The 55,737-nt window shown below is 71.4% G+C and carries 52 protein-coding genes (1 of these 52 only partly in view); 25 read left to right on the top strand and 27 right to left on the bottom strand.

The genetic code is table 11. The features are described 5' to 3' along the window. The 4 genes from hemH to ACFFIC_RS21080 all read left to right on the top strand — a co-directional run. Positions 1–744 carry the 3' portion of a ferrochelatase gene (gene hemH / locus ACFFIC_RS21095; RefSeq protein WP_377054027.1) on the top strand. The gene continues 423 nt to the left of window position 1, outside the view, so 744 of the gene's 1,167 nt are visible here — the last part of the coding sequence; its start codon lies beyond the left edge, outside the window; the stop codon is at positions 742–744. Continuing rightward, complete coding sequence (locus ACFFIC_RS21090; protein ID WP_377054025.1) at positions 741–1,424, top strand: HAD family hydrolase; 684 nt, start codon at positions 741–743, stop codon at positions 1,422–1,424. The genes hemH and ACFFIC_RS21090 overlap by 4 nt, the downstream gene beginning before the upstream one ends. Further along, positions 1,421–1,873, top strand: a complete 453-nt coding sequence (hemJ, locus tag ACFFIC_RS21085) for a protoporphyrinogen oxidase HemJ (protein ID WP_377054023.1) — start codon at positions 1,421–1,423, stop codon at positions 1,871–1,873. The genes ACFFIC_RS21090 and hemJ overlap by 4 nt, the downstream gene beginning before the upstream one ends. 327 nt (positions 1,874–2,200) lie before the next feature. Beyond that, the gene (locus ACFFIC_RS21080; RefSeq protein ID WP_377054021.1) at positions 2,201–2,449 is read left to right on the top strand and encodes a hypothetical protein; all 249 of its coding nucleotides are present in this window, start codon (positions 2,201–2,203) and stop codon (positions 2,447–2,449) included. A 67-nt stretch (positions 2,450–2,516) separates the two neighbouring features. On the opposite strand, the gene ACFFIC_RS21075 is transcribed toward ACFFIC_RS21080, so the two are convergent. Further along, positions 2,517–3,299: a lytic transglycosylase domain-containing protein gene (locus ACFFIC_RS21075; protein ID WP_377054019.1), complete on the bottom strand. Its 783-nt coding sequence runs from the start codon at positions 3,297–3,299 to the stop codon at positions 2,517–2,519. Between the two features lie 214 nt (positions 3,300–3,513). Between ACFFIC_RS21075 and ACFFIC_RS21070 the strand changes: the two genes are divergently transcribed. After that, entirely contained in the window at positions 3,514–4,101 is a 588-nt protein-coding gene (locus ACFFIC_RS21070; RefSeq protein WP_377054017.1) for an NUDIX domain-containing protein, read from the top strand. Between the two features lie 214 nt (positions 4,102–4,315). After that, positions 4,316–5,590, top strand: a complete 1,275-nt coding sequence (gene rho, locus ACFFIC_RS21065; protein WP_377054015.1) for a transcription termination factor Rho — start codon at positions 4,316–4,318, stop codon at positions 5,588–5,590. Between the two features lie 95 nt (positions 5,591–5,685). Here the strand turns inward: rho and ACFFIC_RS21060 are convergent, their stop codons facing one another. Continuing rightward, positions 5,686–5,976: a hypothetical protein gene (locus ACFFIC_RS21060; protein ID WP_377054013.1), complete on the bottom strand. Its 291-nt coding sequence runs from the start codon at positions 5,974–5,976 to the stop codon at positions 5,686–5,688. A gap of 125 nt (positions 5,977–6,101) precedes the next feature. Here ACFFIC_RS21060 and ACFFIC_RS21055 point away from each other — a divergent pair, with 125 nt between their 5' ends. Further along, on the top strand, positions 6,102–6,836 hold the full coding sequence (locus tag ACFFIC_RS21055) for a GNAT family N-acetyltransferase (RefSeq protein ID WP_377054011.1): 735 nt from the start codon (positions 6,102–6,104) through the stop codon (positions 6,834–6,836). A 46-nt stretch (positions 6,837–6,882) separates the two neighbouring features. Here ACFFIC_RS21055 and ACFFIC_RS21050 read toward each other — a convergent pair whose 3' ends face one another. Both ACFFIC_RS21050 and ACFFIC_RS21045 read right to left on the bottom strand, forming a co-directional pair. Next, positions 6,883–7,857: a quinone oxidoreductase family protein gene (locus tag ACFFIC_RS21050; RefSeq protein WP_377054009.1), complete on the bottom strand. Its 975-nt coding sequence runs from the start codon at positions 7,855–7,857 to the stop codon at positions 6,883–6,885. Beyond that, on the bottom strand, positions 7,854–8,396 hold the full coding sequence (locus ACFFIC_RS21045; protein ID WP_377054007.1) for a methylated-DNA--[protein]-cysteine S-methyltransferase: 543 nt from the start codon (positions 8,394–8,396) through the stop codon (positions 7,854–7,856). Before ACFFIC_RS21045 ends, ACFFIC_RS21050 begins: the two co-directional genes overlap by 4 nt. Positions 8,397–8,544: 148 nt before the next feature. Between ACFFIC_RS21045 and ACFFIC_RS21040 the strand changes: the two genes are divergently transcribed. From ACFFIC_RS21040 to ACFFIC_RS21015, 6 genes are read left to right on the top strand one after another with little or no spacing between them, the layout of a single operon-like run. Further along, entirely contained in the window at positions 8,545–8,931 is a 387-nt protein-coding gene (locus ACFFIC_RS21040) for a (2Fe-2S) ferredoxin domain-containing protein (protein WP_456306961.1), read from the top strand. Between the two features lie 4 nt (positions 8,932–8,935). Then, positions 8,936–10,234 carry a tRNA uridine-5-carboxymethylaminomethyl(34) synthesis GTPase MnmE gene (mnmE, locus tag ACFFIC_RS21035; RefSeq protein ID WP_377054005.1) on the top strand — a complete coding sequence of 433 codons (1,299 nt, stop codon included), beginning with the start codon at positions 8,936–8,938 and terminating at the stop codon, positions 10,232–10,234. A 45-nt stretch (positions 10,235–10,279) separates the two neighbouring features. Further along, positions 10,280–12,148, top strand: a complete 1,869-nt coding sequence (gene mnmG / locus ACFFIC_RS21030) for a tRNA uridine-5-carboxymethylaminomethyl(34) synthesis enzyme MnmG (protein WP_377054003.1) — start codon at positions 10,280–10,282, stop codon at positions 12,146–12,148. After that, entirely contained in the window at positions 12,145–12,750 is a 606-nt protein-coding gene (gene rsmG / locus ACFFIC_RS21025) for a 16S rRNA (guanine(527)-N(7))-methyltransferase RsmG (RefSeq protein WP_377054001.1), read from the top strand. Before mnmG ends, rsmG begins: the two co-directional genes overlap by 4 nt. Next, a complete protein-coding gene (locus ACFFIC_RS21020) occupies positions 12,737–13,585 on the top strand; it encodes a ParA family protein (RefSeq protein ID WP_377053999.1) in 849 nt (282 codons plus the stop codon). The genes rsmG and ACFFIC_RS21020 overlap by 14 nt, the downstream gene beginning before the upstream one ends. Next, positions 13,582–14,433, top strand: a complete 852-nt coding sequence (locus tag ACFFIC_RS21015; RefSeq protein ID WP_377053997.1) for a ParB/RepB/Spo0J family partition protein — start codon at positions 13,582–13,584, stop codon at positions 14,431–14,433. Before ACFFIC_RS21020 ends, ACFFIC_RS21015 begins: the two co-directional genes overlap by 4 nt. Positions 14,434–14,470: 37 nt before the next feature. Here ACFFIC_RS21015 and ACFFIC_RS21010 read toward each other — a convergent pair whose 3' ends face one another. The 4 genes from ACFFIC_RS21010 to ACFFIC_RS20995 form a co-directional block, all read right to left on the bottom strand. Next, positions 14,471–18,112: a hydantoinase B/oxoprolinase family protein gene (locus tag ACFFIC_RS21010; protein WP_377053995.1), complete on the bottom strand. Its 3,642-nt coding sequence runs from the start codon at positions 18,110–18,112 to the stop codon at positions 14,471–14,473. A gap of 115 nt (positions 18,113–18,227) precedes the next feature. Next, positions 18,228–19,601: a dihydropyrimidinase gene (gene hydA / locus ACFFIC_RS21005; RefSeq protein ID WP_377053993.1), complete on the bottom strand. Its 1,374-nt coding sequence runs from the start codon at positions 19,599–19,601 to the stop codon at positions 18,228–18,230. A gap of 53 nt (positions 19,602–19,654) precedes the next feature. Further along, positions 19,655–19,801, bottom strand: a complete 147-nt coding sequence (locus ACFFIC_RS21000; RefSeq protein ID WP_377053991.1) for a hypothetical protein — start codon at positions 19,799–19,801, stop codon at positions 19,655–19,657. 168 nt (positions 19,802–19,969) lie between these two features. Further along, positions 19,970–20,143 (bottom strand): hypothetical protein, encoded by a 174-nt coding sequence (locus tag ACFFIC_RS20995; RefSeq protein WP_377053989.1) that lies wholly within the window; start codon positions 20,141–20,143, stop codon positions 19,970–19,972. Positions 20,144–20,282: 139 nt separating this feature from the next. On the opposite strand from ACFFIC_RS20995, the gene ACFFIC_RS20990 reads away from it, so the two are divergent. Together ACFFIC_RS20990 and ACFFIC_RS20985 are read left to right on the top strand one after the other, a co-directional pair. Next, complete coding sequence (locus tag ACFFIC_RS20990; protein WP_377053987.1) at positions 20,283–20,798, top strand: metallophosphoesterase family protein; 516 nt, start codon at positions 20,283–20,285, stop codon at positions 20,796–20,798. Next, complete coding sequence (locus tag ACFFIC_RS20985) at positions 20,795–22,552, top strand: ABC transporter transmembrane domain-containing protein (RefSeq protein WP_377053985.1); 1,758 nt, start codon at positions 20,795–20,797, stop codon at positions 22,550–22,552. Before ACFFIC_RS20990 ends, ACFFIC_RS20985 begins: the two co-directional genes overlap by 4 nt. 17 nt (positions 22,553–22,569) lie before the next feature. Here the strand turns inward: ACFFIC_RS20985 and ACFFIC_RS20980 are convergent, their stop codons facing one another. After that, entirely contained in the window at positions 22,570–22,884 is a 315-nt protein-coding gene (locus ACFFIC_RS20980) for an alkylphosphonate utilization protein (RefSeq protein WP_377053983.1), read from the bottom strand. A 49-nt stretch (positions 22,885–22,933) separates the two neighbouring features. Next, entirely contained in the window at positions 22,934–24,040 is a 1,107-nt protein-coding gene (locus ACFFIC_RS20975) for a DUF2125 domain-containing protein (protein WP_377053981.1), read from the bottom strand. A gap of 96 nt (positions 24,041–24,136) precedes the next feature. Here ACFFIC_RS20975 and ACFFIC_RS20970 point away from each other — a divergent pair, with 96 nt between their 5' ends. Then, on the top strand, positions 24,137–24,763 hold the full coding sequence (locus tag ACFFIC_RS20970) for a gamma-glutamylcyclotransferase (protein ID WP_377053979.1): 627 nt from the start codon (positions 24,137–24,139) through the stop codon (positions 24,761–24,763). 304 nt (positions 24,764–25,067) lie between these two features. Here the strand turns inward: ACFFIC_RS20970 and ACFFIC_RS20965 are convergent, their stop codons facing one another. The 4 genes from ACFFIC_RS20965 to ACFFIC_RS20950 are packed head-to-tail and all read right to left on the bottom strand — an operon-like array spanning position 25,068 to position 28,300. Continuing rightward, complete coding sequence (locus ACFFIC_RS20965; protein WP_377053977.1) at positions 25,068–25,796, bottom strand: lysophospholipid acyltransferase family protein; 729 nt, start codon at positions 25,794–25,796, stop codon at positions 25,068–25,070. Next, positions 25,793–26,434, bottom strand: a complete 642-nt coding sequence (locus ACFFIC_RS20960) for a YdcF family protein (RefSeq protein WP_377053975.1) — start codon at positions 26,432–26,434, stop codon at positions 25,793–25,795. Before ACFFIC_RS20960 ends, ACFFIC_RS20965 begins: the two co-directional genes overlap by 4 nt. After that, a complete protein-coding gene (locus ACFFIC_RS20955; RefSeq protein ID WP_377053973.1) occupies positions 26,431–27,324 on the bottom strand; it encodes a cell division protein FtsX in 894 nt (297 codons plus the stop codon). The genes ACFFIC_RS20960 and ACFFIC_RS20955 overlap by 4 nt, the downstream gene beginning before the upstream one ends. Further along, positions 27,317–28,300, bottom strand: coding sequence for a cell division ATP-binding protein FtsE (locus tag ACFFIC_RS20950; protein ID WP_377053971.1), 984 nt, complete (start codon positions 28,298–28,300; stop codon positions 27,317–27,319). Before ACFFIC_RS20950 ends, ACFFIC_RS20955 begins: the two co-directional genes overlap by 8 nt. Positions 28,301–28,400: 100 nt before the next feature. On the opposite strand from ACFFIC_RS20950, the gene ACFFIC_RS20945 reads away from it, so the two are divergent. Both ACFFIC_RS20945 and queC read left to right on the top strand, forming a co-directional pair. Beyond that, a complete protein-coding gene (locus ACFFIC_RS20945; RefSeq protein WP_377053969.1) occupies positions 28,401–28,853 on the top strand; it encodes a zinc-ribbon domain-containing protein in 453 nt (150 codons plus the stop codon). 55 nt (positions 28,854–28,908) lie between these two features. Next, entirely contained in the window at positions 28,909–29,664 is a 756-nt protein-coding gene (gene queC, locus ACFFIC_RS20940) for a 7-cyano-7-deazaguanine synthase QueC (protein ID WP_377053967.1), read from the top strand. Positions 29,665–29,789: 125 nt separating this feature from the next. Here queC and ACFFIC_RS20935 read toward each other — a convergent pair whose 3' ends face one another. Both ACFFIC_RS20935 and lysA read right to left on the bottom strand, forming a co-directional pair. Further along, entirely contained in the window at positions 29,790–32,588 is a 2,799-nt protein-coding gene (locus tag ACFFIC_RS20935; RefSeq protein ID WP_377053965.1) for a DUF4175 domain-containing protein, read from the bottom strand. After that, positions 32,588–33,937 carry a diaminopimelate decarboxylase gene (lysA, locus tag ACFFIC_RS20930; RefSeq protein ID WP_377053963.1) on the bottom strand — a complete coding sequence of 450 codons (1,350 nt, stop codon included), beginning with the start codon at positions 33,935–33,937 and terminating at the stop codon, positions 32,588–32,590. Before lysA ends, ACFFIC_RS20935 begins: the two co-directional genes overlap by 1 nt. A 214-nt stretch (positions 33,938–34,151) precedes the next feature. On the opposite strand from lysA, the gene radC reads away from it, so the two are divergent. After that, the gene (gene radC / locus ACFFIC_RS20925; RefSeq protein WP_377053961.1) at positions 34,152–35,105 is read left to right on the top strand and encodes a RadC family protein; all 954 of its coding nucleotides are present in this window, start codon (positions 34,152–34,154) and stop codon (positions 35,103–35,105) included. A gap of 7 nt (positions 35,106–35,112) precedes the next feature. Here the strand turns inward: radC and ACFFIC_RS20920 are convergent, their stop codons facing one another. From ACFFIC_RS20920 to ACFFIC_RS20870, 11 genes are all read right to left on the bottom strand, one after another. After that, positions 35,113–35,778 carry a glutathione S-transferase family protein gene (locus ACFFIC_RS20920; protein ID WP_377053959.1) on the bottom strand — a complete coding sequence of 222 codons (666 nt, stop codon included), beginning with the start codon at positions 35,776–35,778 and terminating at the stop codon, positions 35,113–35,115. 76 nt (positions 35,779–35,854) lie between these two features. Next, positions 35,855–36,880: a serine hydrolase domain-containing protein gene (locus tag ACFFIC_RS20915; RefSeq protein ID WP_377053957.1), complete on the bottom strand. Its 1,026-nt coding sequence runs from the start codon at positions 36,878–36,880 to the stop codon at positions 35,855–35,857. A 189-nt stretch (positions 36,881–37,069) separates the two neighbouring features. After that, entirely contained in the window at positions 37,070–37,306 is a 237-nt protein-coding gene (locus ACFFIC_RS20910) for a CsbD family protein (RefSeq protein WP_377053955.1), read from the bottom strand. Positions 37,307–37,445: 139 nt separating this feature from the next. Continuing rightward, complete coding sequence (locus ACFFIC_RS20905) at positions 37,446–38,843, bottom strand: amidase family protein (RefSeq protein WP_377053953.1); 1,398 nt, start codon at positions 38,841–38,843, stop codon at positions 37,446–37,448. A 55-nt stretch (positions 38,844–38,898) separates the two neighbouring features. Then, on the bottom strand, positions 38,899–39,702 hold the full coding sequence (locus ACFFIC_RS20900) for an enoyl-CoA hydratase/isomerase family protein (RefSeq protein ID WP_377053951.1): 804 nt from the start codon (positions 39,700–39,702) through the stop codon (positions 38,899–38,901). Beyond that, positions 39,699–40,352 carry a 3-oxoacid CoA-transferase subunit B gene (locus ACFFIC_RS20895; protein WP_377053949.1) on the bottom strand — a complete coding sequence of 218 codons (654 nt, stop codon included), beginning with the start codon at positions 40,350–40,352 and terminating at the stop codon, positions 39,699–39,701. The genes ACFFIC_RS20900 and ACFFIC_RS20895 overlap by 4 nt, the downstream gene beginning before the upstream one ends. A gap of 14 nt (positions 40,353–40,366) precedes the next feature. Continuing rightward, entirely contained in the window at positions 40,367–41,047 is a 681-nt protein-coding gene (locus ACFFIC_RS20890) for a 3-oxoacid CoA-transferase subunit A (RefSeq protein WP_377053947.1), read from the bottom strand. After that, on the bottom strand, positions 41,044–41,877 hold the full coding sequence (locus ACFFIC_RS20885) for an isocitrate lyase/PEP mutase family protein (RefSeq protein WP_377053945.1): 834 nt from the start codon (positions 41,875–41,877) through the stop codon (positions 41,044–41,046). Before ACFFIC_RS20885 ends, ACFFIC_RS20890 begins: the two co-directional genes overlap by 4 nt. Then, the gene (locus ACFFIC_RS20880; RefSeq protein ID WP_377053943.1) at positions 41,874–42,464 is read right to left on the bottom strand and encodes a 3'-5' exonuclease; all 591 of its coding nucleotides are present in this window, start codon (positions 42,462–42,464) and stop codon (positions 41,874–41,876) included. The genes ACFFIC_RS20885 and ACFFIC_RS20880 overlap by 4 nt, the downstream gene beginning before the upstream one ends. 68 nt (positions 42,465–42,532) lie before the next feature. Then, the gene (locus ACFFIC_RS20875; RefSeq protein WP_377053941.1) at positions 42,533–44,656 is read right to left on the bottom strand and encodes an acetate--CoA ligase family protein; all 2,124 of its coding nucleotides are present in this window, start codon (positions 44,654–44,656) and stop codon (positions 42,533–42,535) included. An 86-nt stretch (positions 44,657–44,742) separates the two neighbouring features. Further along, positions 44,743–44,952 carry a hypothetical protein gene (locus ACFFIC_RS20870; RefSeq protein WP_377053939.1) on the bottom strand — a complete coding sequence of 70 codons (210 nt, stop codon included), beginning with the start codon at positions 44,950–44,952 and terminating at the stop codon, positions 44,743–44,745. A 305-nt stretch (positions 44,953–45,257) separates the two neighbouring features. Here ACFFIC_RS20870 and ACFFIC_RS20865 point away from each other — a divergent pair, with 305 nt between their 5' ends. The 6 genes from ACFFIC_RS20865 (at position 45,258) to ACFFIC_RS20840 (ending at position 55,673) form a co-directional block, all read left to right on the top strand. Then, positions 45,258–46,013 (top strand): MotA/TolQ/ExbB proton channel family protein, encoded by a 756-nt coding sequence (locus ACFFIC_RS20865; RefSeq protein WP_377053937.1) that lies wholly within the window; start codon positions 45,258–45,260, stop codon positions 46,011–46,013. Positions 46,014–46,019: 6 nt separating this feature from the next. Continuing rightward, on the top strand, positions 46,020–46,466 hold the full coding sequence (locus ACFFIC_RS20860; protein WP_377053935.1) for an ExbD/TolR family protein: 447 nt from the start codon (positions 46,020–46,022) through the stop codon (positions 46,464–46,466). Between the two features lie 10 nt (positions 46,467–46,476). Next, complete coding sequence (locus ACFFIC_RS20855; RefSeq protein WP_377053933.1) at positions 46,477–47,622, top strand: energy transducer TonB family protein; 1,146 nt, start codon at positions 46,477–46,479, stop codon at positions 47,620–47,622. Between the two features lie 1,110 nt (positions 47,623–48,732). Continuing rightward, positions 48,733–52,416, top strand: a complete 3,684-nt coding sequence (locus ACFFIC_RS20850; RefSeq protein WP_377053931.1) for a glycoside hydrolase family 99-like domain-containing protein — start codon at positions 48,733–48,735, stop codon at positions 52,414–52,416. A 1-nt stretch (position 52,417) separates the two neighbouring features. Then, a complete protein-coding gene (locus ACFFIC_RS20845; RefSeq protein ID WP_377053929.1) occupies positions 52,418–53,560 on the top strand; it encodes a glycosyltransferase in 1,143 nt (380 codons plus the stop codon). 811 nt (positions 53,561–54,371) lie between these two features. After that, positions 54,372–55,673: a deoxyribodipyrimidine photo-lyase gene (locus tag ACFFIC_RS20840; RefSeq protein WP_377053927.1), complete on the top strand. Its 1,302-nt coding sequence runs from the start codon at positions 54,372–54,374 to the stop codon at positions 55,671–55,673. Positions 55,674–55,737: the final 64 nt, after the last annotated feature.

Below are 55,737 nucleotides of genomic sequence, written 5' to 3'. Positions count from 1 at the left end.
CCGCTCTACCCGCAGTTCAGCACGACCACGACGGGCAGCAGCCTGGGCGTCTGGCACGCGGCGGCAAAGAAGGCGGGGCTGTCCGTGCCCACCACCACCCTCTGCTGCTGGCACTCCGACGGGGGCTTCGCGGAAGCCACCGCCGCCATCATCCGCCGCTCCTGGGCCGAGGCCCGCGCGGCGGTGCCGGAGGGCACGCGGCTGCGCCTGCTGTTCAGCGCCCACGGCCTGCCCGAGACCATCGTGAAGCAGGGCGATCCCTACCAGTGGCAGGTGGAGCAGTCGGTGGCGGCCGTGATGGCCGCGCTGGGAATGCCGGAGATCGAGCACGGCCTCTGCTACCAGTCGCGCGTCACGCCGCAGAAGTGGCTGGGCCCCAGCGCGGAGGAGGCCATCGCGGAGGCGGGCCGCGAGGGCGTGGCCCTGCTGATCTGCCCCATCGCCTTCGTGTCCGAGCACTCGGAAACCCTGGTGGAGCTGGACGTGGAGTACCGCGAGCTGGCCCACGAGAAGGGCGTTCCCGGCTATTTCCGCGTGCCCGCCCAGAACAGCGATGCCGGCTTCATCGACGCCCTGGCCGCCCTGGTGCGCCGCGCGCGGGACGAGACGCGCGGCTCGCGCGACCGCGCGGGCGGCAAGCTCTGCTCCTTCGCGGGCGGGCGGCAATGCCCCAAGGCCCACAAGGACTGCCCGCACGGCGCCGCCCAGCCCTTGCGGGTGCCCCCCCTGGGAGCGGCGGCATGAGCGCCCGCGCCCTCCGCCCCGCGGCGGTGCTCTTCGACTGCGACGGCGTGCTGGCCGACAGCGAGGCCGTGGCCAACGGCGCCATCGCCGACGACCTGACCGAGCGGGGCTGGCCCATGACCATGGAGGAGGCCAAGCACGCCTTCATGGGAACCGCCCTTCCCGACATCCGGGAGGTGGTGGAGCGCCGCCTCGGCGCGCCCCTGCCGGTGGACTGGTCGGAGCAGGTGGTGGAGCGCATCGTCGCCCGCTACGCCGCCGGCGTGCTTGAGCCCATCCGCGGCGCCCGGGCGGCGGTGGAGGCGGTGGCGGCCGCCGGCATCTCCATGGCCGTCGCCTCCAATTCCGGCCGGGCGGAGCTGCGCGCCAAGGCCGCCATCCTGCCCTTCTTCCATCACTTCGAGGGCCGCCTGCTCTGCTTCGAGGACGTGCCCCGCGCCAAGCCCTGGCCCGACCTCTACCTTGCCGCCGCGAAGCTCTGCGGCGCCGACCCGCGGGACTGCGTGGTGATCGAGGACAGCACCGCCGGCGCCCGGGCCGGGCTCGCCGCCGGCTGCCGCGTCCTGGGCTTCGCCCAGGACACCCCGGCGGCCGACCTGCGCGCCGCCGGGGTCAAGGAGATCTTCCACGACCACGCGGAGCTTCCGGCCCTGCTGGGCATCGGGAGGATGGCGGCGTGACCATTCCCTTCCTGGCAGGGCTCTATCCCTGGACCAAGGCGCTGCACCTCATCGCCGTGTTCGCCTGGATGGCCGGGCTGTTCTATCTGCCCCGCCTCTACGTCTACCACTCCGCCGTGCCGGCCGGCGGCGAGACCTCGGGCATGTTCAAGGTGATGGAGCGCCGCCTGCTGCGCGCCATCATGAACCCCGCGATGATCGCGGCCTGGCTGCTTGGCATCACCCTGGTGCTGACGCCGGGCATCGTCGACTGGCGCGCGGGCTGGTGGCACGGGAAGATGGCGGGCTTCCTGGGCATGACGATTTTCCACATGCACCTGGCCGCGGCGCGCAAGGGCTTCGAGCGCGACGAGCGGCCGAGGACGGAACGCTACTGGCGCATCGCCAACGAGGCGCCGACGCTGCTGCTGATCCTGATCGTCGTCATGGTGATCGTGAAGCCGTTCTAGGCGAGCCCCGCGGTCGGTTGGTCACGCGCCTGAGGTCGTGGGCCTCCGGCGGCCGACAGGTCGGCCCGCGCCCTTGAGAGGGCTTCATGGCGCTTCGGTCCCGCCGGCGCGGCGGCGAAGGGTCTGGGAGCGGCGCCAGGCGATCTGCGGCAGGCCCTCACCGCCCCGGCCGGCAGGCCCTTCCCGGAGAAGCGGGGCTGCGCTGGTGAGGCCTGCCGCACCGTGACGGAAAGGGGGCGAAGACCGTCATAGGGTTGCCGGAAACGAGGTCATCATGGGGGATGAAAGGCCGGGGTTGTTCCTGGCTTGGGGTTCCCGATGAAGCGCATGATCCTCGGTCTGATGGTTGCCCTCGGCAGCGTCTCCCTCGTTCCGGAGGCCAGGGCGCAGGGGTACGGCTACGGCCATGGCGGCTACGCCCAGCCCGACTGGGAGCGCGAGCGCTGGAAGCGCCACGAGGAGTGGCGCCACCGCCGGGACTTCTGGCGGCAGCGGCGCGAAATCGGCGAGCGCCGGGCCTATGAGGCCGGCCAGCGCGACGCCTGGGCACGCCAGCAGCCCCGGGGCTATCGCTAAGCCGGCCCGGGAGCCGGGCCCGACGGGCGTTTCGAAGCCAGGGGAGGCACTAAACCGTCCCCTGGCGTCACCGGAACACGCCTGTCGGGGCGCCCGGCAGCACCAGCCCGCCGCCGTCGAAGGCGCGCCGGGAAGGGTCGTCCTCCGCACCGGCCGCGTAGGCGGCGGGCGCTTCGGCCACCGTCGTGAAGGACCCGCTCATCGCCACCTCCGGCCCAAGACGCGGCGCGACGCTGGCGACGTAGTTGATGGTCTCGTCGGGCAGGATCTTGGCGCCGGCCAGATAGGCCTCCACCCGGTCCGGCCCCGCATTGTAGGCGGCCGCGAAACCCGGCGCGCCGAAGCGGTCGTACATCTCCCGGATATAGGCCGCGCCGGCCAGGATGTTGTCGCGCGGCTCGTATGGGTCGGGGCCGAGGGCGTGGCGGGCGCGCAGGGTGTCGTAGGTGCGCGGCATCACCTGCATCAGCCCCATGGCCCCCACGGGCGAGGTGATGGGCATCCCGCTGGCGTCGTAGGGCCGGCCGCCGCTCTCCTGGCGCATGATGGCGCGCAGCCATCGCTCGGGCACGCCGAAGCGGGCCGAGGCCTCGCGCAGGTGCGGGCCCCAGGGATCCTCCGGCGGACCGGGCACGGCATAGCGGCTCGCGGCCTGGCCCCGGTAGAAGCCGGCTTCCGCGCGGGAGGCCCCGATGTTCGAATCCGCGATGCCGTAGCCGTAATCGCCGTTGCCGTCATAGCCGCGCCGGCCGTCCCAGACGGCGGCCTGGGGCGGGGCGCAGGCGGCGAGGAGGGCCGCGAGAAGAAGAGCCGCGAGGCGGCTCCGGGACGAATGGCTGGACGTCGGCATGCGTTCGGGACCTGAGGAGCGCGGTGCGGCGGCACGGCGATCAACAGGGTGGCGCATTGGTGACGCCTTGGAAGGGGCAATCCGCCGCATGGCACCGGAACGAGGCGGGGCGTGACCCAACGCCAACATCGGCCCCGCGTTCCCCTGGCGCGTGCCGCCGCCCCGGGCTGGGGGTATGCGCATCGGGCGTGCGAACCGGGCAAGGAGATCGGGGTTGGGTGAGGATCAGGGCGGCCGCATTCGCATCCTCGGGCGCGAGACGCTCTCGGATGGCTGGTTCCGGCTGGAAAAGGTCACCTTCGCCCAGGACGGCGGGGCACCGCAGGAGCGCGAGGTCTACCACAACGGGGTGGGCGCCGCCGTGCTGCCGCTGGACCCCGCGCGCGGGACGGTCCTCCTGGTGCGTCAGCTTCGCGTCCCGGCCATGGTGAACGGGGACGGGCCGATGCTTGTGGAGGCCTGCGCGGGCATCGTGGAGGGCGACGACGATCCGGCCGAGACGGTGCGCCGCGAGGCCGGGGAGGAGATGGGCTACCGTCTGCGCGCGGTGCGGAAGCTGTTCACGCTCTACCCGAGCCCCGGCTCCTCCGCGGAGCGGCTGCATCTCTTTCTCGCGGAATACGGACCGGAGGACCGCGTGGCGGAGGGTGGCGGGCTGGCCGGGGAAGGCGAGCGGATCGAGGTGCTGGACGTTCCGCTCGCCGAGGCCTGGGCGATGGTAGAGACGGGCGCGATCATGGACGCGAAGACGGTTCTCCTGCTGCAACAGGTCCGCCTGGATCGCCCCTTGATTTCACGTTAAATTTTGCCTATTTACGGCTTGACGCGCGGTCTGGCCGCCATCTAGGGTCCTGGCCGGTGCAAGCGCCAAGGCTTCTCACGGAAGCTCATTGGCCGCCACCGCCCCGTGCATCGCCATCGGAATCCCGCCGCCCGGCGGAGGTGCTGGTCTCAGCCAGCCCTATCCAGGTTCCGCGCACCCTCTCCCCTTCGGCCCCGCCGATCGAGACCACTGAATGCACCTTTCCGAACTGAAGGCCAAAAGCCCTGGCGACCTGCTCGCCTTCGCGGAGGAGGTCGGCGTCGAGAACGCCTCCTCGCTCCGCAAGCAGGACATGATGTTCGCCATCCTCAAGACGCTGGCGGAGAACGACCAGGCGATCCACGGGGATGGCACGCTCGAGATCCTGTCGGACGGCTTCGGCTACCTGCGCAACCCGCAGTCGAACTTCCTTCCCGGTCCGGACGACATCTACGTCTCCCCCGCCCAGGTCCGCCGGTTCGCGCTGCGCACCGGCGACACGGTGGAGGGCCAGATCCGGGCGCCCAAGGACGGCGAGCGCTACTTCGCGCTGCTGAAGGTCAACACGGTGAACTTCGAGCCGCCCGAGGCGGTGCGCCACCGGGTGAACTTCGACAACCTGACGCCGCTCTATCCCACCCGGCGCCTGCGGATGGAAAATCCGGAGATCGAGAGCGTCGGCAAGGGTCCGACCAAGGACAACACCCACCGGGTTATCGACCTGATCTCGCCGATCGGCATGGGCCAGCGCGCTCTGATCGTGGCGCCGCCGCGCACCGGCAAGACGGTGATGCTGCAGAACATCGCCAAGTCGATCTCGGCGAACCACCCCGATGTCTTCCTCATCGTGCTGCTGATCGACGAGCGGCCGGAAGAGGTGACGGACATGGCGCGCACGGTGCGCGGCGAGGTCGTCGCCTCCACCTTCGACGAGCCCGCGACGCGCCACGTGCAGGTGACGGAGATGGTGCTGGAGAAGGCCAAGCGCCTGGTGGAGCACAAGCGCGACGTGGTCGTGCTGCTGGACTCCATCACCCGCCTCGGCCGCGCCTACAACTCCGTCGTGCCCTCCTCGGGCAAGGTGCTGACGGGCGGCGTGGACGCCAACGCGCTGCAGCGCCCCAAGCGCTTCTTCGGCGCGGCCCGCAACATCGAGGAAGGCGGCTCGCTGACGATCATCGCGACCGCGCTGATCGACACGGGCAGCCGCATGGACGAGGTGATTTTCGAGGAGTTCAAGGGCACCGGTAACTCGGAGATCATCCTGGACCGCAAGCTCTCGGACAAGCGCGTCTTCCCGGCGATCGACATCACCAAGTCCGGCACCCGCAAGGAGGAGGTCCTGGTGGACCGCTCGGAGCTGTCGAAGATGTGGGTGCTGCGCCGTATCCTGAACCCGATGGGCACGCAGGACTCCATGGAGTTCCTGCTGGACAAGCTGAAGTACAGCAAGACCAACCAGGATTTTTTCGACGCCATGAACACCTGAGCCGCCACGGGCGGCCCCAACGGAAAAGGGCCTGTCCCGGCATTGCCGGGACAGGCCCTTTCCTTATCTGCCCGCGGCGAGCGCGGGCAGGCGGATCAGCCGCCGTTTCCGCCGGCGCCACCGCCGCCGCTGCCGCCCTGCTGCGAGGGAGCCTGGATACCGGGGGTACCGGTCAGCGGGCTCGGCGGGCCACCGGCCGGGCCGGGCGCGCTGGGCGAAGCGGCGGCGCCGGGAACGCCCGCGCCCTGGTCCACGGTCACGCCACCGGGCGCGCGCGCCGTCGGTGCGGTGGAGACGGAGGGCTGAGGGGCCGGAGCCTGGGCGAAGGCCACCGGGGCGCCGATCAGGCCAGCGGCCACGGCCAGGATGAGGCTCGTCTTCTTCATTGTGTTTCTCCGGATCGGTTGCGGTTTGCGAGGGACCAACGCAGCCTTCCGGCGCCGGTTTCGCAGCCTGCCGCATCCGGGAAGGAATGATCCTGCCGGGCGGCCCCGAACCGGGGAGGTGTTGGATGAACCTTGATGTGCCCTTGCTGGAGCGCGCCGCGCTGAACGCCGTCCCGGCACCGCGCGTGGCCTGGGATGGCGGCTTCGTCGTCCGTGGCTTCATGGGTGGCACCGGCCGCGCGAATGCCGCCTGCTCGCTGGACCCCGGAGAAGACCCGGAGCTGGAGGTGCGCATCGGCCGGATCGAGGCGCACTACGCCGCTCTCGGCCTGCCCTGCCGCTTCCGCTCCACCCCGCTGGACCCTCCGGGGCTCCTCCCCTTGCTGGAGGCTCGCGGCTACAGGGAGGCGGAAGGTGCCGTGATCATGCAGGGCGGGATCCAGCCTGCCACCGAGGCCGACGCGGAGTGGCTTGCCTCTCCCGGCCCAGGCTGGCTCTCCGTGCTGGCCACGGCCGAGTACCAAGGCAGCGCGCGGCGCGCCGAAAAGGAAGGGACGCCACCGCTTCTCGCCCGCCCCGCCACATGGCTGGTGCTGCACCAGGACGGGGTGCCCGCCGCCTGTGGCCATGCCGTGGCCGACGGATCCCTTTGCGGCCTCTTCGACCTTGCGGTGCGACCGGAGTTCCGGCGGCGCGGTCTGGGGCGCCGCTTGCTGGGTGCGCTGTCCGGGTGGGGCGCGGCACGCGGCGCGGGCCATTGCTGGCTGCAGGTGGCACCCGGCAATACGTCTGCCCGCAGTGTCTATGCCACGGCCGGGCTGGCCGAGGCCTACCGCTACCGCTACTTCCTCCGCAACTGACCGGAATGATTCCTGTCAGTTCGGGCTGCTTCGTTTGCCGGAAATTTTACGGCCGAAGGATGGTGCTGCCCATGGTCTTGCGTGCTTCAAGTGCGATATGCGCCTGCCCGGCATCGCGGAGCGCAAAGGTCTGGTTGACCTCGATCTTGACCTTGCCGCTTCGAACGACATCGAACAGGTCCTCCGCCATGGCCAGCAGGTCGGCCCGCTTGGCGGTGTGGGTGGCCAGTGTCGGTCGCGTGAGGAACAGGCTGCCCTTGGCCGCCAGGATACCCACATCCACCCCCGTGACGGGGCCGGAGGCGTTGCCATAGGATACCATGAGCCCGAAGGGCGCGAGGCAGTCCAGCGAGGCCGCAAAGGTATCCCGCCCGACGCTGTCGTAGACCACTGGCAGCCGTGCCCCCCGCGTGATCTCGCTCACCCGCGCCGGCAGGTCCTCGCCTTGGAGAATCACGTGATCGCAACCACGGGCGCGCGCCAACTCTGCCTTGGCCTCGTTGCCGACGGTGCCGATGACGGTGGCACCGAGCGCCTTGGCCCACTGCACCAGGATCAGCCCCACGCCGCCCGCCGCGGCATGCACCAAGATCGTCTCGCCCGCCTGCAGCTTGTAGGTCCGGCGCAGCAGATACTGCGCCGTCAGCCCCTGCAGCATCATCGCCGCGGCCGTGTCGAAGAGGATGTCGTCCGGCAACTTCACCAGCACGTCGGCGCGGATGGTGCGGGCTTCCGAATAGGCGCCGATCGGTCCCATGGCATAGGCCACCCGGTCGCCGGGTGCGAAGCCTTCCACGCCCTCGCCCAGCGCCTCGACCGTGCCAGCCGCCTCCATGCCGATCACGGCGGGCATGGACGGCACCTTGTAGAGGCCGGTGCGGAAGTAAACGTCGATGAAGTTCAATCCGACGGCGGCATGCCGGATCAGCACCTCGCCGGGCTTGGGCGCGGGAAGGGGCACCTCTTCCCAGACGAGCTTCTCCGGGCCACCGGTCTCATGAAGGCGGATCGCGTGGTTCATCGACGGGGTTCCTGGGGGCCTTGGGCTCGGCGCCCTTCTTGGAGGAAGGAGGGGTCCTCGTCCAGCAGGTCGGGGCTGGCCGGATCGGGGCGGCGCGTGCGGCGCTCAAGGGCGAGCAGCCAGCGCTTCGTGGCCAGCCCTCCTTCCCCGGAATAGCCACCGATGCTGCCGCCGGCCCCGATCACCCGGTGGCAGGGAATCAGGATGGGCAGAGGATTGGCCGCGTTCGCTCCTCCGACCGCGCGGGACGCCGTGCCCAGGCCGCGCGCCAGCTCGGCATAGGAACGCGTCTCGCCATGGGGGATCTCGCACAGCGCCTGCCAGACCTTGCGACGGAAGGAACTGCCCGTCGGGTTCAGCGGCAGGTCGAAGCTGGTTCGAAGCCCGTCCATGTAGTCCTGCAGCTGGTCGGCCGCGCGGCGGAGCAGGGGCGTCTCCTCGCGGTCGCGTCCTTGTCCCCAGTCGAGGGCAATAAGGGCGTTGTCCTCCTCCGAGAGGGTGAGGGTGCCGAGGGGGGTGTGGAGGAAGATCTGGGGCATGGGTCTGGCCTGGCTGCATTCGTCGGACGTGCCGGCCCCGGCGTCAAGCCATGCGGGCCGCAGGGCGGAAAGGGTACACGCAGGCCTCGCGCCGGGCGGGCTCTGCCTTTACATGCCGGTGACGCCGCACGACCAAGGAAGACGCGCCTTGCCCGATGATCTGCCCGCCGCTGTTTCACGTGAAACGCTGGCTGACCCGCTGCCCTGGTTCCGCGTTCATCTGTTCGCCTGCACCAATCGCCGTCCCGAAGGCCATCGCAGAGGCTCTTGCGCCGCCCGCGGCAGCGAGATGCTGCGTGACTATATGAAGGCCCGCGCCAAGGAAATGGGACTGCCCGGCATTCGCGTGAACAGCGCGGGCTGCCTGGACCGCTGCGAGTTCGGCCCGGTGATCGTCATCTATCCGGAGGCCATCTGGTACCAGGCCCGGACCAAGGAGGATGTGGACGAGATCCTCGCCACCCATGTTCGCGATGGCGGCCGGGTTCCTCGCCTGATGCTGACCGAGCAGGACGTGCCGCCCGCCAAGGCCTAAGCGAGTGGACACCATCTTTGCCCTGGCCACGGTCCCGGGCCGGTCCGCCATCGCGGTCATGCGCCTTTCCGGACCCGCCACCGGCACTGTTCTCGCCCACTTGGCTGGTGCCCTTCCGCCGCCACGCCGCGCGTCCCGGCGTACTCTGCGCGACACCTCCGCCGAACCGCTCGACGATGCCCTGGTGCTTTGGCTTCCCGGTCCAGCCTCCTACACCGGAGAGGATTCCGCCGAGTTGCATCTGCATGGGGGCACTGCCGTGGTCGAGGGTGTTGGTGCCGCTCTTGTTGCGCTCGGTGCCCGCCCTGCCGAAGCCGGAGAATTTACCCGCCGTGCGGTGCTGAATGGCCGCATGGACCTGACCGCGGCTGAGGGGGTGATCGACCTGATCGAGGCGGAGACGGCCGCCCAGGCACGCCAGGCACTCCGCTTGGCCGGCGGTGGCCTCGCCAGCCTGGTGCAGGGCTGGGCCGAGCGCCTCACGGCCTTGCTCGCCCGCCAGGAAGCTCTGATCGAGTTCGAGGAGGAGGATCTGCCTGGTAGCCTCGATGCCGCAATCGAGTCCGGCGTGACCGAACTGGCCGAGCAGATCGCCATCCGCCTTGTCACGGATAATGGCGCCGAGCGTATTCGCGACGGCCTCGACATTGCCATTCTCGGCGCGCCGAACGCGGGGAAGTCCTCGCTCCTCAACGCCCTTGTCGGGCGGGAGGCCGCTATTGTTTCCGCCCGTGCCGGCACGACCCGCGATATCGTGGAGAGCCGCTTGATCCTGGCGGGCCTTCCCGCCGTGCTGGCCGACACCGCCGGGCTGCGGGAAGCTGGTGACGAGATCGAGGCAGAGGGTGTTCGCCGCGCCCTTCATCGTGGCGAGGCTGCGGACATCGTCCTCGCGGTGCTGGTTTGTGAGGCTTCGCCAGATCCGGCCACCCTGGCCCTCATGGCTCGCCGTCCTTGCGTGGTTGTTGCCAACAAGGCTGACCTGGGCGGGCCTGTTCCCGATGGCGCCATTCCTGTGTCCGCCGTAACCGGCCAAGGTCTTGGCCTTCTCCGGGCGCGGCTCCAGGCCGAGGCGGCTCTGCTGGCACCCAGCACTGGGGCCGCTCTCCTCTCCCGCCCGCGCCACCGGGCTGCCTTGCGCGACACCTTGGCCCAGCTGGGCGAGGCGCAGGCGGCCCTCCTCCCCGAGCTTCGCGCGGATGCTCTGCGCGAAGCTCTGCGCGCTTTGGGCCGCCTAACGGGTCGGGTGGGCGCGGAAGACATCCTGGACCGCATCTTTGCGGAGTTCTGCATCGGGAAGTGAGCGTGGCGGCTACCCCGGTGCGATCGCCGGCGGTATAGCCCGCGCATGACGTTCGGCTTCGACGTGGTGGTGGTGGGTGGCGGGCATGCCGGGGCCGAGGCGGCCGCAGCAGCCGCGCGTTGTAGCGCCCGGACCCTGCTCCTGACCCACCGCCTCGACACGCTCGGCGAGATGTCCTGCAACCCCGCCATCGGCGGCGTCGGCAAGGGGCACCTCGTGCGGGAGGTGGACGCGCTTGACGGAATCATGGCGCGCGCTGCCGATGCCGCAGGCATACACTTCAAAGTGCTGAACCGCAGCAAGGGGCCAGCCGTCCGTGGTCCCCGGGCACAGGCGGACCGGCGCCTTTATCGCGAGGCCGTTCGCGGGCTGCTGCAAGCCACCCCCCACCTTTCCATTCGTGAAGCCACGGTGGAGGGGCTGGAGCGTGGCCGGGACGGCGGGATCGACGCCGTCCTGACCGCCGATGGCGCCCGCATTTCCTGCGGTGCCGTGGTGGTGACGGCCGGCACCTTCCTCCGCGGGGAAATCCATCTGGGCCCTGAGCGCCACCCGGCCGGCCGCCACGGCGATCCGGCGTCGGTGGGTCTTGCCTTGTCGCTGGCGGGGCTCGGCCTTCCCGTGCGCCGCCTCAAGACCGGAACCCCGCCGCGCCTGGACGGCCGCACCATCGACTGGGCCGCCGTCGAGGCCCAACCCGGCGACGATCCGGCCGAGCCGCTTTCCTGGCTCACCGACCGCATCACCACGCCCCAGCTGTCCTGCGGCATCACCGCCACCACGCCCCGCACCCACGCGATCATCCGCGCGAACCTCGACCGCGCGCCGATCCACAGCGGGCAGATCCAGGGGCCCGGTCCGCGCTATTGCCCATCCATCGAGGACAAGGTTGTCCGCTTCGCTGAGCGGCAGCGCCACCAGATCTTCCTTGAGCCGGAGGGGCTCGACGATCCCACCGTTTACCCGAACGGCATCTCGACCAGCCTGCCGCGCGACGTGCAGGACGCCGTCATCGCCAGCATCCCCGGCCTTGAGCACGCCCGGATTCTGCGCCACGGCTATGCCATCGAGTACGACCATCTCGATCCCCGTGCCCTGCGTGCCAGCCTGGAGGTCCGCGACGTGCCCCGGCTCTTCCTGGCCGGTCAGGTGAACGGAACCACCGGCTATGAGGAAGCCGCGGCCCAGGGCTTGCTCGCCGGGGTCAACGCCGCCCATCGCGCCTCGGGCAGCACTGAACCTCGCCTTCTCCTACGCACGCAGGCTTACGCCGGCGTGCTGGTGGATGACCTGACCACCCAGGGGGTGAGCGAGCCCTACCGCATGCTCACGGCCCGCGCCGAGCACCGCCTGCGCCTACGGGCCGACAACGCTCATCTTCGTCTCACCGATATCGGCATTGCCTGGGGCTGCGTCGGCCAGGAGCGCGCGGCCCGGCACGGCGCCTTTGCCGGTGCGGTCGCGACAGCCCTCGCCCGCGCCCGTGCGGAGGTCGCGACACCGGCCGCACTGGCGGCCGCCGGCCTCCCGATCAACCAGGATGGGATCCCCCGCAGCCTGCTCGAGATTATCGCGCTTCCCGCCGCTGCCACTCCGGCGCTGGAGACGGCCTTTCCCTGGCTCCGCGACCTGCCGCCGGGTGTCCGTGCCCAGTTGGAAGCCGAAGCGCTCTACGCGCCTTACCTCTCGCGGCAGGCTTCGGAGTTCGCCGCGTTGGAGCGCGAGGAACGCCTCCCCATTCCGGACCAGATCGACTTCGCCGCCATCGCCGGCCTGTCCACCGAGATGCGCCAGCGGCTTGAGGCAGCCCGCCCGGCAACACTGGGCTCGGCCGGGCGCGTTCCGGGCGTCACCCCGGCGGCGCTGGTTGCGCTTGCGGGGCATCTCCGTCGTGCGGGGGCACCCGCCCGATGAAGCCGCCACCTTCGGCCGTTTCACGTGAAACAGAGCAGCGCCTCGAGAGCTTTCTCGGCCTTCTTCTGCGCTGGAACGCCCGCATCAATCTTGTCGCCGAGCGCGATGCGGAAACCCTTCGGCGACGGCATGTCGCGGACTCTCTTCAGCTCCTCTCGCTGCTCCCGCCCGGCCAGGGCCCCGCCGCCGACCTTGGCACCGGTGGTGGCTTCCCGGGCCTGGTGCTCGCCACCGCCGACACGGCCCGCCCTTGGCACCTCGTTGAGTCCGACAAGCGAAAGGCTGCTTTCCTCACCACCGCCGCCGCCGAACTCGGCCTGTCGCACGTTACCGTCCATGCCTGCCGGATCGAGGCCGCCACTCTCCCGCTGCTGGCGCTTCTCACCGCCCGCGCCCTGGCGCCCCTCCCGGTCCTGCTCGGACATGCGGCTCGCTTGCTCGCCCCAGACGGCAGCGCTCTCTTTCCCAAGGGCCGCACCGCCGAGTCCGAATTGACCGCCGCCTCCGCGGACTGGACAATGCAGGTGGAGCGCTTCGAGAGCCGCACCGAGCCGGACGCCACCATCCTTCGCATCACAGGAATACGCCGTGCCGGGCCCTGACCGCCCCTCCTCGCCGCGCGCACCGGATCTCAGGTCCGGCCCACGCCGGATCGCCCTCGCCAACCAGAAGGGTGGCGTCGGCAAGACGACGACCGCCATCAACATGGCGACCGCGCTCTCCACCACCAAACGCGTGCTGCTGCTGGACCTCGACCCGCAAGGCAACGCTTCCACCGGCCTCGGCGTGCCGCGGACGGAGCGCGGCGAAGGGTCGTATGCCCTTCTCGTCGGAGACCGGCCGGTGAGCGACCTGATCCGCCCAAGCAAGATCCCTGGCCTCGACCTTCTGCCTGCCGACAATGACCTGGCCGGTGCCGAGATCGAGATGGTGGGCATGGAAGATCGCGAGCGCCGTCTCGCCAATGCCCTGACGCGAGATGCGGCTGCGCTGTCCCGCTACGACTATCTGCTGATGGATTGCCCGCCTTCGCTTGGTCTGCTCACGCTCAACGCTCTGGTCGCCGCGCAATCCGTTCTCGTGCCGCTCCAAACCGAGTTCTTTGCGCTGGAAGGCATCTCCCAGATGACCCGCACGGTGGAACGGGTGAAGCGCCTCAATCCCGAGTTGATGCTGGACGGAATCGTGCTAACCATGTTCGATCGCCGCAACAACCTTTCCGAGCTGGTCGCGCGTGACGTGCGAAGCTTCTTCAAGGACCGGGTGTACGACACGGTGATTCCCCGCAACATCCGCGTCTCCGAGGCGCCCTCCCACGGCCTGCCCGTGCTGCTCTACGATGTCCGCTCCGCCGGCGCGCAGGCCTACATTCAGCTGGCGGCCGAACTCCTCCGCCGGGATCGCGCCCGGGCGCGCGCCAAGGCCACCGCACCATGAGCCGCAAGCCCGCTCGCCTCGGCATGGGGTTGTCCGCCCTGCTCGGTGATGACCAGGGCCCCGGGGTGGTCGGATCGGCGGCCGCCACGCCGCAAAACCTGCCGGTGGAGGCCATGGAGCCCGGCCCCTTTCAGCCGCGCGGCCCCATGGACACCGAGGCGCTCGCCGAACTCACCGCCTCCATTCAGGAGCATGGCGTTCTCCAGCCGATCCTGGTGCGTCCCAAGCCCGGCAGCGCCGGCACCTACCAGATCATCGGCGGCGAACGCCGCTGGCGTGCGGCGCAGGGTGCCCGGCTGCATGAGGTTCCCGTGGTTGTCCGGGACATGGACGACCGCGCCGCCATGGCTGCGGGCTTGGTGGAGAACCTCCAGCGGGAGGACCTGAACGCGCTGGAGGAGGCCGAGGGTTATCGCCGCCTCACGGAGGAATTCGGTCTCAAACCCGAAGCGCTCGGCAACGCCGTCGGCAAGAGCCGCAGCCATGTCGCCAACACCATGCGCCTGCTGGGCCTGCCCCCGGGAGTCCGCAGCATGCTTGGCCGCGGCAGCCTCACGGCCGGGCATGCCCGCGCGCTGCTCACCGCGCCCGATCCCGTGCGCCTGGCCGAGCTGGTGGTCACCCGCGGCCTGAACGTGCGCCAGACGGAAGCCCTTGCCGCCGCCGCCGAGCGCCCGCGCGCCGCCCGCCAGCAGGACGCCGAAACCCGTGCCCTTGAGCGGGAACTCAGCGAGCGCCTGGGCCTGCGCGTCGCCATTGAGCATCGCGGAAGGTCCGGCCGCGTCACCGTCGCCTATCGCGACCTGGACCAGCTCGACGGCATCGTCCGCCTGCTCCAGGGTGGTTGAGGGAAAGCCGGGGGATCGTCTCCCCCGGCCTGGCGCCTTACGGCCGCTCCGACCCCATCCCGTAGCCGCCCCCGGTGGGCGTCACGATCGTCACTGCTTCCCCGGCGCGCAGGGCGGAGCGCGCGCATCCCGGCAGCACCTCCTCCGTCCCGTCCAGCCGCCGCACGAGGTTCCGCCCGAGTTCGCCGGGTTCCCCGCCGAACAGTCCGGGCGGCGGGACCTCACGGTGGCCCGCAAGGATCGCCACCTCCATCGCCTCCAGGAAGCGGATGGTCCGGCGCGTGCCATCCCCCGCGTTCCAGCGCCCGCGACCGCCTGAGCCTGGCCGAATCGAGAACTCCTCCAGCACCACCGGGAACCGCGTTTCCAGGATCTCGGGGTCGGTCAGGCGGGAATTGGTCATGTGGGTCTGCACCCCCGCCACCCCGTCGAACCCCTCGCCCGCCGGCGCACCGGAACAGATCGTCTCGTAGTACTGGTACTCGGCATTCCCGAAGGTCAGGTTGTTCATCGTGCTCTGCGCCGGAGCCAGCGCGCCCACTGCCGCCAGCAATGCGCTGGTCACGGCCTGGGAGACCTCAACATTCCCCGCCACCACCGCCGCCGGCCACTGCGGCGACAGCATGGAGCCTTCCGGCACCACGATCCGGATCGGCCGCAGACATCCGGCGTTCATCGGGATGTCGGAGTCCACCAGCAGCCGGAAGGCATAAAGCACCGCCGCCCGCGTCACCGGGCGCGGCGCGTTGAAGTTGTCGGGCTGCTGGAGGGAGGTTCCGGTGAAGTCCACGGCGGCCTCGCGGGCCACGCGATCCACGCTGATCCTCACTTGCACATGCCGGCCGGAATCCATGGCGTAGTCGAAGGAGGCACTCTCCGGCAGCCGATCCAGCACGCGGCGCACGCTTTCCGCCGCATTGTCCTGCACGTGGTTCATGTAGGCGTGGACCACCTCGGCGCCGAAGTTCTCCACCGCGCGCAGCAGTTCCGCCGCCCCGCGCGCGTTGGCGGCCACCTGCGCCTTCAGGTCGGCGATGTTCTGCGGCGGGTTCCGCGCGGGATAGGTCGCGCCCGTGAGCAATGCCAGCGCGGCCTCCTCCCGGAAGCGCCCGCCCTCCACCAGAAGCAGGTTGTCGATATAGACCCCTTCCTGCTCGATGGTCGTCGCATCCGGTGACATCGATCCCGGCGCCGTGCCCCCGATATCCGCGTGGTGCCCGCGGGACGCCACCCAGAAGATCAGCCGCTCCGCATCGTCGAAGACCGGCGTGCAGACCGTGATGTCCGGCAGGTGCGTTCCGCCGTTATAGGGCGCGTTCAGCGCCCAGACGTCTCCGGGCCGTGGGTTCGGATTGGCCCGGATCACGCTCTCCACGCTGCCGTCCATCGAGCCCAGATGAACGGGAATATGCGGCGCGTTGGAAACCAGCCCGCCCGCCGCGTCGAACACCGCGCAGGAGAAGTCCAGCCGCTCCTTGATGTTCACCGAGCTCGCGGTGTTCTGCAGCGCCACCCCCATCTGCTCGGCAATGGAGCGGAAGAGATTGTTGAAGATCTCCAGCATCACCGGATCGGCCGCGGTGCCCAGGGCGGCGGCCCGGGGCAAGGGCTCCACCCGGTCGAGCACCAGGTGATCCGCCGCCGTCAGCGCGGCCGCCCATCCCGGCTCCACCACCACGGTCTGATTGGCCTCGATGATCAGCGCCGGCCCGCGCACCGCCCGGCCCGGGCGCAACACCTCCCGCCGGTACACCGCCGCCTCGTGCCAGGCCCCGCCCGAAAAAACCCGCGTGCGACGCAGCGCCTCTCCGCCATCGCCGTCCGCCGCCCCGCCTCCCGTGAGCGCGGAAGCCCCGCCGCCAGCGGCTTCCGCCAGCGCTGCCTCGATCACCACGGCGCGCGACGGGTCGGTGAAGCCGAAGCGCGCCAGGTGCGCCGCCTCGAAGGCCTGGCGCAACGCATCCGCCGAAAGCCCGCCGCTTCCGACCTTCCCTTCCCCGGCCACTTCCAACGCCGGCACTTCCAACGGCGTGTCCGTTCCGGCGTAGCGCAGCAGCAGCGCGATGCGGGTGGACAGCGCCCCCGCTCCTACGCCCTGTCCCAGCACCTCCGCCCGTGCCTCGCCCGTCAGCGCGGCAAGTGCCGTCCCGGCGCCCGCCAGCGCCTCGTCGGAGAGCGGCAGGTCCAGCGTCCGCTGCCGGAGCGCACGGATATCGGCCAGCCCCATCCCATAGGCGGAGAGCAGCCCGGAGAAGGGATGGATCAGCACCCGCGTCATGGCCAGCGCATCGGCAACCAGGCAGGCATGCTGCCCCGAGGCGCCTCCGAAGGCGTTCAGCACGTAGCGCGTGATGTCGTAGCCGCGCTGCACGGAGATCGTCTTGATCGCCTCCGCCATCCCCGCCACCGCGATCCGCAGCGCACCATCGGCCACCGCCTCGGGGCTGCGGTCCCCGCCCAGCTTCGCCGCCAAGGCCGCGAAGCCGGCGCGAACCGCCTCCACGTCCAGCGCCTCATCCTGTCCAGGCCCGAAGATCGCCGGGAAAAGGTCCGGCACCAGCTTGCCCGTCATGACGTTGCAGTCGGTCACCGTCAGCGGCCCGCCGCGCCGGTAGCAGGCCGGCCCGGGATCGGCCCCGGCGCTCTCGGGGCCCACGCGCAGCCGCCCGTCACGGAAGCGGACGATGCTGCCGCCGCCCGCCGCCACGGTGTGAACCAGCATCATCGGCGCGCGCATCCGGACGCCCGCCACCTCGGTTTCCTGTGCCCGCTCGAACTGCCCGGCATAGTGCGCCACATCGGTCGAGGTTCCGCCCATGTCGAAGCCGATCACGCGGCCGAAGCCGGCCTCCGCCCCCGTTCGCGCCAGCGCCACCACGCCGCCCGCCGGCCCCGAGAGGATGGCGTCCCGCCCCTGGAACAGCGAGGCCGCCGTGAGCCCCCCCGCCGAGGTCATGAACATCACCCGTGCGCCCGTGCGGGCGACATCCAACTCCTCCTCCACCTGCGCCACGTAGCGCCGCAGCACCGGGGACAGGTAGGCGTCCACCACCGTGGTGTCGCCGCGCCCCACCAGCTTGATCAGCGGCCCCACCTCATGGCTGGCCGATACCTGCTCGAACCCCATCTCTCGCGCCATGAAGGCCGCCGCCGCCTCATGCGCCGGGTGCTTCCAGGCGTGCAGGAACACGATGGCGAGGGCCCGGAAGCCGTCGTCCCGCAGCGATTCCAGCACGGCCCGCAACGCATCCGGATCCAGCGGCGCCTCCACCGTTCCGTCCGCCCGCACGCGCTCCGCGATCTCCTCCACCCGGGCGTAGAGCAGGGATGGCTTCACCACCCGGCGCGCGAAGATGTCGCCGCGCGCCTGGTGCCCGATCGCCAGCGCGTCCCGGAAGCCGCGCGTCGTGACCAGCGCCGTGCGCTCGCCCTTGCGCTCCAGCAGGGCGTTGGTTGCAACCGTGGTGCCCATGCGCACCTCGCCCACCGTCCCGGCCGGAATGGGGGCGCCGGCGGCAAGGCCCAGGTGCTGGCGGATGCCATGCACGGCGGCGTCCCGGTAGGCGCCGGGATTCTCCGAGAGAACCTTGCGTGCGTGCAGCCGCCCGTCCGGGTCGCGCCCGATCACGTCGGTGAAGGTGCCGCCGCGGTCCACCCAGAAATCCCAGGAGCCTTGCATGTGGTGATCCTTGCCTTGCGCGGGAAAAGGCCGGAGGCGTTCATCCCCCCGGCCTCCCGTCGTTTTCATCGAGCGAAGAGGCGAATACCGGGCCAGGAATCCGCCCGGCCAGCCGTCATCGGGGCAGCCATTCCCCTGAACCCGGCTCCGCCGTCACCACGCCGTCCTGCATCACCACCTCGCCCCGCCGGATGGTCATCGCCGGCCATCCCGTGACCTCCATCCCCTCATAGGGCGTGTAGTCGATGGCGTGCTGCATCAGGTCGTTGGTGATGGTCACTCGCCGCCCCGCATCCCAAAGCACGAGGTCCGCATCGCTTCCCACTGCGATGACGCCCTTGCGCGGGTAAAGCCGCGCGATCCGCGCCGGGTTCTCCGCCACCAGCTTCGCGAAGGCGACGAGGTCGATCCGCCCCTTCGAGACTCCTTCCGAGAAAAGCAGGGGCAGCCGCGCCGCCAGTCCGGGAATGCCATTGGGAATGGCGTCGAAGCCCGCGTCCCGCCCGTTCTTTCCCTTGCCCCGCGTCCCCTCGAAGGAGAAGCCGCAGTGGTCGGAGGTCACGACGTCGAGCACGCCACGCCGGATCATCGACCACACGCCCTCGTGGTCGGCGGCGGCGCGCGGCGCCGGGCTGCACATGAACTTGGCGCCCTCAAAGCCGGGCCGGTCCATGTCCTCGGCCGTCAGAACCAGGTACTGCGGGCAGGTCTCGCCCTTTACCGGAACACCGCGCGCCTGGGCACGGGCGATCTCCTCGGCGACCTCCGCGCAGGAGACGTGGAAGACCTGGATCGGCTGCCCCACCAGTTCGGCCAGGGCGATCGCGCGATGCGTCGCCTCGCGCTCCACCACCGGCGGGCGGGACACGGCGTGGTATTTCGGCGCCACATGTCCGGCCGCCAGCAGCGCGCGCGTGGCCAGGTTGATGGCGTCGTAGTTCTCGCAATGCACGTGCACCATCAGCCCATGCCGGCGCGCCGCCTGCAGCACCTGCAGGAAACCGGCATCGTCCAGGTGCAGGGCGTCATAGGTCAGGAAAGCTTTGAGGCTGCCAACACCATCCGCCACCAGCGCCGGGATCTCCGCCATGGCCGCCCCGGAGGGATCGGCGATGATCTGGTGGAAGCCGTGGTCGATCATCCCGCGCGCCGCCCGGGCCCGGGCCGCCCGGTGCTGCTCCATCAGCATCCCGCCCTTGAACTGCGGCGTATGGGCGACGAGCGTGGTCGTCCCTCCGGCAAAGGCGGAGCGGGAGGCGCTTTCCCAGCTTTCCTCCTGGAACCCGCCTTCGGGAAAGGGCTCCTCCACATGGCAGTGGCTGTCCACCCCACCCGGCAGCACCAGCAGTCCATCCGCGTCGACCACCCGCGCCGCCTCGGCGATGCGCTCGGCGATGGTCGCGATCCGCCCGCCGGTGATGCCGATGTCGCAGCGCACCACCACGCCCCCGAGCACGGCGGTGCCACCGCGGATGGCCAGATCATGCATGCCCGAATTCCCCTGAGGTCGCGTCGGCAGGTTAGGGGCGCGGGCCGTTCCCGTCAGCCCACCGGAGCCTCGGCATCCAGCAGCGCCATCACCGCCTGCGGCCTGTCGGGACCGTGCAGCCGCTTCCATCCTCCACCGTGCAGGCCCGCCAGCGCCGCCAGCATCCGCGCCAACGCCCGCACGGCCATGGCATCCCCCACGGCCGCTGCCCTTCGCGGGCGGCCTTGCTTTTCCGCAGCGACCACGTCGGCCCCGCGATGAATACAGGTTCAGGGCCCGAACAACCCGCGCCTCCTTCGCGTCACCCCGTGCTCAGGGACGTCGTGAAGGCTGTGCTCGTCGGCGGCCTCCGCACCCTGGGTGCCCGCTCACCATTCCCGCCAGCTCGGCCGAAGCGCGGCGGGGGCACGCAGCCACAACATCGCGTCCCGCAGCAGGCGATATCCGGGGGCACGCCGCAGGCGCCATTCCACGGCCAGGGCCGTGATGATCATGCCGAGCTTCAGTGCCTCAGGCGGCCTTGCGCCGTTCAAACGTTGCATAATCCCACTCCTACCGGGCAATGCTTAACCAAATCTTAAAAATTGAAACGAATCACGGGTTCCTGTCCCGTTGCCCGGGTCGTCTGGCATCCTTCCGAGGGGGCAGCGGCCGGACGCGGGGGGTGCGATAAGTCCAAGGATGCAGACCTGGTTCACCGCCGACACGCATTTCGGCCACGGCGCCCTCCGTGCCCTCCTCCGCCGGCCCTTCCCGAGCACGGCCGCCATGGATGCCGGCTTGGCCGAAGCCTGGAACGCCGCCGTGGCCGCGGAGGACGAGGTCTGGCACCTCGGCGACTTCGCCGTGGGGCACCCAGACCCCGCCGCGCTGCTGGCCGCCCTGCACGGCACCAAGCACCTCATCGCCGGCAACAACGACCCCGAGGCCGTCCGCGCCCTTCCCGGCTGGGCCAGCCTGCGGGACTACGCGGAGCTGGTGGTCGATGGGCAGGCCCTCATCCTCTGCCACTATCCCCTGCGAAGCTGGAACGGGCAGAACAAGGGCACCTGGAACCTGCACGGCCACAGCCATGGCCGCCTCAAGCCGCTGCCCCGCCAGTTCGACGTGGGCGTGGACGCCCGCGGCTACCGCCCCGTCCGCGTCCAGGAGCTGCGACCGGCACGCGGGGGTGGCGCCAGGGTCGCCGGGGCATGAACCGCCTTCCCGCCCTCCGCATCATGCTGCCCCTCCTGCGCCCCCATGCCGGGCGCGTGGCAGGGGCGGTGCTGGCCATGGGCACCGCCGCCGGCCTGCTGCTGGTGCTCGGCCAGGGCCTGCGCCGCATCGTGGATGACGGCTTCGCCGGGCGGGACGGCGTTTCGAGCCTCGACAGCCACGCGCTGGCGGTCTTCGCCCTGGTGGTCCTGCTCGCCCTCAGCACCGCCGCGCGCTTTTTCCTGGTCTCCTGGCTCGGCGAAAGGGTGGGCGCCGCGCTGCGCCGCAAGGTCTTCGCCCATGCCCTGACCCTGCCGCCCTCCCACTACGAGCAGCGCCGCACCGGCGACGTGCTGACGCTGCTGACCGCCGACACCGAGATCCTGCGCAACCTCGTCGGCTCCGCCGTGTCGCAATGGCTCCGCGCCCTCGTCACCGCCCTCGGCGCCATGGCCATGCTTTTCGTCACCAGCCCCCGGCTCGCCCTGCTGGTGATCGCCGTCACGCCCCTGATCGTCATCCCGCTCGTGGTGTTCGGCCGGCGCGAGCGCCGCCTCAGCCGTGCCGCCCAGGAACGCGTGGCCGATCTCGGCGCCCAGGCCGAGGAAACGCTGAACAGCATGGCCACCGTCCAGGCCCATGTGCACGAGGCCGCCGACCTCGCCCGCTTCACCGCCCGCGCCGAGGAAAGCGTCGCCGCCTCCCTCGCCCGGGTCCGGGTGCGTGCCCTGCTCATCCTCAGCGTCATCCTGCTCGGCTTCGGCGCCATCACCCTCAGCCTTTGGGCTGGGGGGCGCGAGGTGCTGGCCGGGCGCCTCACGGGCGGGGAGCTTTCCGCCTTCGTCTTCTACGCCGTGCTCGTCGCCTCCTCCGTCACCTCCCTGTCCGAACTCTGGAGCGAGGTGCAGCGCGCCGGTGGCGCCGCCGAGCGCCTGGGCGAGTTCCTCGAGACGGTGCCCGCCATCCGCTCGCCCGCGGACCCCCTGCCGCTTCCGGCGGCGCTCCCGGGCCGCCCCATCGGCCGCCTCGCCTTCGAGGCGGTGCGGATGCACTACCCCAGCCGCCCCGACCAGGCCGCGCTGGACGATGTCTCCCTGTCGGTGGAGCCCGGCGAGACCGTGGCCCTGGTCGGACCCTCCGGCGCCGGCAAGAGCACCCTGTTCCAGCTCGCCCTGCGTTTCCGCGACCCCGACGCGGGCCGCGTCACCCTGGACGGCACGGAGCTGAGCCGGGCCGAGCCGGCAGCCATCCGCGCCCGCATCGGCCTGGTTCCCCAGGACCCCGTGATCTTCGGCGCCGACCTGCGCGACAACATCCGCTATGGCCGCCCCGACGCCACCGAGGCCGAGATCCGCGCCGCCGCCGAGGCCGCCGACGCCGCCGGCTTCATCGAGGCCATGCCCCAGGGCTACGCCACCTTCCTGGGCGAAAAGGGCGTCCGCCTGTCCGGCGGCCAGCGCCAGCGGATCGCCATCGCCCGGGCCGTGCTGCGTGACCCGCCCCTGCTGCTGCTGGACGAGGCCACCAGCGCGCTCGATGCCGAGAGCGAGGCCGCCGTCCAGGCCGCCCTCGCCCGCCTCTCGCGCGGCCGCGCCGTGCTGGTCATCGCCCACCGCCTGGCCACCGTGCGCCGCGCCGACCGCATCGTGGTGATGGAGGCCGGGCGCGTGGTGGCCGAGGGCACGCACGACCGCCTGGTAGAGCAGGGCGGCCTCTATGCCCGCCTCGCCCGGCTGCAGTTCGCCACCGCCTGAGGGCACCGGCGCGCGCCTCAGCGCTTGCGCACGAACTCCGCCCGGAGAACCAGGCCCTTGATCCCCTCGAAGCGGCAGTCGATCTCCTGGTCGTTGTCCGTCAGCCGGATGGAACGGATCACCGTGCCCTGCTTCAGGGTCTGGTTGGCGCCCTTCACCTTCAGGTCCTTGACCAGGCTGACGGAATCCCCGTCCCGCAGCACGTTCCCGGCCGCGTCCCGAACCTCGGCGGGGCCGGGCACGGCCGGGGCCGCCGCTTCCACCGCGGTGCCCGCCGGGTGCCACTCCCCGCTCGCGTCGTCGTAGACATACGCATCGTCGTCATCGGCCATCGCGGCACCGCCCCAAAGCGTCAGCCTTCGCCCGGATGGGCCTGGGCCATCAAGGCCCTGGCCCCGTTCCCCCGGCCGGACCCGGCCATACCACCACCGGCAAGCGGGCCACCGGGATCCGCGCCACCGTCAGCCCCCGTCCCTCAAGGGTCAGCGGCACCTCCACCACCGGAGGCTCCCCCTCCGCCGGCGGCCGCGCCAGCAGGGACACCACCCGCCGAGCCAGCGCCGCGTTCCGGGCCGTCACAACGCCGCCCTGTGCCAGCGCGTCCAGCACCGCCTCCGCCCCGGACAGCTTCAGCGTTCCCGCCCCCATGGGCTGCAAGGCCTCGTCCAGCGCCAGGGTAGCGGAGGCCTGCGCCGTGGCCGGGCCGTATTCCAGGTCCAGGCGGCGCAGCTCCAGCGTTCCCCCCGCGTCCCGCCATGTCGCGGCGCGGTTCGTCGGGTTGCGCCCGCCCGGAAGGGGCCCGGTCAGCGCGGCATCGATCCGAAGCGACCGGATGCTCCGCCCCAGCGGCGTCGCCATGGGCAGGGCCAGGTTCTCCACCATGCCTTCCAGGCTGACGGCCGGCTCCCCCTCGATCGCGCTCATGCGGCTGTCGAAGGACAACAGGGCCGAGCCCACCTCCATGCCCCCCACCGCCGTTCCCACCCGCAGGCGCAGCGCCTCGAACTCTCCGCCGCGCGGCACCACATTGGCCTGCAGCGGCAGGCGGGCCGTCAGCCGGTCCGCCGCGAAGGGAATTTCCGCCGAGCCGATCCGCAGCCGCTGCGGCCCGCCCGCCGAAACCCGGAGTTCCCCTGGCCGGTGCATGGCCACCCGCAGCACCACGGTGCGCGCCGTCCAGTCCAGCCCGCCCGGGATCGTCGCCCCGCCGCCGGACATGGAGAAGTCCGGCAGCCGCAGCGTGGCCGAGAGGGGCCACCCGCCGCGCACCGGCGCCGCGTGCTCGATCCGCCAGCCCTGTGCCCGCCGCGCCGCGGCCCAGGCGTCGAAGCCCGCCTGCAGCCGCCCGCCCATCCAGTTCCAGGCTAGGCTGTGCGCCAGGCCCAGCAACACGATCCCGAGCAGCGCGGCCAGCGCCAGCCGCCCTCCGGAAAGCCGGGAACGGGTCAGCCGGCGGCGAGGGGAAGGGGCGTCGGGGGGCTGGCTCACCCGCCGGATAAGAGCGCGGGCCGAACCCCTTGCCCAGCCCACCCGATCAGACCCTGCAAGCCCGCGGCGTTTGGCCTTATGCTGCACCGCCGCACCATGATCCCTGCCCTCGATGCCCCACAGCCCGCCCCGCCCGATCCCACCGCAATGCTGGACGAGGACGGCGACCTTTATGTCTTCGGCTACGGCTCGCTGATCTGGAAGCCCGGCTTCAGCTTCCTGTCGGCCCATCCGGCGCGGCTGCACGGCTTCCACCGCCGCTTCTGCATCCTGTCCCACCGCTACCGCGGGACGCCCGAGGTGCCCGGCCTGGTGCTCGGCCTCGACCGGGGCGGCTCCTGCCGGGGCATCGTGTTCCGCGTGGCCGGGTCCGAGGCCGCGGCGGTCCTGGCCTATCTCGAGGAGCGCGAGATGTCGGGTGGCGTCTACCAGCGCCGCCTCCTGCCGGTGCGCCTGCTGGACGGCCCGGGAAGCCGGTCCGACGGCATCCAGCCGGCCGGCACCCGCCGCGCCGTCACCTTCGTGGCCGATCCCGGCTCCGGCGCCTATTGCGGCGCGCTGGCTCCGGATGCCGCCGCCGCGGCCATCGGGCGGGGCCATGGCGTGATGGGCCCCAACCGGGATTACCTTCTCAACACCGTCGCCCACCTCCGGGCGCTGGGCGTGCGGGACGAAGGGCTGGACCGCATCGCCGCCCTTCTCCCTCCAGCCGATCCCGGGTGATTCCAAGCGCTTGCACGGAGTGGCTGGGACAGGGTCCATGCTCGGTGCGTCCCACGGGTGACAGGCAACCTCGCACAAGGTTTTCCCAGGACTTGTCCACAGGGAAGGGGATTGACCACCCCGAAAGCGCCGGATCGCCCCCTCTTTGTTCCAGATTCATCCGGGAATGCCACTGTTTTCCAAGCAATCCATTGAAAGGAATGACGATTTAATTATCCACACCCCCTGAGAACCTCCTGGAATCCAAGACTCCACAAGGCTTTGCCACGCGGTCTTCCCCCGCTGTCGAAGCGGCGGCGCCACACTACTCCACCACTTTGTCCACAGCCTCCACGAGCCCTGCGGAAGCAGCCGCCACGGCCGCCTCGGCCCGCTTCATCAGTTCGGCCCGGGGCAGGCCGGGCAGGATGGGCGGCAGCACCGCGACCGTCAGCAGACCAGGTCGCTTGGTGAAGGCGCGCTTGCCCCAGAACCGCCCGGAATCGGTGGCCACGGGCACCACGGGCAGGCTGGTCGCCGCCGCCATGGCCGCGAAGCCGGGCTGCCAGGGCTGCACCTCCCCGGGGGCGGAGCGCGTGCCCTCCGGGAAGATCACCACCTGGTACCCGGCATCAGCCGCCGAGCGCGTGGCCCGCACCAACCGCTTGAGCGAAGAGGCCCCGCCCTCGCGGTCCACCGGAATGGAATGGACATGGCGCGCCATGGCCCCCCAGCCGGGGATCCGCAGCAGCTCCTCCTTCATCACATAGGCGGGGCGCGGCAGCAGCGCGTGCCAGACGATGGTGTCGAAGGCGGACTGGTGCTGGGCCGCGATGAGCGCCGCCCCATCCACGGGCAGGTTCTCCGCCCCCGTCACCCGCAGCCGGATGCCGCAGAGCACCCTGAGCAGCCAGAGCGACCCCCAGGCCCAGCCGCGCAGGTAGCGGTGCATCACGTCCGGTGGAAAGGCGAGCAGCGGCAGGCCGAACAGCACGGTCAGCGCGGTGAAGCCGAAGAAGAACAGGTTGAACAGGGCAGATCGGATGGCGGTCACGGCAGGGCACGCCTCGGGCGTTCGGTGAGGGCGGAGAGGCCGAGCCCCGCCCCCACAAGCTTCAGGTATTCGCGCAGCATCGGCAGCGGCCGCGCAAGGGTGGGAAACACCGGATGCGGACGCAGCGCCACCTCCGGCATGGCGCGCCGCAGTTCCAGCAGGGCACGTGGCATGTGGAAGCCCGCCGTCACCACCGTGATCTGCCGGATGCCTCCCGCCCGCGCCCAGGCGGCGACCTCCCGCGCATTGCCGCGGGTGCTGGTGGCCTCATGCCCCAGAGCCGTGCGCGCTGCCAGGGTGGCCGGGTCCAGCCCCGCCAGGCGCGCCAGGTCCGGCAGAGCCGCCTCTGCCCCCACGCCCGAGACGATCAGCCGCTCCTCCGGCCGCGCCAGCAACAGCGCCAAACCGGTTTCCACCCGCTCCGGCCCGCCCGTCAGCACCGCGATCCCGGCACCCCCGTCGGAAGCCGGGGCCGGCGAGATCTCGGCCTCCACCAGGGCCGCCGCGTGCAGCACGAAGAACAGGAAGCCCACCCCCAGCACCAGGGCGCCGAGCGCCGACCCCCCGCACAACAGGATCGCCAGCCGCCGCCAGCGGGGCGCGACGGTCACGGCCGCCGCCGGAACAACCTCCGTCACGGCATGTTCCTGAGCCAGCGGTGGACGGTCGCCTGCGCGGTGCCCCAGCCGATCAGCGCGGCCACCGGCGGCAGGGCCGCCAGCATGGCCCAGGGCACCTCCGCCAGCGCGCCGGAGAGCGCACCCGGGAGCGCGCCGCCCCCAGCCTCCCCACCCGAGAGCGGCAGGGCCAGCCCCGAGAGCGCCGCCAGCGCCGGCACCGCCACCGCCGCCCCTCCCAGCGCCCCCAGCCCCGCCAGCATCGCCACCCGCCGCGCGAAGCGCCCGGCGATGCTGCGGTCGGTGGCGCCCAGGTCGTGCAGCACGCCGATCGCCTCCCGCCGCGCCGCCAGCCCCGCGCGCGTCGCCACCGCCACCACGGCAACCGCCACCCCCGCCACCAGCACCAGCACCGCCAGCGCCACGCCCTGCACCGAGCGTGCCAGGGCCGAGAGCCGCGCCACCCAGAGGCCGTGCGACTCCAGCTCCGCCCCCGGGACCGCCTCCGCCAGGCGCGCCGCCAGGCGCCCGAGCCCTTCCGGCACGCCCGCGAGGTGCAGCTCGATCACTCCCGGCAGGATCAGGGAGGACGCTTCCCCCAGCCAGGGGCGCAACAGCTCCGCCACCCGTTCCGGCCCCACTGCCGTGGCGGAGGCCACCCCCCGCTCCCCCTGCAGCACCGCCATGGCGGCCGCCATGCGCTCGCGCGTCGGGTCCGGCACCTGCGCCGTGACGGCGGCAGCCGCCCCCGCCTGCCAGCGGTCCGCCAGGCGGTCCGCTCCCTGGGCACCGGCCAGGGCCAGGGTCGCCAGCAGCGCCATGGCTCCCACCAGTCCCGGCAGCAGCCGGTCCGACAGCGCGCGGCGCAGCCCCAGCGGATCGCGCGAGATGCGCCGCCGGCGCTCAGCCACGTCCGGTCTCCGTGCCGTCGTCCGAAGGCTCCTCCAGCGGGTCCGGCCGGGGCCAGATGCTCCGCAGCCCCTGCCCCAGCCGGCGCATCCGCCCGGCCTCGATCGCCGGCTCCTCGCCACCCTCCGGCACCAGGCCCGGGCCGTTCCCGGCCGCCTCGTGCCCCTCCGCCCCTGGCGCGCGCTTCGGCCCGCTTTCCGGCGCGCTTTCCAGGGCGGCCTCCGGCGCCGCCGGCAGCGCGGGCTCGACCGTGGGTTCCGTCCCCGGGGCGCCGTACGGCCAGGGCTCCAGCGAGACGATCCGCCCCGCATCGAGCGCCATCACATGCCCCGGCAATTGCGCGATCAGCTCCCTCGAATGGGTCGCCACCACCACCGTGGCCCCCAGCCGGTTCATCTCGGCCAGCAGCAGGAGAAGCCGCCGGGCCTGGACCGGGTCCAGGTTCCCCGTCGGCTCGTCCGCGACCAGCAGCGCCGGCCGCGTCACCACCGCGCGCGCGATCGCCACCCTCTGCTGCTCGCCGCCCGAAAGCTGCGGCGGCAGCGCCTCCTCCCGGCCCGCGAGCCCGACCCAGCGCAGCATCTCCGCCACGTCCGGCCTGAGGCTCGCCTCCGTCCGCCCGGCCAGGCGCAGCGGCAAGGCCACGTTGTCGAAGGCCGTCAGGTAGGGCAGCAACCGGAACTCCTGGAACACCGCCCCGATCCGCCGCCTCAACCGCGGCAGGTCCCCCCGCTGCGCGCGGGACAGCGGCACGCCCAGAACCTCCACCTCGCCCCGCGTCGGCCGCAGCGCCAGCTGCATCAGCCGCAGCAGCGAGGTCTTGCCCGCGCCCGAGGGCCCGGTCAGCCAGGTGAAGGAGCCCTGCGGCAGGGTGAAGGACAGGTCGTGCAGCGTTTCCCGCTCCCCCGCCTCGCCGCGGGAGGACCCGCCGCGAACGGGATCAGGGTAGCTGAGCCCGACCTGGGAGAAGCGCACCATGGGCGCGATGTGCCACGCCGGGCGCCCGGAGGGTAGCCGGTCCCGTCGCTGCCCCCCGATGGGGCGTTGCGTTGAGCGCGATCGGGAAACATCCTGCGCCATGCGCGTGGCCTGCCCCGAATGTTCCGCCGCCTATGACCTGCCCCCCGCCCTGGCCGCGCGCCTGGACGAGGGCCGGCCGCTCCGCTGCGCGCGCTGCGGCCACACCTGGAAGCCCGAGGCGCCCGCCGGGGGCACGGCCACCAACTCCATGCCGCCCGGCGCCGCGCCCCTTCCACCGGCTTCGCTCCCCGGGTCGCCACCCTCCGGGACGGCAGAACCGGAGGCGCCCGCCGCCCCGCCGGCGGAAATTCCGGCGGGCGGACCTCCCCCTGCCCCGGAGCCCGCCATGCCCCGGCCGGTCACCCCCGCCCGCATCCTGGCCGCCGCCTGGGCCGTTTCCTTTCTTCTCCTCGCGGGGCTGGCGACCGCCGCCTGGAACTGGCGCATCGACCTCGTGGAAGCCTGGCCCCCGGCCGCCCGCGCCTTCATGGCCCTGGGCCTGGCCGGCTGAGGCCGAAGGCCGCTCCGCTGGACAGGCACCCGCGCCCCGTGCTCCTGCCCGGCCCATGACCCCCGAGCATCCCGGCGCCGCCCTTGTCCTGTTCTCCGGCGGCCAGGACTCCACCACCTGCCTCGCCTGGGCGCTGGACCGCTTTCCCCGCGTGGAAACGCTGGGCTTCGACTACGGCCAGCGGCACCGGGTGGAACTGGAATGCCGCGCCACGCTCCGCGAAGGCCTCGCCGCCCAGAATCCGGCCTGGGCCGCCCGCCTCGGCGAGGACCACACCCTGGCGCTCGACGCCCTCGGCGCGCTCTCCGACACGGCGCTCACCCGCGAAACCGCCATCGCCATGCAGGCGGACGGCCTGCCCAACACCTTCGTTCCCGGCCGGAACCTGCTTTTCCTCACCTTCGCCGCGGCGCTGGCCTACCGCCGCGGCCTCCGCCACATCGTCGGCGGCATGTGCGAGACGGACTTCTCCGGCTATCCCGACTGCCGCGACGACACCATCAAGGCGCTGCAGGTGGCACTGAACCTCGGGATGGACCGCCGCTTCGTCCTGCACACCCCGCTGATGTGGATCGACAAGGCCGAAACCTGGCGCCTTGCCCGGCGCCTCGGCGGGGATCCCCTGGTGCGGCTGATCGTGGAGGACACGCACACCTGCTACCGCGGGGAGCGGGGCGCGATGCATCCCTGGGGCCATGGCTGCGGCACCTGCCCGGCCTGCGAGCTCCGGGCGGCGGGATGGGAAGGCTTCGCCGAGGGCAAGGGCGCCACCCCGGCCACGGGTGAGGCCGCTGCACCCCGGCTTCCGTGAAAGGGTGAGCCGGCAACCATCGGGGAAGGCCGGGCCTGCCGGTTTGCGGGCATGGCCCGCAAACCCCACCGGCCCAGAGGGGCGGTGATGGCGGGCCCGGGGCGGGCGGAAAGGCCGCATTTTCCTCAGAACAGCCGCAGCAGCCGGTCGATGTAGTCCAGTTCCGCCGTCGGGCGCTCGCGCTCGGCATGGCGGCGGCGCAATTCCTCCTGCAGGCGGCGGGTGCGCAGCATCTCGGCCTCCTCCGGCACGCGGGTGTCGCCGCCCTCCTCCGAGGTGCCCGCGCCCTCCCGCAGGCGCCGGCCCAGCGGGTCGCGCCCCTCGCCGTTCTCGGCCATCTGGTCCTGCCCCTCGCCGCCGCCCTCGGAGCCATCGGCCATGGCGTCGCCCTGGCCCTCCCCTTCTCCCTCGCCCTCGCCGGGCTGGGGGCGGTCGGGCCGGCCGAACTGGCGCTGCATCCGCTGCGCCATCTGCCGCCCGCCCTCGGACAGCTCGCGGATCGCGCGCTCCTGGTGCGGGCGCGGGTCGGCGCCGGTGCCCAACGCCTCCGCGCTGTCGCGCATGGCCTGGTCGGCGCGGCCCAGCGGCGCCGGGATCTCGCCGGTCAGGTCGCCCTGCTGCTGCATCAGCTCGCCCAGCGCCCGACGCAGCGCGCGCTGGGTGCGCGCCTCTCCGGCCGGCTCGGTGGCGCCGGCCTGGGGCGGCTCGGGCGGCAGGTTGCGGTTCCAGGGGAAGGCCTGCCGGCACTCGCGCTCCCGCCGGGCGCCATCGGCCTCGGCGCGGCGATGCGCGCCGTCCAGCAGGCCGGATTCGCGGCGCACCATGTCCTGGATCACGCCCATCTGCTGCTGGCCGCGCTCGCGCCGCTGGCGGCGCTCCTCGCGCTGGTTCTGGGCCATCTGCCCGTTCTCCAGCTCCTCCAGCATCTTCTCCAGCTCGGCCAGCTCCCGCTCGGCCTCCTCGGGGCGGTCCTGGCGGTTCTGCTCGCGCATGCGGTCGGTGCGGCGGTCGGCCTCGCGCCGGTCCTGCGGCCGGGCCTGCGGGGGAGAGGCGTTCTCGGGCTGGGTTTCCCCGTTCTCCCGCTGCAGCCGCTCCGCCAGGGCATCGAGGTGCCGGCGGACGGCCTCGCGCAGCTCCTGGATGCGGCGCTCGGTTTCCGTGCGCGCCGCGTCGCGCCGGGCCTCGCGCCGCTCCGCCTCCGCCTGTTGCTGCTCGGCCTGCTGGCGCTGCTGCTCCTGCCGGGCCGTGTTCTGCTGGTTCTCGCCCGGGGGCTGGTTCCGGTCGGCGTCCTGCGGCGCGCGGTCCTGCTGGGCCTGGTCCTGCTGGCGCTGCTCGGCTTCCCTCTGCTCCGCCTCGCTCTGCCGGGCCTCGGCGCGCTCGCGCTCCTGCTGCTGGCGCTCGCGCAGGGCCTCGCGCAGGCGCTCGCGCGTTTCGGCCAGGGCGCGGGAGGTGCGGTCCGCCCGCCCTTCCTCCAGGGCGAGCGCCGTATCCCACATGGTCTGCTGCGCTTCGGGCACCGCCTCGGGGCGCGTGTCGCCCTCCAGCCGCGCGCGGGCGGAGCGGAGCGCGAGCGCGGTGGCGGTGTCGTTCTCGAAGGCGTCGGGCTCCGCCGCCAGCCGGTCCAGCCCCTCAACGGCGGGTCCCCTCTGCCCGGGGTCGAGCGAGAGGCCCTTGCGCAGCAGGATCAGCCCGCGCGCGACGGGATGGTTGAACACCCGCTCCGGCAAGGTCAGCCCGGCCTCCTCCGAGCGCCCTTCCTGCCCGGCGCCGTCCCGCGCCAGCAGGGTCGCGCGCACCGGCAGCCCCGCCCAGGGATGGGAGGACAGGTCGGGCTGCGCCACGCCGCGCGGCGCCTTCGCCTGGCCCGGCGGAACCGGCAGGTCGATCAGCAGCGGGGCCGCGTCGGGCCGCGCCGCCAGCCGGATCTCGGCCGAGGCGCTCGCCACGCCCCAGTCGTCCTCGGCCCGCCAGGGAATCCGCGTGGCCAGCCCGCGCGCCGCCTGGGAGGGCGGCTCGGAAAAGACGATGCGCGGCGAGGCGTCCGCCTGCACCGCGATGGACCAGGCGGCGGCGTCACGCCCGCCCTGGCGCACCAGCAGCCGCCCGCCGGCCTCCAGCAACAGTTCCGCGCTGTGGCTGCCCGGCCCCAGCGCCTGGAAATCCGCCGCCGGCGCGCCGTCCCGCAGCAGCTCGGGCGCGCCCTGCCCGCCGGACAGCGCCACCCGCAGCCGGCTGCCCGCCGGCACGGTGGCGCTTCCCCCCGCGGGGTCGAGGAAGACCGGCGCGGCGCCGGTGTAGGAGGGTGGCGTCACCCAGGCCTCCAGCCGCGCGGCCAGGCCGGGCGCGGGCGGCGGGGTGGCCGGCCAGAGGGCGCGGCGCAGCCGTTCGGGCGCCTCCGGCCCCGCCGCCACCAGGGCGGCGAGCAGCGCCACCGCCAGTCCGATCCGCAGCGCCCGCGGATCGCGCGCCGGAAGGCCCGGCCGGGGCGGGCCGGCCCGCAGCGCCCGGATGCGCGCCGCCTCGCGCGCCTGGTGCGCGCGCCAGAGGGCCTGGGCCGTGGCGTCGCCCCCGGCCGGGCGGTCGTGCAGGGTGGCGAGAGGGCGGTGCGGCAGGCCCGATGCGCGCTCCAGCCGCCGGTCGGCCGCCGGCTCGTCCGGCACGGCGAAGCCGCGCGCCGCGCGCAGCCCCGCCAGGATCAGCGCGGCCGTCAGCACCGCCAGCAGCACGAGGTGCGGCAGGGGATGCAGCATCAGGAACACGCCCGACAGGGCGAGCACGAGAAAGACCCCGACCACCCCCAGCACCGGCCAGAGCCGCGGCCAGAGGGATTCCCAGAGCAGGGCGGCGCGGGCCCGGGCGCGCAGCCGGCCGAGCCGGCGCAGCGCCGGCCCCGCCTCCGGCACGCCGTCGGGCCCGCCCGCCATCAGGCGGCCGTCCCCAGCCAGTCCGGCACCACCTGGTTCGCGAGCAGGGCCTCGTGCGACTGGCGGGGCCGCGTCACGGCCCAGCGGTGCCCGTCCACCAGCACCTCCGCCGCCAGCGGGCGGGCGTTGTAGGTGGAGGACATGGTGGCGCCATAGGCCCCGGCATCCAGGAAGGCGACCAGCGCCCCCGGCGGCAGGTCGGGCAGGGCGCGGCCGCGCGCGAAGGTGTCCCCGCTCTCGCAGACCGGGCCCACCACGTCGGCCGGGAACAGCGGCGCGTGCAGGGCGTCGGGGGCCAGCGGAAGGATGCCGTGCCAAGCCTCGTACATGGCGGGGCGGACCAGGTCGTTCATGGCGGCGTCCAGTACCACGAAGCGCCGGTTCTGCCCGCGCTTCTGCAGCACCACGGAGGCCAGCAGCACCCCGGCCGGCCCCGCGATCCAGCGCCCGGGCTCCAGCATGACCGGCAGGCCGAGCGGCCCCAGCGTGGCCTTGATCGCACCGGCCAGCGCGGCGGGCGTCGGGGCGATCTCGTCCCGATAGGGAATGCCGAGGCCGCCGCCGCAATCCAGCCGCTCGATCGGCAGGCCGCGCGCCAGCAGCGCCCGGGCGAGCTCCGCCACCCGCGCATAGGCCGCGCGATAGGCCGCCATGCCCTCGGTGATCTGGCTGCCGATATGCACGGCCAGCCCCGTGGGGCGGATGCCCGGCAGGGAGGCCATGCGGGCGTAAAGGGCCGCCGCGTCGCCATAGGCGATGCCGAACTTGTTCTCCGCCAGCCCCGTGGAGATCTTGGCGTGGGTGCGGGCGTCCACGTCGGGGTTGATCCGCAGCGTCACCGGGGCCTCGCGCCCCACCGACGCCGCGACCTCGGAGATGCGTTCCACCTCCTCCGTGCTCTCCGCGTTGATCTGGAGGATGCCCTCCTCCAGGGCGAGCGCGATCTCGCGATGCGTCTTGCCGACGCCGGAGAAGACGATCCGCCCGGCGGGGATGCCGGCGGCGCGGGCGGCGCGAAGCTCGCCCTCGCTCACCACGTCGGCCCCCGCGCCTTCGTCGCCCAGCACCCGCAGCACGGCCAGGCTGTCATTCGCCTTGGCCGCGAAGTGGATGGAGGCCGTGAGCCCGGCCTCCCGCAGGGCGTCGCGCAGCGCCGCGTGGCGGCGGCGCAGGGTGGCGGCGGAATAAACCCAGCAGGGCGTGCCGGCCTCGCGGGCGATGTTGACCAGGGGAACGTCGTCCATCACCAGCCCGTCCAGCACATGGGCGCGAAGGTGCGGCCGCTGGGCGAGCAGGTCGGCGAAGTCCGGGTCGGGTGTTTCGTGCGGAGAGGAGAGCGGGGAGGCCATTCCCCTAGTTTGGGGACGGTGGGGCGGATCGGGAAGCGTTACTTGCCGCCGCCCGCGCGGCCCTGGGGTTCCACGCCGCGGCCCGGCCCGTGCCTTTCGCCGGGAACACCGCGGGAACGGCCGATCTGATGGCTTGAGTGCCGCCTCCAGTGGCGGAATGATGACGTTGCGCCACCAGAACGGAGGCGCGGGCGACGGGAACAGGATGTTCGCGATGTGGCTGGCACAACTCTTCGGCAGGCGGCCCGGGCGGCCGGCCGTGCCCCCGCCTTCCTTTGCCGGGATGAAGGAGCCAGCCCTGCGCAGGGGTTTCGCCGAGGACCTGGCCGGGCGCGACCTCGCGGGCGGACTTCCCCGCGACTTCGGCCAGGATGAGTTCGGCCCGGCCCCCCGCTTTCCCTTCGCGGACACGGCGGGCCTGAGCGAGGGCCGCCTTCCCCGCGGCACGGGCAACCCGGCATGGGACGCCACCCCGGCCAGCGGGGCGCCCTTCCCCAGCACGGGCCCGCAGGGCCATCGCGGCCGGATGCGCCAGAAGCTGCTGGAGCGCGGACCGGACGCGCTGGCCGATTACGAGCTGCTGGAGATGCTGCTGTTCTTCGCCTTCAAGACCGGCGACACCAAGCCGCTCGCGAAATCGCTGATCAACCGCTACGGCAGCTTCGCGGGCGTCCTCGCCGCCCCGCAGGCGGAGCTGCTGGCCACGCGCGGCCTCGGCGAGCACAGCGTGGCCGCGCTCAAGCTGGTGCAGGCGGCCGCGCTGCGGCTCGCGCGGGCGGAGGCGATGGAGCAGCCCCTGCTGAACAACTGGGACCGGCTGATCGCCTATCTCAACGCCGCCATCTCGCGCGAGAAGGTCGAGCAGTTCCGCATCCTGTTCCTCGACAGCAAGAACCGCCTGATCGCGGACGAGGCCCAGGCGAGAGGCACGGTGAACCACACGCCCGTCTACCCGCGCGAGGTCATCCGCCGCGCGCTCGACCTGCACGCCACCGCGCTGATCCTGGTGCACAACCACCCCAGCGGCGACCCCACGCCGAGCCGCGCCGACATCGAGATGACCCGGGAGATCCGCACCGCCGGCGAGGTCTTCTCGGTGGTGGTGCACGACCACCTGATCATCGGCAACGGCCGCCACCTTTCCTTCCGGCGGGAGGGCCTGCTGTGAGCCGCCCTCAGGCGTAGGCATAGGGCCCGCCCCGCTCCAGCGCCCGCCGGTAGGCCGGCCGCGCATGGATCCGTGCCAGGAAGGCGCCCGGGTGTGGCCGCCCCTCCCCGAAGGGGGAACGCGCGGAGGCGGCCTCCAGCGGGAAGCTCATCATGATGTCGGCCGCCGTGATGTCCGGCCCGGCGAACCAGCCGGTGGCGGCCAGGGACTCGTTCCAGTAATCCTTCAGGCGCTCCAGGTTGGGGGCGACGAAGCCCTTCTGCGCGCCTTCCATCATCTGGCGCGCCATCGGCTGGGCAGCGGGCGGCATGCCCTGCGGCAACCGGCCGAGGATCAGCGTCATCACCAGCGGCGGCATGGCCGAGCCCTCGGCGTGGTGCATCCAGTGCCGGAACCGCCACCAGTCCCCGCCCCCGCGCGGCGGCGCCAGGCGCCCGGCGCCGTGGCGTTCCAGGACGTACTCCACGATCGCCCCGGTTTCGGCCACCACCAGCCCGCCCTCGACCAGCACGGGCGCCTTGCCCAGCGGATGCACCGCGCGCAGGGCCTCGGGCGCCAGCATGGTCGCGGCGTCGCGCTCGTAGCGGCGGAGCTCGTAGGGAACCTCCAGTTCCTCCAGCAGCCAGAGCACCCGCTGGGAGCGGGAGTTGTTGAGGTGGTGGATGGTGATCATCGGTCGCCTTGCCCTGCCGCTCCGCCGATCATGCCGCGGAACGCGGCCGGCGCCAGCCTCCCCCGGGCGGGCCGCGCTACCCGGCCTCCGGCACCGCCAGCCCGCCATCCCCCAGGGCGCCGAGCGCGGGCAGGATCGCATCCGCCAGCAAGGCGTGCAGCGCCGCCATATGCGCGGGATCGCGCGGCGCCGCGGGGTCGGACAGCATCACCACCGTCGCCTCCAGTTCCGGCACCACATAGAGCATCTGCCCGCCATAGCCCCAGGCGAAGAACACGGGCACCCCGCGGGCGACGCCGATCCACCAGCCATAACCATAGAGCTGCCCGCTCCAGGCGGAGCGCGCGCGGGGCCTCCAGCTTTCCGCGATCCATTCCGCGGGAAGCACGGGTCGCCCCTGCCATGCCCCGCCCAGACGATAGGCCTCCCCGAGGCGCAGCAGGTCGCGCGGGGCAAGCCGCATGTCGTTGCCGCCGTAATAGCGGCCCTGGGGATCGCGCGGCCAGGCCGGCACGGCGATGCCGAGCGGCTCGCCGAGCCAGCTTCGCGCGAGGTCCAGCAGGGGCCGCCCCGCCGCCCGGGCGAGCGCTGCCCCCAGCAGGTGAGACGATCCCGTGGAGTACTGCATCCCGCCGCCGGGCTCATCGACGAAGGGCCGGGTCAGCGCATAGGCGACGGGATCGCGCGCCGCCGCCCAGCCGCCGTAGTTCTGGCCCGAGGTGCGCTCCAGCCCCGCGCGCATGGTCAGGAGGTGGCCCACCGTGATCGCCTCGGTGCGCGGGTCCAGATCGGGCGGAAGGGGACGGAGCAGCGGCAGCACCGGCTGATCCACGCCGCGGAGCACGCCGCGCGCGATGGCGATCCCCACCAGCGCCGAGAGGACCGTCTTGGAGGCCGACTTGATGTTCTGCGCCGCGCCGAGGGCGGGGCCGCGGAAGCGGCGCTCGGCCAGGATGCGCCCGCCCTGGGCCACGATCACGCTGTGCAGGCGCGGCAAGGTGCCACCCTCGCGAAGCGCCTCGTCCAACGGCGCGGCCATGGCCCGTGGGGCGAGGCCGGACAGGGAGAGGGCGAGAAAGGGGCGGCGCGGAAGGCGTTTCATGCTGCCGCCGCAGATGGGCGCGCCAGCCCGGCCGGATCAGGCCGGATAACAATCGGTTACGGGAACCCCGCATCGCCTGGGCATACCGGCGATCCGGGCATGGTCAACCACCCGGCCCGGTGGCGGGCCGGAGCCGGTTCCCGGGGAAAGGGCACAGGGCCCTTCCCCGGAAACACGTGGCACCCGGGATCAGATGATCCGCAGGCGGCCCAGCAGCCAGCCGAAGCCCACCGCGATCGCGGCGGCGGTCAGGGGCTGGTCGCGGATGTAGTCCTCGAGCTGGCCAATCTGATTCTGCACCTCGCCCTTGGCCTGGTTCATCTGGCCCTGGGCCTGGGTGCGGTTGTCGCCAATCAGGCTGCCGATGCCTTCCTGCACGTCGCCGGCCGCAGTCTTGCCGGCGCCGATGATGCGATCGCTGTCCATGGTTCTCTCTCCTCGTGAATTCGTCCGGGCCGCGGCGCCGTGCGGCCCGCCGGGGTCCAAACGTGGAGAGGGCGCGCGGGTTGAGGGGGCGCTCGAATCCGGCCGCGCCGCCCGGGCCCGCCCGGATCAACGAACCGGATCAACGAACCGGGTCAACCGGCGTGACCATCGGCCCGCCTGCCTCGATCACCGCCCCGGCCTCGAGCAGCACGTCCTCGCGATAGCGGCCGCCGACAAGCTGCACGCCCATGGGCGCCGGGCCCGACAGGTCGGTGGTGACCGTCAGCCCCGGCAGGCTCATCAGCGGCAGCCCGACCTGGGGCAGCATGGCCTCGATCACCCGGTCGAAGGCGGCGGGCGATTCGAGGTCCAGCAGGTCCGGGAAGGGCGGCTCCGCCGCCACGGGCATGAGGGCCACGGGGTAGCGCTCCAGGAACAGGTTCCATTCCCGGCAGAACCCGGCCCGCGCCTGCAGCGCGTCCTGGAAGGTGTTGAAGTCCGGCTCGGGGCAGAGCCGCTCCATCTGCGCGAAGACGAAGTTGGCGTCGGGGTCGTTCTCCTCGGCCAGCGCCTTCTTCATGCCGCGCCGGCTTTCGGCCAGCCAGAGCATGGCCTGCATCCGCGCGGGCTCGCGCAAGGGCGGCACGGGGGTTTCCACCACGGTCCAGCCGGCATCCTGCAGCCGCCGCCCGGCATCGCGCAGCGCCGCCTCCACCGCCGGGGTGGTGGGCATGCCCTCGGGCCGCACGCAAAGGGCCGCGCGCTTCGGAAAGGCCGGGCCCTCCAGCGGCGCGGGCACCCACCAGGGGTCGCGCGCGTCGGGCGCCGCCATGGCGCGCAGGGCCAGGCGGATATCGGCAACCGAGCGCGCGATGGGGCCGGACACCGCCATGAGCTGCGCCCCGATGGCCCGCTCCGCACCACCCGGGTTCCAGGCCGGCACCCGCCCGATGGTGGGCCTGAGCCCGTGCACGCCGCAGGCATGGGCGGGATAGCGCACGGAACCCCCGATATCCGTCCCCTGTGCCAGCGCGCCGATCCCCGCCGCCACCGCCGCCGCCGCCCCGCCCGAGGACCCGCCCGGCGTCAGGGCCGGGTTGCGCGGGTTGCGCGTGTGCCCGTGCAGCGAGTTGCGCGTGAACCAGTGGAGCGAGAAGGCCGGGGTGTTGGTGCGCCCGACGATCACCGCCCCCGCGCGCCGCAGGTTGGCCACCACCGGGTTGTCCGCGGGGGCGACCAGGTCCTTCTGGATGCGCAGCCCGTTGGTGGTGGCGAAGCCGCGCTGGTCCACGTTCACCTTGGTGGTGACGGGAACCCCCGCCAGCGGCCCGGGATCCTCGCCGCGCGCGATGGCGGCATCCACCGCGCGGGCGGCGGCGATCGCCTCCTCCGGCATGAACTGCACGACGGCGTTGATGGCGGGGTTGGCGGCGTCGAGCCGCGCCAGCGCGTCCCGCGCCACCTCCTCCGCCGAAACGTCCCGCGCGCGCACGCGCTCCGCAATCTCGCTCGCCGTCAGGCGCCAGTGCTCTGTCATCCCCGCAGTTCAGACCGCGCGGGCGCGCTTGTCCAATCGCCGCGTCATCGGGCCCTCACCCGCCCCCGAAGCGCGGCGCCCGCTTCTCCAGGAAGGCGGCGCGCCCCTCGCGGTGGTCGGCCGAAAGGAACAGCGTGGTCTGATAGTGCCGCTCCACCTCCAGCGCCGCGTCCAGCCCCGCCGACAGCATCGCCTTGGTCAGCGCCATCGGCGCGGGCGCCTGTTCCGCGAGGAACCGCGCCCGCTCGGTCGCCACCGCGAGCGCCTGGCCGGGCTGCACCACCTCGTCCACCAGCCCGATCCGCTCGGCCTGGGTGGCCGTCACCTGCTCGTGCAGCATCAGGATGCGCCGCGCGCGCCCGGCGCCCACCCGCGCCGGCAGGGTGAAGGGCAGGCCGAGGTCGCCCATCAGCCCGACCTTGCCGAAGCCCGCCATGAAGCGCGCGTCCTCCGCCGCAACGATCAGGTCGCAGGCGCAGGCGAGGGACAGGCCGGCGCCGACGCACCACCCTTCCACCGCCGCCACCACGGGCTTGCTGCCCGCCGCCAGCAGGCGGATCGTCCGATGCGCCCGCCGCAGCCGCTCCCGCCCGGACAGCGCGTCCTGCACGTCCATGCCGGAGATGTCGCCGCCCGAGCAGAAGACGCCGCCAGCCCCCGTCACGACGACCGCGCGGATGGCGGCATCGCCCTCCGCCGCCTCCAGCACCTCGGCCATGCGCTCGCGCAGCGGCACCGCCAGCGCGTTGCGCCGCGCGGCGTAGTCGAGGGTGAGCGTCAGCACCGCGCCGTCGCGCGCCTCGTGCAGCGCCATGCCCTCGGGCATCGCCGTGCCCCCGGGCAGCGGCGCAGCGCTCACGCCACGGCCTCGCGCGCATCCGCCAGCGGCGCCGCCGTCACGGAACGCAGGTGCTCCATCGTCACGCCCGGCGCCAGGTCGCGCACGGTGAAGCCATGCTCCGTCACGTCCAGCACGGCCAGATTCGTGTAGACCCGCGCCACCGCCCGCATCGCCGTGAGCGGGTAGGAGCAGGCCTCCACCAGCTTCGGCCGCCCGTCCTTGGTGGTGTGCTCCATCATCACCCAGACGCGCTTGGCGCCCGCCGCGAGGTCCATCGCGCCGCCGACCGCCGGCGCGCTGTCGTTCTCGCTCGTCGCCCAGTTGGCGATGTCGCCGTTGGAGGCCACCTCGAAGGCGCCGAGCACGCAAAGGTCGATGTGCCCGCCCCGGATCATCGCGAAGCTGTCGGCATGGTGGAAATAGGAGCCACCCGGATGCAGCGTCACGGGCTGCTTGCCCGCGTTGATCAGCCAGGCGTCCTCCTGCCCCTTCTCCGGCGCGGGGCCCATGCCGAGGATGCCGTTCTCGGAATGCAGAACCACCTCGCGCCCTTCCGGGATGTGGTCGGCGATCAGGGTGGGCATGCCGATGCCGAGGTTGCAGTACCAGCCGTCGGGAATGTCGATCGCGGCGCGGGCGGCCATCTGGGTGCGGGACCAGGGTTGCATGTGCGTCTCCTCCTTCAGGCCCAGGGCGCGCCGCGGCGCACGTTGACCACGCGGTTGACGAAGATGCCCGGCGTGACCACGCGCTCGCCCTCGATGGCGCCGAGCTCCACGATGTTCTGCGCCTGCACGATGGTCAGCTTCGCCGCCATCGCCATCACCGGGTTGAAGTTCCGCCCGCTGCGGCGAAAGGTCAGGTTGCCCCAGCGGTCCGCCTCCCAGGCCTCCACCAGCGCGACATCGCCGTGCAGCGCCATCTCCATGACGTGCGGGCGGCCGTCGAACTCGCGCACCTCCTTGCCCTGCGCCAGCTTCGTGCCGGCGGCCGTCGGCGTGAAGAAGGCGGGAACGCCCGCGCCCGCGGCCCGCATCCGCTCGGCCAGCGTGCCCTGCGGCACGATCTCCAGCTCCAGCTTGCCCGCCTTGTACAGCTCCTCGAACACCACCGAGCCCGCGCTGCGCGGAAAGGAGCAGATGATCTTGCGCACCCGCCCCAGCTCCATCAGCCGGGCGAGCCCCGTGCGCCCCGAGCCCGCGTTGTTGGCCACCGCGGTCAGGTCGCGCGCGCCCTGCTCGATCAGCCCCTCGATCAGGTCGTCGGGCTGCCCGGCGGCGCCGAAGCCGCCGATCAGCACAGTGCTGCCGTCCCGCACGCCTTCCATCGCGGCCGCCATGTCGCGGACGATCTTGTTGATCACGTCTGTGTCTCTCCCGAACGCATATGGGGCGCGATCTGCCCGTAAGGCGGCAGCGCCGCAATAACCTCCATCTCGCCGGATGCCAGCGCCCGCCCGGCCTCCAGCGCCGCGCCATAGGCCGCACGCGCGAAGGCCCCGCCGACGCTGACGCGCCGCACGCCCCATTCCGCCAGCCGCGCGAGCGGCACCGCCCCTTCGCGGGGGCCGATCAGCACGTTGACGGGGCGCGGCGCCACGGCCCGCACCACGGCGCGGATCGCCGCCTCGTCCGGCAGGCCCGGGGCGTAGAGGCAGTCCGCCCCGGCCTCCGCGAAGGCCACCAGCCGCCGCAGCGTGTCGTCCAGGTCCGGGCGGCCATGAAGGAAGTTCTCCGCCCGCGCCGTCAGCACGAAGGGGTGCGGCGCCGCACGGGCCGCGCGCACGGCGGCCGCCACGCGCGCCACCGCCGCGTCGAAGCCATGGACCGGCGCCGCCGGGTCCGCCGTCGTGTCCTCGATCGTGCAGCCGCAGAGCCCCGCCCCCACCGCCGCCGTCACCGTCGCCGCCACATCCTCCGGCAGGGGGCCGAACCCGTCCTCCAGGTCCGCCGAAACCGGCAGCTCCACCGCCCCCACGAGCACCCGCGCGTTCTCCAGCGCCTCCGCGCGGGACACCGCCGCCTCCCCGTCGCGGCGCCCCAGCATGAAGGCGAGCCCGGCGGAGGTGGTCGCCACCGCCGGGAAGCCGAGCCCCGCCATGATGCGCGCGCTGCCGGCGTCCCAGGCATTGGGCAGCGCGAAGCAGCCGGCCGCGTGCAGCGCCCGGAACCGCTCCGCTCGCTCTCCGGTCACGCCGCCATCTCCCCCACCCGGTCGTTGGTGAAGCCGTGCAGGCGCATGGGCGCGGGTTCCATCCCGTGCAGCGCGCGCAGCAGGTTGGCGGCCAGCCACGCATCCTCCAGCGCCCCGTGCAGCGCCGTCTCGCGCGAAAGGCCGCAGGAGGCGGAGGCATGCGCCAGCCCCGCCCGCTCCCCCGGCCGGTGCCGGCGCCAGGCGAGCATCGTGCAGAACTCCCCCTCCCAGGGGCGCGGCAGGTCCAGCCGGTCGAACTCGCCGCCCAGCATGCGCCGGTCAAAGGAAAGGTTGTGCGCGCAGCCCACGGCGCCGCCGAAGAATGCCGCCACCTCCGCCGCATGGGCCGGGAAGGGCGCCTGCTTCGCGAGATACGCGTCCGACAGCCCGTGCACCCGGAAGGCCCCGAAATGGCAGCGCATGCCCGGCGCGAAGACCAGGTGCAGCGTCGCCTCCGGCTCCAGCGCGGCGTCCAGCCGCACGGCGCCGAGGGAGACCACGCGGTCCTCCCGGGTGCAGCCGGTGGTTTCGGTGTCGAAGACGATGACGGGGCGGCCGGGGGTCACGCGGCGGGGGGGCTCCTGCATGGGGGGAAGGTGCCCCCGCCGAAGGGCGGCAAGCAAGGCCGGGGAGGGGATTTCCTGGACCCCTCCGGCTATCCCAGCTCGATCACCGCGTCCGCCGCCCAGGCCCCCTGGCCCTCCGGCAGCACCAGCATCGGGTTCACGTCCACCGAGACGAGCCGCTCCCCCGCCGCCGCCGCGAAGGCCGAGAGCGAGGAGAGCGCCCGCGCCAGCGCCGCCACATCCGCGCGCGGCCGCCCCCGCGCGCCGTCCAGCAGCGGGAAGCCGCGCAGCGAGCGGATCATCGCCTCCGCCTCCGCCACGTCCACGGGGCAGCGGCGCAGCGCCACGTCGCGCAGGATCTCGATGAACACGCCGCCCAGCCCCACCATGGCCACGGGGCCGAAGACCGGGTCGCGCGCGATGCCCAGCGCCACCTCCACGGCCCCGCCGACCTGCCGCGCGACCAGGATGCCCGTGATGCGCGCGCCCGGGGCGTTCACCGCGGCGTTGGCCATCAGCCGCTCATACCCGGCCCGCACGGCGGCCTCGTCCGCCACCCCCAGCAGCACGCCGCCCACCTCGGACTTGTGCAGGATGTCCGGCGAGAGAAGCTTCATCACCACCGGAAAGCCGATGCCCCGCGCGGCCTCCACCGCCGCCTCCACGCCCTCGGTCGCCACCTCCGGCACGGCGGGCACCCCGGCCGCCTCCAGCAGCCGCTTCGCCCCCGCCTCGTCCGGCGCGGTGTCCGGCAACGTCACCTCCGGCAGCGGCACCGCCGCCCGCGCGGGCCGGGCGAAGGCCGCGCCGAACCGCCCCTGCGCCGCCAGCGCCACCACGGCGCGGGAGGGATCCTCGAACACCAGGTAGCCGTCCGCCTCGTATTCCCGCACGCGCTCGGGGGGCGCCAGCACGCTCAGCACCCAGAGCCGGTCCGGATGGTCCTCGCGCACCCGGTTCAGCTCCGCCCGCAGCTTGGGCGCGAGCGAGGGGGAGGCCCCCACCTGGGTGAAGAAGGCGATCAGGCTGGTGTAGCCGCCATCCTCCACCATCCCCCGCGCGAAGGCGCCGACAAGGGACATGTCGTTGAACACCTGCGCCGTGCAGTCCACGGGGTTGGCGGGGTTGGAGAAGGGGATCAGCCCCCGCAGCCGCGCCTGCGCCGCCTCGGGCATGGGCGGCATGGCCAGCCCCTGCTCCTCCGCCACGTCCGAGATCATCACCCCCGCGCCGCCGGAGATGGACACCACCCCCAGCGTGTTGGCCACCGGGTAGATCCGCGGCGTCGCGGCATAGGCGACGTCCAGCAGCTCCTCGGTGTTGCGGGCGCGGTGGACGCCGAACTCCTCCAGCACCACGCCCGTCACGGCGTCGTCGCCGGCGATGCTGGCGGTGTGGGACTGCGCGGCATGAGCGCCCAGCGGGGAGCGCCCGACCTTCATCATCACCACGGGCTTGCCGGCCCGCCGCGCCGCCTCCAGCGCCTGGAGGAAGCGCGGGCCCTCGCGCACGCCCTCCGAATAGGCGGCGATCACCTCGATCCCCTCGTCCTCGGCCATCCAGCCGATCACGTCGCCCAGCGTCACCTCGGCCTCGTTGCCCGTGGTCACCAGCACGGGGGTGGCGATGCCACGCGCCCGCGCGGCGCCGAACAGGTGCGTGCCATAGGCGCCGGACTGGCTGGCGATGCCCACCCGCCCGCGCCCGGCCAGCGGCTCCGCCGGCCAGCCGTTCTCGAAGGAGGAGGTGAAGATCGGGAAATAGCCGAGCGGCGCATTGAACAGCCCGAGGCAGTTCGGCCCCAGCAGCCGCATGCCGTGCCCGCGCGCGATGGAGACCAGCCGCTCCTGCGCCGCGCGCCCGGCCTCGTCCACCTCGGCGAAGCCGGCGGTGAAGACGATGGCGGCCGGGCAGCCGCGCCGGCCCAGCGCATCCACCGCCGCTTCCGCGAGCGCCCCGGGGACGGCCACGATGGCGGCGTCCGGCACGCCCGGCAGCGAAGCCACGTCCGGAAAGGCGGGCAGGCCCTGCACGCGGTCGCGCTTCGGGTTCACCGGCCAGACCGGCCCCGCGAAGCCGCGCGCGATCATGTAGGAGAGCGGGCGCCCCCCGATCCGCGTCGGCTCGTCCGAGGCGCCGATCACCGCGACGCTGCGAGGCGCCATCATCGGGTTGAGCGATGAAAACTCCGCACCGGTCCCGCCATCCGCCATCCCGCATCCTCCCCAGACCATTGGGGCTGAAGCTGCGCCCGGCGGCCCGGCGCGGCAACCCTCACGCGGGGACGGGAGGGGCGCGCTCAGGCGTCCTGGGCGGTCTCCGCGTCGTCCTCGCCGTAGTCGATCTCCGCCCCGCCCACCACGGCCAGGCAATCGGCGTAGGTCGAGAGAATCCAGTCGCGGTCGTGGGTGTCCTTATCCTTGGTGGCATCCATGATGATGCGCAGCAGGGCCAGGGCGACCGCCGGCTCGGTGCTTCCCTCGATGTCGATCTTCGGCAGGTCAGCCATGGCGCACCCCTTCGCTTCGTGTCGCGGTCACGGGGAATCTACGCCGGATGGGCCGCGGAGATGCGCCATGCGCAAAGGCTCACGGGGAGTTGGGGCGAAACACGAAATGCAAGTCGTTCTCAACCGCGTTGCGCCCCCGCCCGGCTTGCGGTAAGGCTGCTGCCCCGGCCTTGCTGCAATGCGGCAACAAGGCCGGGACCATCCCGCCGAAGGCCCGCCGCCCGGGCCCCATCGCCTGCCCCTGCCAGACAACAGTCACCCCGCGCATGCGGGGACATGGGGCGCGGCCCTGGAGATGTGAGACGATGAACCCTTCCGCCCCCGGCCACGACCTTTCGCCCCTCGCCCTCTTCCTGCAGGCCGACACGGTGGTGAAGGCGGTCATGCTGCTGCTGGCGCTGGCCTCCATCGCCTGCTGGGGCATCATCATCGAGAAGATGGCCGCGACCCGCCGCCTGCGGGGGGAGACGCGCCGCCTGGCGGCCGCCGCGGGCGGGGCCGCCCCGCCCGAGGAGGGCCTGGCCGCCGAGGTGCTGCGCGCGGGCGCCGGCGAATGGCACGAGGGTCGCGACCCCGCCGAAAGCCGCGGCGAGTACCGCCACCGGATCGAGCACGCCATGCGCGCCCGTCTGGCCACGGCCTTCCGCGCGGCCGAACCCGGGCTGCCGCTGCTGGCCACCATCGGCTCCGTCGGGCCCTTCGTCGGCCTGTTCGGCACGGTCTGGGGCATCATGAATTCCTTTTCCGGCATCGCCAGCAGCGGCGACACCAGCCTGGCCGTGGTGGCGCCCGGCATCGCGGAGGCCCTGTTCGCCACCGCCATCGGCCTGGTCGCGGCCATTCCGGCCGTCATGGCCTACAACCGCTTCGTGGTGGGCTTCGCCCGCCTGCGCCAGGGTGCCAACGCCGCCATCGCGGAACTGGCCGCGGGCCTGGCCCGCCGCCCCGCTTCCGGCACGCCGGAGCAGGTGCCCGCTCCGCTCGCCGCCCGGCCCGGCCCGCGCCCCGTGGCGGCTGCCGTGCCCTTCGCTTCGGTGCCCCTCACTTCGGCAGCGGAGTAGCGCGGCATGGCGATGTCCCTGGGCGGCGGCTTCGGCGAGGACGACGAGGACGGCGGCGCCCCGATGTCGGAGATGAACGTCACGCCCCTGGTGGACGTGATGCTCGTGCTGCTGATCGTGTTCATGGTGGCCGCGCCGCTGATGACGGTGGGCGTGCCCGTGAACCTGCCGCGCACGGCCGCCGCCCGCGCCGCATCCCCCACCCCGCCCGTGGTTCTGACGGTGGCGCCGGGCGGCCGCGTCTTCCTGCGCGAGGACGAGATCGCGGAGGACCAGCTCGCCCAACGGCTCCAGGCCCTGCACGAGGCCGATCCCGAGGCGCCCGTGCATGTCCGCGGCGACCGCGCCGTGCCCTATGGCGACGTGCTGCGCGTCATGGGGCGCGTCACCCAGGCCGGCATCACCCGCGTCTCGCTGATCGCCGAGGCCGAGCCCGTCGCCCCGGTACGCTGAGGCCCGCCGCATGGATTCCCTCCTGGCCGAGCGGCCGCGCCCGGCGCCTCTCGCCGAACTGCCCTTCCCGCTGCCGCGCCGGGAGGCCGGGCCGGCCCCGGCGATCCTCGCCGCCCCCGCCGCGCCCGGCCCGGGCGTGCTCCGGGCCGCCCTTGATGCCGCCAGCGCGCCCGGCGCCGGGACGATCCCACCTGCATTCCCCCTGGACCTCGGAGAAACCGGTAAGCCCGCCGCGCGGCCCGCGCCGGCATGGCGCCGCCTGCTGGGCCCGGCGGCCTGGACCCTGTCCGCCCTGCTGCACGCCGGCGCGCTGGCGATCCTGCTGATGCAGCCCCCGCCGCCCAGCGACACCCTGATGACGGTGGAGCTGGAAACGGTGTCACCGCCCGATCCAACGCCCGAGCCCGCCCCAGAGCCGACCACAGAGCCGACCCCCGAACCGACCCCAGAGCCCGCCGTGGTTTCCCCGCCGCAGGCACCGCCCTCCGAGCCAACCCCGGAGCCGCCTCCGCCCGAGCCCCCGCCCCCCGAGCAAGCGGCCGTTGTCCCACCCGAGCCCGCCGCGCCCGAGCCGCCCCCGCCAGAGCCCGAGCTTCCGCCGCCCCCGCCCATCCAGGAGCCGCCGCCGCCCGAGACCAGGCCGGAACCCGCCCTGGTGGAGGATCCGGCCCTGCCGCTTCCGCCGCCGGTCGCCCCCGCGCCGCCTCCGCCGCCGCGCCCGAGACCCGCCGCCCCGCCGCCGCCGCCTCGCCCCCGCAGCGCGGAACCCTTGGCCCAGCCCTCCGCCCCGCCGGCCGCCCAGGCGCAGCAGACCCAGACAGCCCCCGCCGCGGCCCCCGCCCCCGCTGCCCCGGCGCGCAGCTCGGCGGTTCCGCCCAGCTATGCCGGGCTGATCCAGCAGGCCCTGGCCCGCGTGCAGCGCTACCCCGCCGGTGCCCGCGCGCGCAGGATCGAAGGCGTGGCCCTGGTGCGCTTCGCGCTGCGCCGCGACGGCACGGTGGTGTCCGCCCGGCTCGCACGCAGTTCCGGCGATCCGGACCTGGACACGGAGGCGGAATCCATGCCCACGCGCGTCTCCGGCTTCCCGCCGCTACCCGGGGAATGGCTGGACTCCACGATGGAGCTGGTGGTGCCGATCCGCTTCAGCCTGCGCTGAGCGGGCCCCGCGACGGGACGCTGTTCCGCGGAGTGCTCCGGAGCGGTGTCCGTCTGCCTGTCGGCCCCGGTGTGACCGGCAGGCCGGTGCGGCATTCCGGTTGTTCCGGGTGGCAGGCGGGCTCATGGTGCCGTGGACATCGTGCGGCAGCCCCGTTTCAGCGACCACGAGCTTCCAAGCTTCGGCTCGCGGGTACCGGCACGAATGGCCGCCATGCCCGCGTCAGACAACCGCCACGAGCTGCGTTCGGTTCTTGGCCCACCGCAAGCTCCAGCGCAGGTCAACCGTTCCCTCCGGGACATACTCCGCCGCAGCAGGCCTTCCCGCGCGTGATCTGCGCCGCCGTAAGGCCCGAGGCGTGTTGCACCATGCGGGAGAACAGGCGTGCACGGAGCTGGTGACGTCGGGTGGAGAGGCGGTGGATCACCTGCGGGCCGTTCCCCGGACGTGACGAAGGTTGAGAAAACGGAGCGCGGAGTGGCGCCCACGGGGTTGCCGACGCCGGACATTGCGCCAGACGACATGCTTTGCTTTCCGGCGGCTTTCACACGCGGATCGCCCGAAGCGTTCTGAGTTCGGTGTTGCGACGAAGAGTCGTAGCCCTACGCCCAGCTTGGCCAGGCTCCTCCACCGTTCAGCGGCATCAAACCCTGGACTGACCGCGCTGATCCTCAGCGCCATCATCGTCCCCTCCCTGCCATGCCTGCTCGCTGTCCGTCGCAGGCGCGGAGCCGACCTCCGAACGATCCTCACCCTCCTCCGGACTCTCTTCATCGCTCTTGCGGCCAACCTTCCCCACGCCCGGGCACGTCACCGACACCTCCCGGCTCCGCAAGCCGAGAAAGTTATTGGAGACCGATTAAAGGAGCCATGACCACCGCCGTTAGCCCAGGTAGCTGGGAGACCTTGGTTGTGCTACCCAAGCTACTGCTATTCGTGCAACGGCACATTCAATCATGATCTGCAAGCGGCTACCTGGGGCGCAGCAACAAGAATGAGGTTTTGCTATTGCCACCGCCGGGAACTCAAAAGGCCCACAAGGGTAAATTTATCTTTTCGTGGTCCCAGATAATGAATCTTTCGCTCGCGACCAAATAGGGAAGAGGCCAAATGGAATTTACCGGAGAGCGTTTCGTGCCTCAGGTCGAGGGCGATATTCGCCTCGAACACCTACACCGGTATCTGGCGGCCCGGTCGATTGTTGCCGGCAAGCGCGTTCTCGATATCGCTTGCGGCGAGGGCTACGGATCGGAGTTGATGGCAGGTACGGCTCTCGAGGTAACTGGCGTGGATGTCGATGAGGAATCGATCGAACATGCCCGTCAGGCCTATAAGAAATCCAATCTCCGGTTCGTTCGCGGCGACATAACCGCAATACCGCTCGGCGACGCCAGCGTCGACGTCGTCGTCAGCTTTGAGACCATAGAACATCTGTCTGACCACCGCCGCATGATGCTGGAAGTGAAGCGCGTGCTGGCCCCGAACGGTGTTCTTGTTCTGTCTTCGCCGGACCGCCGGGAGTACTCGGATGTTCCCCGGTACAAGAACCCCTATCATATCCGCGAGCTTTATGTCTCCGAACTGAAGGCTCTCCTGTCCCAGCACTTCAAAGCGTCCACGCTGTACGGCCAGCGCGTGCATTACGGCTCGGTGTTGATGCCGGTGAATGATCTCACGGCGACGATCACCAACTACAGGGATGGGGAAGACGGGGATCTGGTGGAGGGGTCGGGCCTGCCGAACCCTGTTTACATCATAGCGGTCGCCTCGGACGGGCCCTTGCCCGACCTGCCTGCTGGCCTCTTCATTCCACAAAAACCATCTTACATGCAGGATATCTTCAATCTAAGTGCACAGCTTGAGGCGCAGCAGCGGGCAACGTCGGAGGCCGCTTCGCGCGAGAACAATCTGAGCGGCACGTTGAAGGATCTGGAGCGTCAAAATCAGCAGGCAGCCCTCACGACGGAAGGGCAACGCCAGCACATTCTCCAGCTGGAAGCACACAGCGGAAACCTGGAAACACAGCTCAAGCAGGCATCTGCTGCGCTGGAAGAGCAGAACCAGCATGTTCTTCAGCTGCGAAGCAGAAACCAGGAGCTGGAGTCCACTCTTTCCGAAAAAGAGAAGCTGCGCAGTCGTGCCGCTGCGGAAGTCAGGCAGCTTCATGAGCAACTGAAACGGAAGGTGGCAGACGAACAAGTGCTGCGCCGGCAGGTCAGGGACATGGAGACCCGCCGAGTCTCGATGCAAGGCGAGCTCGATCAGCGGGGGCAGCGTGTGGACGAGCTTGCCCTGCTCTGGAATCAGGCATCAGCCGACGCCGATGCCCTGCGGCATGAACTGGTGAACGCCCAAAGTGAGGTGAGCAGGCTTGAGAGGCAATGTGCTGACTACGCACGGCTTATCGATGCCCTATACGGCTCGCACTCGTGGCGGACGACCGGCGCGTTGCGGGCCGTCGGAAACAGCCTGCGCAAACTGAAGCGCGCAACTTACCTGACCTCGGCCCATACAAGCCGGTTTGTGTACCGAACCCTGCCGCTCCCCAGCGGCCTTCGGTTGCAGATCAAGAACTATGTGTTCTCCCGTAAACCCGGCTTCTTCGCACGGACCGGAGCTTACCAGCGCTGGCAGGAAACGCTGCGCGCGGAGCCGAACGAAGCTCTTCCGATTGGGCTGGCCCCGCAGACGACACTGCTTCTGGAAGGGGCTGAAGGTTCTGCCTCGCTACAACCAGTTCCGACAGCAGAGCGGGTGAAGCAGGTTCCCTGGACAGCCGAGACGCTGCCCGTCGCGAACGGGATCTGGGAGTGGGAACGTTACCCCAAGATGCAGGCGCGCATCGCCGAAGCTCTCGCTGAGCGCCGTGCCGGATTAACCTACCGGCCGCGTCCGATGATCGATGTCGGCGCGGATGATCTTGATGCGGCCGCGGAGCGCATCCTTCTTCCAGCCTGTGACGAGAGACCGGATGTCTCGATCCTCGTTCCGGTGTTCAACGAAATAGAAACGACGATCGAGTGCTTGCTCTCGATCGCCTCGACTTCGGGTGCCATCACGTTCGAGGTCATTGTGGCCAACGACGCATCCACTGACCGAACGGCAGAGGTGTTGGCAAAGGTTCCGAACTTGAAGCTCGTGAACCAGGCGCGGAACCTCGGTTTTCTGCGGAACTGCAACACAGCGGCGCAGGAAGCAACAGGGCACCGTCTCGTCCTGCTGAACAACGACGTGCAGGTGGCTCCCGGCTGGCTTGCTGGCCTGGTGCACGCCTTAGACGAGCCTGGTGTTGGTGCCGTCGGCCCGCGCATCGTTTATCCGAACGGTGTGCTGCAGGAGGCGGGCGTGCGCATCCGGCGCGAAGGATCGGTCGAGATGCTGGGTTTGAACGACCGACCGGAGAACCCACGCTGGTCCTACATGCGGGACGTCGACTATGTTTCCGGCGCTTGCCTGATGCTCGACACGGACCTTTTCCACGAGCTGGGCGGGTTCGCCGACGAGCTGGCACCCGCGTATTGCGAGGACCTGGAACTCTGCCTGCGGATTCGCGAACGTGGCCTCCGGATTCTCTATACGCCGGAGGCTGAGATCGCTCATCATCTCAGCAAAAGTTCGAATGCCCTGAGCAACAGCTACAAGCACGGGCTCATCGCCCGGAATATGGAGTTCCTGTCCGCACGTTACCAAGCCACGTTTGACGCGATGGACGACGTGCGAACGATCGCTTTCTACCTGCCGCAGTTTCATCCCGTGCCAGAAAACGACATGTGGTGGGGGCCAGGCTTCACGGAGTGGACGAATGTGGCCAAGGCTCAGCCCAACTTCGTGGGGCATGACCAGCCACGTCGCCCGTCGGACTTGGGTTACTATGACCTGCGCGTGCGGGAGGTCATGGACAAGCAGTGGGATCTGGCTTCCAAATACGGCATAGACGGGTTTTGTTATTATTATTACTGGTTCGATGGGCATCGCCTGCTGGACCATCCTCTGGAGCGGCTCCTCGACTCAGCGTCGCCGGCGCACCCCTTTTGTTTGTGCTGGGCCAATGAGAACTGGACCCGACGCTGGGATGGGCAGGACCAGGAGGTGCTGATGGCTCAGCGTCATTCGCCCGACGATGACATCGGGGTTATCCGCGACCTTGCCCGCTATATGCGACATCCGTCTTACATCCGGGTGCGCGGAAAACCGCTTATCCTGGTCTACCGGACCGACCTGTTCCCGGATTTCAGCGAAACAGCACGCCGGTGGCGAGCGGAGGGTCTTCGCCTGGGTCTTGGAGACATCTACATAGCGATGGTCGAGTCGTTCCAGCTGGCCGCGACCAACGTACCCCCGTCTTATTACGGCTGTGACGCTGCTGTGGAATTCCCGGCCCACTATGTGCCGGAGGTCCGGCCGCCAAGTGGCGCCATGTTGAATCCAGAGTTTCATGGCAGCGTGGCCGATTACGACGAGGCTGCTCTCCGGATCGCAACCCGTGAATCGCCCGGCTATACCCGCTTCCGCACGGTTATGCCGGGCTGGGACAACACCGCTCGCCGGCCAAACAACGGCTTCATCCTCGAGGATCCCACGCCTGGTGCGTTGCAAGCCTGGATGGAGACGGCAATCCGGGAAACCAAGCGTGACCTGCAGGGCGATGAAAGGCTGGTCTTCATAAACGCGTGGAACGAGTGGGCTGAAGGGGCCTACCTAGAACCTGACCATCGCTTCGGCCATGGCTTTCTGGAGGCGGTGCGTAACGCAAGGGCGGCTGATCACCTGTTGTCCGGTGAAGGGAACCAGTGAAATGGCAAACAAGGAACAGTCGCCGAAAGTGACCTTGGTGGGTCACCCCTTCAATCCAATCGGGACCGGACGCGCCTTAAGAATTTCCCTGGCGGCTTGCCGGCGTGTCGGCATTGACGTTGCCGTCCGCGATGTCTGGAAATTCCAAGTTCCGGAACCCGACCAGGTCAAGTCGATTCTGCCTTTCATGACTGACGACTACAGCGCCATCAATATCTTCCACTTGAACGGCAACGAGATCGAGCCTGCCTTGGAAAGGCTCGGCCCACTGCCACCGGGCCACAACATCGTCATCCCTTTCTGGGAGCTGCCGCGCTACCCCGATGAATGGGCGAACCAGCTAGAAAAGTTCGATGAGGTTTGGGCCTCCTCGAAATTCATTCAGGCTTCTGTTGGGAATGCGGTGGACCGTCCAGTACTCTACATGCCACTTGCGACCGAAGTGGAGTTCAACAGTTTTCTCAGCCGCCGGTATTTCCGCATCCCGGAGGATCATTACGCCTTTCTGCTGTTCTTCGATTGCCGTTCGTACATGATGCGGAAAAACCCGCAGGCTGTCGTTGAATGTTTCCGCCGCTTGCTGCAGGCCAGACCCTGGGTGCGAACCTGTCTTGTCATTAAATTGCATGGAGCGGAGGCGGCGCCCGCCGAAGTGCTGGATTTCCTGGACAGCCTGAAGGAAATGCGAGAGCGGATAGTTCTGCTCGATAAAACCTTGCCCGAAGCGGAGGTTCACAACCTCATCCGATGCAGCGATGCGTTTGTTTCCCTGCACCGCTCGGAGGGGTATGGCCTGGGACTGGCCGAAGCCATGTATCTCGGTCTTCCGGTTATCGGAACCGGCTGGTCCGGCAACATGGACTTCATGACGCCCGACAACTCCTTCGCGATCAACTGCGATTTGGTTCCGGTGCCGGCTAACGCCTATCCTCACTGGGAGGATCAGCAATGGGCCGAACCGGATCTGGACGAGGCCACCGAGAAGATGATCAAGCTGGTTGATAATCCAGCCATGGGTCGAGCACTTGGCGTGCTTGGCGGCCGGACTATTCGCACAAGCTTCAGCTTCCGCTCCTCTGGTCTGCGCTATGCCGCGCGGCTTGCGGAGATTGCCGGACAGGCCACGGTTGCTGAACCGGCTTGATCACCGCGGAAGCATGAATGTCATCGGGAAGGTGCCGGTCCTTCGTAAGAAGCAAGGTTCCTGTTCCGGTGGCGAAGATGCTGCCATTTCTCGGCAGCGGCTTCTGCATTGCGACCGCTGTTGTCCTAGCCCCTGCGAAACAAGCGCCGTTTCGATGAGCCCGGGCAGCCTGAACTGGACGACGTCGCGGCCACGCTGAAGCGGCAGCGGCGGGAGAAGGCGGTTGTCCGACCCGAGGACAACCTCCTTGGGCGGGCCGCGGCTTTTCGCCAGCGAGAGGCGGCGGTGAGCGTCGCGACGGTCGATCCGGCCAAGAAGGCGTTTCCCGTGCCGCCTTCCGGCCCCATCCCGGGCACCAGCCAGAGCCGCTCCTTTGCGTGAAGGAGCCGTCCGGCCTGTTGCGGCCAGCACGAGGACATGGTCCTCCCGGCGCATGCCCCGTCCGGGTCCGCGCTGCGACGTGGCCGCTTCGGAAGCATTCGGAGGACGCGGGAACTGCAGAACAGCAACCCGGCGTTCGAACGCTATAGGATGGCCCGCCCCACGCAGCAGAATGGCCGCCGTGCCCGGCAGAAGCCGCCGTTCCAGCGAAACGCCGTGTCGCCATCATGAGCCGCCAGCCGCAGCCCCCCGAACCGGATGAGGATTCCGGAACACGTGTCTTCTCCACTGCCGAAGACTGACGGAGGCATCCACCCGACTAGCCACGTCGCGCCGCTGCCCCATATCGACTTCCATGATCCAGTCCAGTCGCATTCGCCTGCTCAACGACGCGCCGGAGAACGGGGCGGGGTCCTTTGTTCTGTACTGGATGGGCCTCTCGCAGCGCGCAGCCTTCAACCCGGCCCTCGAATACGCGGTTGAGGAGGCGAACGCGCGCAACCTGCCCGTGCTGGTGTGCTACGGCATCGCCGAAGGCTTTCCCGAGGTCAACGCCCGCCACTGGAGCTTCCTGCTGGAGGGCCTGGCTGAGGTTGGACCGGCACTGGCACGGCGCGGCATTGCCTTCGTCGCCCGCCGGGCACCGCCGGTGGAGACCGCGCTGCTTTATGCTGCCGAGGCCACCCTGGTCGTCTGCGACCGGACCTACCTGAAGCCGGCGGTTCAGTTCTATGCCGACTTCGCCATGCGCGCCCCCTGCCGCGTGGTACAGGTCGAGGGGGACCTGGTTGTGCCGGTCGGGACGGCTTCGCCAAAGCACGAGATCGCCGCCCGCACGCTGCGGCCCAAGCTCAACCGCATGTTGTCCGAATATCTGGTGCCTCTTGAAGAACGGCCGGTGAGGCACCCGGCCACCGACCTTCGGTTCGAGAGCACGCTCGAACTGGACGACGTGCCGCGGCTCGTCCGCCGCCTGAAGGCAGACCAGAGCGTCAGGCCTGTGCGGCGCTTCAAGGGCGGCGCGTCCCAGGCCGAAGCCAGGCTGCGCCACTATCTCGGCGCTCCCTTCGCTCACTACGCCACCGTGCGCGGCAGGCCAGAGGCCGGCGCCGCCTCGCATATGAGTCCCTACCTGCACTTCGGCCAGATCTCCCCCGTGGCCGTCGCCCTTGCCGTTCGGGAAGCCGACGCAGGCGATGCCGACGACAAGGCCGCCTACATCGAGGAGGTCGTGGTCCGGCGGGAGCTTGCCGCAAACCACATCCACTACGAACCGCGATACGACGACTACGCCTGCGTGCCGGGCTGGGCCCGCAAGACGCTCGACGAGCACCGCGCCGATCCGCGTCCGCACCTGTATACGCCCGAGCAGTTCGAGATGGGTCTCACCCACGACCGCCACTGGAACGCGGCCATGATGGAGATGCGCGAGACCGGCTACATGCACAACCATATGCGGATGTACTGGGGAAAGAAAATCGTCCAGTGGTCGGCTTCTCCGGAGGAGGCCTGGGAGACGGCGCTGCGGCTGAACAACCGCTACTTCATCGATGGTCGCGACGCGAACTCCTTCACCAATGTGGGGTGGCTTTTTGGGCTCCACGACCGGCCCTGGGGACCGCAGCCCGTGTTCGGCAATGTCCGTTCCATGAGCGGGGCGAGCCTGAAGAAGTTCGATGCCGACGGCTACGTGCGCGAGGTGGAGCAGCTTGCCGCGGCCGAGCAGGGCTAGATAGTCGGGTCTGAACAACCTCCCGGGCACTGATTTGCTTGGGAGAATTGTTGGTTTGGGCGCT

Origin of the sequence: Muricoccus vinaceus (genome assembly GCF_042433125.1) — a bacterium.
Lineage (GTDB): Bacteria > Pseudomonadota > Alphaproteobacteria > Acetobacterales > Acetobacteraceae > Roseomonas > Roseomonas vinacea.
The sequence above is the reverse complement of the archived record's forward strand: the minus strand, read 5'-3'. Positions and strand labels throughout refer to the sequence as shown.

Excerpts from the sequence above, each read along its gene's own strand:
- ACFFIC_RS21090 (WP_377054025.1), top strand. The coding sequence starts at position 741 with ATGAGCGCCCGCGCCCTCCGCCCCGCGGCGGTGCTCTTCGACTGCGAC.
- ACFFIC_RS21080 (WP_377054021.1), top strand. The coding sequence starts at position 2,201 with ATGATCCTCGGTCTGATGGTTGCCCTCGGCAGCGTCTCCCTCGTTCCG.
- ACFFIC_RS21075 (WP_377054019.1), bottom strand. The coding sequence starts at position 3,299 with ATGCCGACGTCCAGCCATTCGTCCCGGAGCCGCCTCGCGGCTCTTCTT.
- rho (WP_377054015.1), top strand. The coding sequence starts at position 4,316 with ATGCACCTTTCCGAACTGAAGGCCAAAAGCCCTGGCGACCTGCTCGCC.
- ACFFIC_RS21060 (WP_377054013.1), bottom strand. The coding sequence starts at position 5,976 with ATGAAGAAGACGAGCCTCATCCTGGCCGTGGCCGCTGGCCTGATCGGC.
- ACFFIC_RS21055 (WP_377054011.1), top strand. The coding sequence starts at position 6,102 with ATGAACCTTGATGTGCCCTTGCTGGAGCGCGCCGCGCTGAACGCCGTC.
- ACFFIC_RS21050 (WP_377054009.1), bottom strand. The coding sequence starts at position 7,857 with ATGAACCACGCGATCCGCCTTCATGAGACCGGTGGCCCGGAGAAGCTC.
- ACFFIC_RS21045 (WP_377054007.1), bottom strand. The coding sequence starts at position 8,396 with ATGCCCCAGATCTTCCTCCACACCCCCCTCGGCACCCTCACCCTCTCG.
- mnmG (WP_377054003.1), top strand. The coding sequence starts at position 10,280 with ATGACGTTCGGCTTCGACGTGGTGGTGGTGGGTGGCGGGCATGCCGGG.
- rsmG (WP_377054001.1), top strand. The coding sequence starts at position 12,145 with ATGAAGCCGCCACCTTCGGCCGTTTCACGTGAAACAGAGCAGCGCCTC.
- ACFFIC_RS21015 (WP_377053997.1), top strand. The coding sequence starts at position 13,582 with ATGAGCCGCAAGCCCGCTCGCCTCGGCATGGGGTTGTCCGCCCTGCTC.
- ACFFIC_RS21010 (WP_377053995.1), bottom strand. The coding sequence starts at position 18,112 with ATGCAAGGCTCCTGGGATTTCTGGGTGGACCGCGGCGGCACCTTCACC.
- hydA (WP_377053993.1), bottom strand. The coding sequence starts at position 19,601 with ATGCATGATCTGGCCATCCGCGGTGGCACCGCCGTGCTCGGGGGCGTG.
- ACFFIC_RS20995 (WP_377053989.1), bottom strand. The coding sequence starts at position 20,143 with ATGCAACGTTTGAACGGCGCAAGGCCGCCTGAGGCACTGAAGCTCGGC.
- ACFFIC_RS20990 (WP_377053987.1), top strand. The coding sequence starts at position 20,283 with ATGCAGACCTGGTTCACCGCCGACACGCATTTCGGCCACGGCGCCCTC.
- ACFFIC_RS20985 (WP_377053985.1), top strand. The coding sequence starts at position 20,795 with ATGAACCGCCTTCCCGCCCTCCGCATCATGCTGCCCCTCCTGCGCCCC.
- ACFFIC_RS20980 (WP_377053983.1), bottom strand. The coding sequence starts at position 22,884 with ATGGCCGATGACGACGATGCGTATGTCTACGACGACGCGAGCGGGGAG.
- ACFFIC_RS20970 (WP_377053979.1), top strand. The coding sequence starts at position 24,137 with ATGATCCCTGCCCTCGATGCCCCACAGCCCGCCCCGCCCGATCCCACC.
- ACFFIC_RS20950 (WP_377053971.1), bottom strand. The coding sequence starts at position 28,300 with ATGGTGCGCTTCTCCCAGGTCGGGCTCAGCTACCCTGATCCCGTTCGC.
- ACFFIC_RS20945 (WP_377053969.1), top strand. The coding sequence starts at position 28,401 with ATGCGCGTGGCCTGCCCCGAATGTTCCGCCGCCTATGACCTGCCCCCC.
- queC (WP_377053967.1), top strand. The coding sequence starts at position 28,909 with ATGACCCCCGAGCATCCCGGCGCCGCCCTTGTCCTGTTCTCCGGCGGC.
- ACFFIC_RS20935 (WP_377053965.1), bottom strand. The coding sequence starts at position 32,588 with ATGGCGGGCGGGCCCGACGGCGTGCCGGAGGCGGGGCCGGCGCTGCGC.
- lysA (WP_377053963.1), bottom strand. The coding sequence starts at position 33,937 with ATGGCCTCCCCGCTCTCCTCTCCGCACGAAACACCCGACCCGGACTTC.
- radC (WP_377053961.1), top strand. The coding sequence starts at position 34,152 with ATGTGGCTGGCACAACTCTTCGGCAGGCGGCCCGGGCGGCCGGCCGTG.
- ACFFIC_RS20920 (WP_377053959.1), bottom strand. The coding sequence starts at position 35,778 with ATGATCACCATCCACCACCTCAACAACTCCCGCTCCCAGCGGGTGCTC.
- ACFFIC_RS20915 (WP_377053957.1), bottom strand. The coding sequence starts at position 36,880 with ATGAAACGCCTTCCGCGCCGCCCCTTTCTCGCCCTCTCCCTGTCCGGC.
- ACFFIC_RS20910 (WP_377053955.1), bottom strand. The coding sequence starts at position 37,306 with ATGGACAGCGATCGCATCATCGGCGCCGGCAAGACTGCGGCCGGCGAC.
- ACFFIC_RS20905 (WP_377053953.1), bottom strand. The coding sequence starts at position 38,843 with ATGACAGAGCACTGGCGCCTGACGGCGAGCGAGATTGCGGAGCGCGTG.
- ACFFIC_RS20895 (WP_377053949.1), bottom strand. The coding sequence starts at position 40,352 with ATGCAACCCTGGTCCCGCACCCAGATGGCCGCCCGCGCCGCGATCGAC.
- ACFFIC_RS20880 (WP_377053943.1), bottom strand. The coding sequence starts at position 42,464 with ATGCAGGAGCCCCCCCGCCGCGTGACCCCCGGCCGCCCCGTCATCGTC.
- ACFFIC_RS20875 (WP_377053941.1), bottom strand. The coding sequence starts at position 44,656 with ATGGCGGATGGCGGGACCGGTGCGGAGTTTTCATCGCTCAACCCGATG.
- ACFFIC_RS20870 (WP_377053939.1), bottom strand. The coding sequence starts at position 44,952 with ATGGCTGACCTGCCGAAGATCGACATCGAGGGAAGCACCGAGCCGGCG.
- ACFFIC_RS20865 (WP_377053937.1), top strand. The coding sequence starts at position 45,258 with ATGAACCCTTCCGCCCCCGGCCACGACCTTTCGCCCCTCGCCCTCTTC.
- ACFFIC_RS20860 (WP_377053935.1), top strand. The coding sequence starts at position 46,020 with ATGGCGATGTCCCTGGGCGGCGGCTTCGGCGAGGACGACGAGGACGGC.
- ACFFIC_RS20855 (WP_377053933.1), top strand. The coding sequence starts at position 46,477 with ATGGATTCCCTCCTGGCCGAGCGGCCGCGCCCGGCGCCTCTCGCCGAA.
- ACFFIC_RS20850 (WP_377053931.1), top strand. The coding sequence starts at position 48,733 with ATGGAATTTACCGGAGAGCGTTTCGTGCCTCAGGTCGAGGGCGATATT.
- ACFFIC_RS20845 (WP_377053929.1), top strand. The coding sequence starts at position 52,418 with ATGGCAAACAAGGAACAGTCGCCGAAAGTGACCTTGGTGGGTCACCCC.
- ACFFIC_RS20840 (WP_377053927.1), top strand. The coding sequence starts at position 54,372 with ATGGGCCTCTCGCAGCGCGCAGCCTTCAACCCGGCCCTCGAATACGCG.